51 protein-coding genes and 2 pseudogenes (2 of these 53 running past the window's edge) are annotated in these 57,671 nt (G+C 54.9%); 34 read left to right on the top strand and 19 right to left on the bottom strand.

Annotated elements, in window-relative coordinates; translation table 11 throughout:
* Positions 1-726: the 5' end (the start) of a glycerol-3-phosphate 1-O-acyltransferase PlsB gene (plsB, locus tag HVZ37_RS20580; protein WP_042999033.1), read on the bottom strand. Its footprint begins 1,695 nt before the window's first position; only the first 726 of its 2,421 coding nucleotides appear in the window; the start codon lies at positions 724-726; its stop codon lies off the left edge, out of view.
* 170 nt (positions 727-896) lie between these two features.
* Here plsB and HVZ37_RS20575 point away from each other — a divergent pair, with 170 nt between their 5' ends.
* From HVZ37_RS20575 to HVZ37_RS20560, 4 genes are all read left to right on the top strand, one after another.
* Complete coding sequence (locus HVZ37_RS20575; RefSeq protein WP_042999034.1) at positions 897-1,265, top strand: diacylglycerol kinase; 369 nt, start codon at positions 897-899, stop codon at positions 1,263-1,265.
* A 122-nt stretch (positions 1,266-1,387) separates the two neighbouring features.
* On the top strand, positions 1,388-1,996 hold the full coding sequence (lexA, locus tag HVZ37_RS20570; RefSeq protein WP_042321072.1) for a transcriptional repressor LexA: 609 nt from the start codon (positions 1,388-1,390) through the stop codon (positions 1,994-1,996).
* Between the two features lie 85 nt (positions 1,997-2,081).
* Positions 2,082-3,407 carry an MATE family efflux transporter DinF gene (gene dinF / locus HVZ37_RS20565; RefSeq protein ID WP_125339212.1) on the top strand — a complete coding sequence of 442 codons (1,326 nt, stop codon included), beginning with the start codon at positions 2,082-2,084 and terminating at the stop codon, positions 3,405-3,407.
* 130 nt (positions 3,408-3,537) lie between these two features.
* The gene (locus HVZ37_RS20560) at positions 3,538-3,747 is read left to right on the top strand and encodes a CsbD family protein (protein ID WP_044264125.1); all 210 of its coding nucleotides are present in this window, start codon (positions 3,538-3,540) and stop codon (positions 3,745-3,747) included.
* 77 nt (positions 3,748-3,824) lie between these two features.
* Here the strand turns inward: HVZ37_RS20560 and zur are convergent, their stop codons facing one another.
* Positions 3,825-4,340 carry a zinc uptake transcriptional repressor Zur gene (gene zur, locus HVZ37_RS20555; protein ID WP_181627929.1) on the bottom strand — a complete coding sequence of 172 codons (516 nt, stop codon included), beginning with the start codon at positions 4,338-4,340 and terminating at the stop codon, positions 3,825-3,827.
* A gap of 281 nt (positions 4,341-4,621) precedes the next feature.
* On the opposite strand from zur, the gene traF reads away from it, so the two are divergent.
* The 3 genes from traF (at position 4,622) to pspG (ending at position 7,388) form a co-directional block, all read left to right on the top strand.
* Positions 4,622-5,932 (top strand): conjugal transfer protein TraF, encoded by a 1,311-nt coding sequence (gene traF, locus HVZ37_RS20550; RefSeq protein ID WP_044264122.1) that lies wholly within the window; start codon positions 4,622-4,624, stop codon positions 5,930-5,932.
* Positions 5,933-6,016: 84 nt separating this feature from the next.
* On the top strand, positions 6,017-7,012 hold the full coding sequence (gene dusA / locus HVZ37_RS20545; RefSeq protein ID WP_181627928.1) for a tRNA dihydrouridine(20/20a) synthase DusA: 996 nt from the start codon (positions 6,017-6,019) through the stop codon (positions 7,010-7,012).
* 133 nt (positions 7,013-7,145) lie between these two features.
* A complete protein-coding gene (gene pspG, locus HVZ37_RS20540) occupies positions 7,146-7,388 on the top strand; it encodes an envelope stress response protein PspG (RefSeq protein ID WP_044257370.1) in 243 nt (80 codons plus the stop codon).
* 179 nt (positions 7,389-7,567) lie between these two features.
* On the opposite strand, the gene HVZ37_RS20535 is transcribed toward pspG, so the two are convergent.
* The gene (locus HVZ37_RS20535) at positions 7,568-8,551 is read right to left on the bottom strand and encodes a quinone oxidoreductase (protein ID WP_054176725.1); all 984 of its coding nucleotides are present in this window, start codon (positions 8,549-8,551) and stop codon (positions 7,568-7,570) included.
* Positions 8,552-8,615: 64 nt separating this feature from the next.
* On the opposite strand from HVZ37_RS20535, the gene dnaB reads away from it, so the two are divergent.
* From dnaB to HVZ37_RS20510, 5 genes are all read left to right on the top strand, one after another.
* Positions 8,616-10,031, top strand: a complete 1,416-nt coding sequence (dnaB, locus tag HVZ37_RS20530) for a replicative DNA helicase (RefSeq protein WP_042321088.1) — start codon at positions 8,616-8,618, stop codon at positions 10,029-10,031.
* A gap of 95 nt (positions 10,032-10,126) precedes the next feature.
* Positions 10,127-11,206: an alanine racemase gene (gene alr, locus HVZ37_RS20525; protein WP_054176724.1), complete on the top strand. Its 1,080-nt coding sequence runs from the start codon at positions 10,127-10,129 to the stop codon at positions 11,204-11,206.
* 130 nt (positions 11,207-11,336) lie between these two features.
* Positions 11,337-12,530 carry an aromatic amino acid transaminase gene (gene tyrB / locus HVZ37_RS20520; RefSeq protein ID WP_054176723.1) on the top strand — a complete coding sequence of 398 codons (1,194 nt, stop codon included), beginning with the start codon at positions 11,337-11,339 and terminating at the stop codon, positions 12,528-12,530.
* Positions 12,531-12,704: 174 nt separating this feature from the next.
* Positions 12,705-13,418 carry an acid phosphatase AphA gene (gene aphA / locus HVZ37_RS20515; RefSeq protein ID WP_042999042.1) on the top strand — a complete coding sequence of 238 codons (714 nt, stop codon included), beginning with the start codon at positions 12,705-12,707 and terminating at the stop codon, positions 13,416-13,418.
* A 126-nt stretch (positions 13,419-13,544) separates the two neighbouring features.
* On the top strand, positions 13,545-13,901 hold the full coding sequence (locus HVZ37_RS20510; RefSeq protein ID WP_042999043.1) for an MmcQ/YjbR family DNA-binding protein: 357 nt from the start codon (positions 13,545-13,547) through the stop codon (positions 13,899-13,901).
* Positions 13,902-13,942: 41 nt separating this feature from the next.
* Here the strand turns inward: HVZ37_RS20510 and uvrA are convergent, their stop codons facing one another.
* Positions 13,943-16,765: an excinuclease ABC subunit UvrA gene (uvrA, locus tag HVZ37_RS20505; protein ID WP_042999044.1), complete on the bottom strand. Its 2,823-nt coding sequence runs from the start codon at positions 16,763-16,765 to the stop codon at positions 13,943-13,945.
* A 252-nt stretch (positions 16,766-17,017) separates the two neighbouring features.
* Here uvrA and ssb1 point away from each other — a divergent pair, with 252 nt between their 5' ends.
* The 3 genes and pseudogenes from ssb1 (at position 17,018) to HVZ37_RS20490 (ending at position 18,734) form a co-directional block, all read left to right on the top strand.
* Positions 17,018-17,545 (top strand): single-stranded DNA-binding protein SSB1, encoded by a 528-nt coding sequence (gene ssb1 / locus HVZ37_RS20500; RefSeq protein ID WP_042999045.1) that lies wholly within the window; start codon positions 17,018-17,020, stop codon positions 17,543-17,545.
* Between the two features lie 206 nt (positions 17,546-17,751).
* Positions 17,752-18,015: pseudogene (gene tnpA, locus HVZ37_RS20495) on the top strand (IS200/IS605 family transposase); the annotation flags it as partial.
* Between the two features lie 287 nt (positions 18,016-18,302).
* A complete protein-coding gene (locus HVZ37_RS20490; protein WP_042999046.1) occupies positions 18,303-18,734 on the top strand; it encodes a universal stress protein in 432 nt (143 codons plus the stop codon).
* A gap of 65 nt (positions 18,735-18,799) precedes the next feature.
* On the opposite strand, the gene HVZ37_RS20485 is transcribed toward HVZ37_RS20490, so the two are convergent.
* The gene (locus tag HVZ37_RS20485; protein WP_044264114.1) at positions 18,800-21,508 is read right to left on the bottom strand and encodes a cation-transporting P-type ATPase; all 2,709 of its coding nucleotides are present in this window, start codon (positions 21,506-21,508) and stop codon (positions 18,800-18,802) included.
* Between the two features lie 558 nt (positions 21,509-22,066).
* Complete coding sequence (locus tag HVZ37_RS20480; protein ID WP_042999048.1) at positions 22,067-22,348, bottom strand: YjcB family protein; 282 nt, start codon at positions 22,346-22,348, stop codon at positions 22,067-22,069.
* Between the two features lie 596 nt (positions 22,349-22,944).
* On the opposite strand from HVZ37_RS20480, the gene HVZ37_RS20475 reads away from it, so the two are divergent.
* On the top strand, positions 22,945-24,531 hold the full coding sequence (locus tag HVZ37_RS20475; RefSeq protein WP_042999049.1) for an EAL domain-containing protein: 1,587 nt from the start codon (positions 22,945-22,947) through the stop codon (positions 24,529-24,531).
* 2 nt (positions 24,532-24,533) lie between these two features.
* On the opposite strand, the gene soxS is transcribed toward HVZ37_RS20475, so the two are convergent.
* Entirely contained in the window at positions 24,534-24,857 is a 324-nt protein-coding gene (gene soxS, locus HVZ37_RS20470; RefSeq protein WP_042321117.1) for a superoxide response transcriptional regulator SoxS, read from the bottom strand.
* Between the two features lie 86 nt (positions 24,858-24,943).
* On the opposite strand from soxS, the gene soxR reads away from it, so the two are divergent.
* The 8 genes from soxR to mgtU all read left to right on the top strand — a co-directional run bounded on the left by soxR (position 24,944) and on the right by mgtU (position 34,353).
* A complete protein-coding gene (soxR, locus tag HVZ37_RS20465) occupies positions 24,944-25,408 on the top strand; it encodes a redox-sensitive transcriptional activator SoxR (RefSeq protein ID WP_042321119.1) in 465 nt (154 codons plus the stop codon).
* Between the two features lie 254 nt (positions 25,409-25,662).
* Positions 25,663-26,331 carry a glutathione S-transferase gene (locus HVZ37_RS20460; RefSeq protein WP_109739577.1) on the top strand — a complete coding sequence of 223 codons (669 nt, stop codon included), beginning with the start codon at positions 25,663-25,665 and terminating at the stop codon, positions 26,329-26,331.
* Between the two features lie 346 nt (positions 26,332-26,677).
* Complete coding sequence (gene ghxP, locus HVZ37_RS20455; protein ID WP_044326546.1) at positions 26,678-28,027, top strand: guanine/hypoxanthine transporter GhxP; 1,350 nt, start codon at positions 26,678-26,680, stop codon at positions 28,025-28,027.
* 149 nt (positions 28,028-28,176) lie between these two features.
* A complete protein-coding gene (locus HVZ37_RS20450; RefSeq protein WP_042999051.1) occupies positions 28,177-29,823 on the top strand; it encodes a Na+/H+ antiporter in 1,647 nt (548 codons plus the stop codon).
* Positions 29,824-30,559: 736 nt separating this feature from the next.
* Positions 30,560-31,255, top strand: a complete 696-nt coding sequence (locus HVZ37_RS20445; RefSeq protein ID WP_042999052.1) for an MgtC family protein — start codon at positions 30,560-30,562, stop codon at positions 31,253-31,255.
* Positions 31,256-31,410: 155 nt separating this feature from the next.
* Positions 31,411-34,143, top strand: coding sequence for a magnesium-translocating P-type ATPase (gene mgtA / locus HVZ37_RS20440; RefSeq protein ID WP_044264109.1), 2,733 nt, complete (start codon positions 31,411-31,413; stop codon positions 34,141-34,143).
* Positions 34,144-34,161: 18 nt separating this feature from the next.
* Positions 34,162-34,254, top strand: a complete 93-nt coding sequence (gene mgtR, locus HVZ37_RS20435; protein WP_094030729.1) for a protein MgtR — start codon at positions 34,162-34,164, stop codon at positions 34,252-34,254.
* Between the two features lie 12 nt (positions 34,255-34,266).
* Positions 34,267-34,353, top strand: coding sequence for a magnesium transporter protection protein MgtU (gene mgtU / locus HVZ37_RS23230; protein ID WP_256434421.1), 87 nt, complete (start codon positions 34,267-34,269; stop codon positions 34,351-34,353).
* A gap of 369 nt (positions 34,354-34,722) precedes the next feature.
* On the opposite strand, the gene HVZ37_RS20430 is transcribed toward mgtU, so the two are convergent.
* Positions 34,723-35,625, bottom strand: a complete 903-nt coding sequence (locus HVZ37_RS20430) for a LysR family transcriptional regulator (RefSeq protein WP_042999054.1) — start codon at positions 35,623-35,625, stop codon at positions 34,723-34,725.
* A gap of 103 nt (positions 35,626-35,728) precedes the next feature.
* On the opposite strand from HVZ37_RS20430, the gene HVZ37_RS20425 reads away from it, so the two are divergent.
* Both HVZ37_RS20425 and HVZ37_RS20420 read left to right on the top strand, forming a co-directional pair.
* Positions 35,729-36,139 (top strand): CidA/LrgA family protein, encoded by a 411-nt coding sequence (locus tag HVZ37_RS20425; RefSeq protein WP_042999055.1) that lies wholly within the window; start codon positions 35,729-35,731, stop codon positions 36,137-36,139.
* Entirely contained in the window at positions 36,132-36,821 is a 690-nt protein-coding gene (locus tag HVZ37_RS20420) for an LrgB family protein (protein ID WP_044257358.1), read from the top strand. The genes HVZ37_RS20425 and HVZ37_RS20420 overlap by 8 nt, the downstream gene beginning before the upstream one ends.
* Before the next feature lie 42 nt (positions 36,822-36,863).
* On the opposite strand, the gene actP is transcribed toward HVZ37_RS20420, so the two are convergent.
* The 3 genes from actP to acs all read right to left on the bottom strand — a co-directional run bounded on the left by actP (position 36,864) and on the right by acs (position 41,018).
* On the bottom strand, positions 36,864-38,513 hold the full coding sequence (gene actP / locus HVZ37_RS20415) for a cation/acetate symporter ActP (protein WP_042999057.1): 1,650 nt from the start codon (positions 38,511-38,513) through the stop codon (positions 36,864-36,866).
* Positions 38,510-38,824 carry a DUF485 domain-containing protein gene (locus HVZ37_RS20410; RefSeq protein WP_042999058.1) on the bottom strand — a complete coding sequence of 105 codons (315 nt, stop codon included), beginning with the start codon at positions 38,822-38,824 and terminating at the stop codon, positions 38,510-38,512. Before HVZ37_RS20410 ends, actP begins: the two co-directional genes overlap by 4 nt.
* A gap of 235 nt (positions 38,825-39,059) precedes the next feature.
* The gene (gene acs / locus HVZ37_RS20405; protein ID WP_044257356.1) at positions 39,060-41,018 is read right to left on the bottom strand and encodes an acetate--CoA ligase; all 1,959 of its coding nucleotides are present in this window, start codon (positions 41,016-41,018) and stop codon (positions 39,060-39,062) included.
* A 431-nt stretch (positions 41,019-41,449) separates the two neighbouring features.
* Here acs and nrfA point away from each other — a divergent pair, with 431 nt between their 5' ends.
* From nrfA to gltP, 7 genes and pseudogenes are all read left to right on the top strand, one after another.
* Entirely contained in the window at positions 41,450-42,886 is a 1,437-nt protein-coding gene (gene nrfA, locus HVZ37_RS20400) for an ammonia-forming nitrite reductase cytochrome c552 subunit (protein WP_042999061.1), read from the top strand.
* Positions 42,887-42,930: 44 nt separating this feature from the next.
* The gene (gene nrfB, locus HVZ37_RS20395; protein WP_042999062.1) at positions 42,931-43,494 is read left to right on the top strand and encodes a cytochrome c nitrite reductase pentaheme subunit; all 564 of its coding nucleotides are present in this window, start codon (positions 42,931-42,933) and stop codon (positions 43,492-43,494) included.
* Positions 43,491-44,162, top strand: coding sequence for a cytochrome c nitrite reductase Fe-S protein (gene nrfC / locus HVZ37_RS20390; protein WP_042999063.1), 672 nt, complete (start codon positions 43,491-43,493; stop codon positions 44,160-44,162). The genes nrfB and nrfC overlap by 4 nt, the downstream gene beginning before the upstream one ends.
* On the top strand, positions 44,159-45,115 hold the full coding sequence (nrfD, locus tag HVZ37_RS20385; protein WP_042999064.1) for a cytochrome c nitrite reductase subunit NrfD: 957 nt from the start codon (positions 44,159-44,161) through the stop codon (positions 45,113-45,115). Before nrfC ends, nrfD begins: the two co-directional genes overlap by 4 nt.
* 26 nt (positions 45,116-45,141) lie before the next feature.
* Positions 45,142-47,359: pseudogene (gene nrfF, locus HVZ37_RS20380) on the top strand (heme lyase NrfEFG subunit NrfF).
* A complete protein-coding gene (gene nrfG / locus HVZ37_RS20370) occupies positions 47,346-47,954 on the top strand; it encodes a heme lyase NrfEFG subunit NrfG (RefSeq protein ID WP_181627927.1) in 609 nt (202 codons plus the stop codon). The pseudogene nrfF and the gene nrfG overlap by 14 nt, the downstream one beginning before the upstream one ends.
* A gap of 397 nt (positions 47,955-48,351) precedes the next feature.
* A complete protein-coding gene (gene gltP / locus HVZ37_RS20365; RefSeq protein ID WP_042999068.1) occupies positions 48,352-49,662 on the top strand; it encodes a glutamate/aspartate:proton symporter GltP in 1,311 nt (436 codons plus the stop codon).
* Between the two features lie 97 nt (positions 49,663-49,759).
* Here gltP and yjcO read toward each other — a convergent pair whose 3' ends face one another.
* Positions 49,760-50,449, bottom strand: a complete 690-nt coding sequence (gene yjcO, locus HVZ37_RS20360; RefSeq protein ID WP_042999069.1) for a Sel1 family TPR-like repeat protein YjcO — start codon at positions 50,447-50,449, stop codon at positions 49,760-49,762.
* A gap of 103 nt (positions 50,450-50,552) precedes the next feature.
* A complete protein-coding gene (gene fdhF, locus HVZ37_RS20355; protein ID WP_080721659.1) occupies positions 50,553-52,700 on the bottom strand; it encodes a formate dehydrogenase subunit alpha in 2,148 nt (715 codons plus the stop codon).
* Between the two features lie 277 nt (positions 52,701-52,977).
* Between fdhF and yjdP the strand changes: the two genes are divergently transcribed.
* On the top strand, positions 52,978-53,313 hold the full coding sequence (gene yjdP, locus HVZ37_RS20350; RefSeq protein WP_042999071.1) for a DDRRRQL repeat protein YjdP: 336 nt from the start codon (positions 52,978-52,980) through the stop codon (positions 53,311-53,313).
* Here the strand turns inward: yjdP and phnP are convergent.
* The 6 genes from phnP to phnK all read right to left on the bottom strand — a co-directional run.
* Positions 53,310-54,068, bottom strand: a complete 759-nt coding sequence (gene phnP / locus HVZ37_RS20345; protein WP_046401387.1) for a phosphonate metabolism protein PhnP — start codon at positions 54,066-54,068, stop codon at positions 53,310-53,312. The genes yjdP and phnP overlap by 4 nt on opposite strands.
* Positions 54,069-54,131: 63 nt before the next feature.
* On the bottom strand, positions 54,132-54,566 hold the full coding sequence (gene phnO / locus HVZ37_RS20340) for an aminoalkylphosphonate N-acetyltransferase (protein WP_044257341.1): 435 nt from the start codon (positions 54,564-54,566) through the stop codon (positions 54,132-54,134).
* Positions 54,553-55,107: a ribose 1,5-bisphosphokinase gene (gene phnN / locus HVZ37_RS20335; protein ID WP_130097436.1), complete on the bottom strand. Its 555-nt coding sequence runs from the start codon at positions 55,105-55,107 to the stop codon at positions 54,553-54,555. Before phnN ends, phnO begins: the two co-directional genes overlap by 14 nt.
* Positions 55,108-55,109: 2 nt before the next feature.
* Positions 55,110-56,246 carry an alpha-D-ribose 1-methylphosphonate 5-triphosphate diphosphatase gene (phnM, locus tag HVZ37_RS20330; RefSeq protein WP_044328957.1) on the bottom strand — a complete coding sequence of 379 codons (1,137 nt, stop codon included), beginning with the start codon at positions 56,244-56,246 and terminating at the stop codon, positions 55,110-55,112.
* Positions 56,243-56,929 carry a phosphonate C-P lyase system protein PhnL gene (gene phnL / locus HVZ37_RS20325; RefSeq protein WP_099433565.1) on the bottom strand — a complete coding sequence of 229 codons (687 nt, stop codon included), beginning with the start codon at positions 56,927-56,929 and terminating at the stop codon, positions 56,243-56,245. Before phnL ends, phnM begins: the two co-directional genes overlap by 4 nt.
* A gap of 72 nt (positions 56,930-57,001) precedes the next feature.
* Positions 57,002-57,671, bottom strand: the 3' portion of a protein-coding gene (gene phnK, locus HVZ37_RS20320) for a phosphonate C-P lyase system protein PhnK (RefSeq protein WP_099433564.1). The gene runs 89 nt beyond the window's last position; the window shows 670 of its 759 coding nt (coding positions 90-759); the start codon falls outside the window, past its right edge; its stop codon occupies positions 57,002-57,004.

Raw genomic sequence — 57,671 nt, 5'->3', positions numbered from 1 at the left:
TTCATGGGAGATTTTCTTGCTGCGCGCTTCGTCTTCTACCGCGCGGGCAATCGCTTTGGACGCCAGCAGCTTGTTGAAGAGATCCTGACGCGCAGGCAAACGTGGCCCCACAGCGGCCAGGCGCTGACGGGCGAAGTGCATACGCGCCACACGCGCCAGTTTCTGCGCAATGGTTTTATCCGTGCCGTGCTCATCGGCCATTCGGCGCAGAGAGACGGAAGGCGAGAAGCGGACAAAGCTGTCGCGGCCAAGCCAGGAGACGGCAAAGAATTTCTGAATGCCATTAAGCATGCGCAGCGGCGGGTTAACCTCGCCCTTTTCACGACCCGGAGAACGTCCAAACATCACCGACACCGGCACCATTTGCACATCCAGATCCGGATTGCTGCGATGCAGGTCGAGATAGTTATGGAACAGCTTGATGGACTCTTCTTTCGGCGTGTAATAGGTGAAGACACGCGGTCCGCCGTGAATGAACACATAGCGTGGCAACTGTGTGCCATCGATCTCCAGCGGTTCTAACGGGTCGGGGAGATCGTGCGCCAGACATTGCGCGCGCAGCGTCAGCAAGTCCGCTTTGGAGTTGTACGGCAAAACGTACATAATTGGGCGAGAGGTGTCGAGTCCCAATTCCGGGGCAGGATCTGCCGGAATAGACTTGCTTTTTACCAGTACACTTAATGGTAAATTCAGGATTTTGTAGTAAATTCGTGGCCAGCCGGACATAAACGATGTAAAGCCTCTGGTTAATAATGCAATTGCGTTGCAAGGATATCAGAAAGTCATGTGAATTTCTGGTCTATCCCGTCATACTTCGCGCCGCGTTGCCCTAACTCGAATTACATGAGTTAACAAGACAATGTCATTGACGCCAATAATGCAAAAAGGTTCTTTTAATGGCTAATAATACCACTGGATTCACCCGAATTATCAAAGCTGCAGGCTATTCCTGGAAAGGTTTTCGCGCCGCGTGGATTAACGAGGCCGCGTTCCGTCAGGAAAGCGTGGCGGCGCTGCTGGCCGTGGCTATCGCCTGCTGGCTGGACGTGGATGCCATTACGCGCGTTCTGCTGATAGGCTCTGTCATGCTGGTCATGATTGTTGAAATTCTGAACAGCGCCATCGAGGCGGTAGTGGACCGTATCGGCTCTGATTATCACGAACTTTCTGGTCGCGCAAAAGATATGGGGTCGGCGGCGGTACTGCTTTCTATCATTGTGGCGCTGATCACCTGGGGACTCCTGTTGTGGCCACATTTTCGCTAACGTTTTTCGACCCTGATTCCATAACCGGCTAAATCTGCTGTCGAATGTGTAGTTTGTGGTTCCAAAATCACCTTTAGCTGTATATACTCACAGCATAACTGTATATACACCCAGGGGGCGGAATGAAAGCGTTAACGGCCAGGCAACAAGAGGTGTTTGATCTCATTCGGGATCACATCAGCCAGACAGGTATGCCACCGACGCGTGCGGAGATCGCACAGCGTTTGGGGTTCCGTTCCCCAAACGCGGCTGAAGAACACCTGAAGGCGCTGGCACGTAAAGGGGCGATTGAAATCGTCTCCGGTGCTTCTCGCGGCATTCGACTGCTGCAGGAAGAAGAGGAAGGGTTACCGCTCATCGGTCGCGTTGCGGCGGGCGAGCCGCTGCTGGCGCAGCAGCACATTGAAGGCCATTATCAGGTGGATCCATCTTTGTTTAAGCCGAACGCCGATTTCCTGCTGCGCGTCAGCGGAATGTCGATGAAAGACATCGGCATTATGGATGGCGATCTGCTGGCGGTACACAAAACCCAGGACGTGCGTAACGGTCAGGTGGTTGTAGCGCGTATCGACGATGAAGTGACGGTCAAGCGCCTGAAAAAACAGGGCAATAAAGTTGAACTGCTGCCCGAAAACAGCGAATTTAAACCAATCCTGGTTGACCTTCGCGAACAGAATTTTACCATCGAAGGACTGGCCGTTGGCGTCATCCGTAATGGTGAATGGCTGTAGTACTTCTTTAGGCCGGATAAGGCGTTTACGTCGTTATCCGGCACTCTCACCACTCTCGTTATGACCTCTTCTCAGGCTCGTCTCCATGCCTTTTTTTGCTTCTGCTGACAAAGCACTCTGGCGTCTCGCCTTACCGATGATTTTCTCCAATATCACCGTTCCGCTGCTGGGACTGGTGGATACGGCGGTCATTGGTCACCTGGACAGCCCCGTCTATCTCGGCGGTGTGGCGGTGGGCGCAACCGCAACCAGCTTTCTGTTCATGCTACTGCTCTTCTTACGGATGAGCACCACCGGGCTGACGGCGCAGGCATTCGGCGCGAAGAATCCTCAGGCGCTGGCGAGGGCTCTGGTGCAACCGCTGATCCTGGCTTTGGGCGCAGGGACATTGATTGCTATCTTCCGCACGCCGATTATCGACCTGGCGCTACACATTGTCGGCGGCAGCGAAGCGGTGCTGGAACAGGCGAGGCGATTCCTGGCCATTCGCTGGCTGAGCGCGCCGGCGTCACTGGCGAATCTGGTTCTGCTCGGTTGGTTACTGGGCGTGCAATACGCGCGTGCGCCGGTGATCCTGCTGATTGTCGGCAATATCCTGAACATTGTGCTCGACCTCTGGCTGGTAATGGGGCTGCATATGAACGTGCAGGGGGCCGCACTGGCGACGGTGATTGCGGAATATGCGACGTTGCTGATCGGTTTGTTGATGGTGCGTAAGGTCTTGCACTTGCGGGGCGTCTCTCTCGTCATGCTCAGGCAGGCCTGGCGCGGAAACTTTCGTCGCCTTCTGGCGCTTAATCGCGACATCATGCTGCGTTCGCTGCTCCTGCAACTCTGTTTTGGTGCCATTACCGTGCTGGGGGCCAGACTGGGTAGCGATATCATCGCCGTTAACGCCGTGTTGATGACGTTGCTGACGTTTACGGCCTATGCGCTGGATGGCTTTGCCTACGCCGTGGAGGCGCATTCCGGTCAGGCCTATGGCGCCCGCGATGGCAGTCAGTTGCTGGAGGTCTGGCGCGCGGCGTGCCGTCAGTCAGGTATTGTCGCACTGCTGTTCTCAGTGGTTTATCTGCTCGCGGGCGAACAGATCGTCGCGCTGCTGACATCACTTCCGCAAATCCAGCAACTGGCCGATCGCTATCTGCTCTGGCAAGTGATTTTGCCGTTGGTCGGCGTCTGGTGCTATCTGCTGGATGGTATGTTTATCGGTGCAACGCGGGCGGCTGAAATGCGTAACAGTATGGCGGTCGCGGCTGCCGGGTTTGCGCTGACCCTGCTGGCGCTCCCCGTATTGGGGAATCACGGTTTGTGGCTGGCGCTGGCGGTTTTCCTGACGCTGCGCGGACTGTCATTAGCCTGGATCTGGCGGCGCCACTGGCGGAATGGGACCTGGTTTTCGGCTTCGTGATGGTTAAAGATTCTGAATAGTGAATTGAACCCAGAATCTCTGACTACACTTAATCTCACGTCCAGCAGAAAACGAACGCAGTTGGGCGGTTTACTCTCACTATTCACAGCCTAATAAAGAGGACTTTATGATGAATAAAGACGAAGCCGGCGGTAACTGGAAACAATTTAAAGGTAAAGTGAAAGAGCAGTGGGGCAAACTGACCGATGACGATATGACAGTCATTGAAGGTAAGCGTGATCAACTGGTCGGTAAGATTCAGGAACGTTATGGTTACGAGAAAGACCAGGCGGAGAAAGAGGTCGTTAGCTGGGAAAAACGCAACGACTATCGCTGGTAAGCTACCCTCATACCCGTGAGTACATGGATGTAAGCCCCTCTGTTTGCTTCGGGCGGCATAGCATGCCGCCCATTTCCTTAATGGGGTTTCTTTTTAACCTGAATCGAATGATCGTGCTGACACTCGCCAGGGTGACGGCAGGCTTCCACTTCCACGCAGGCTGAGCATAATCCGTGTGCTTCAATCACATTGTGGCGCAGGGCAAACCCCATCTTCGCCGCCAGCATATGCATAATGTCTTCCACGCCCTCCGCACACTCTTCTTTCACCGCACCACAGCGGTCGCAGATAAACATCGCGGAAGTATGAGTTGGCTGATCGAACAGGTAACACAGCACGTAGCTGTTGGTGGATTCAACCTTATGCACAAACCCTTGTTCAAGCAGAAAATCAAGTGCGCGATAGACCGTTGGCGGCTTGGCCTGCGGTTCTGATTCACGCAGCAGGTCGAGCAGATCGTAAGCGCTAATTGCGCCTTCCTGAAGGCTCATCAGACGCAACACCTCAAGGCGCTGTGGGGTCAGGCGCACATTGCGTTGCGCGCACAGTTTTTCAGCTTGCGCCAGCAACTCTTGCGTTGTGGTCTTTTCCATTGGGCACCTCGGATCGCGTGAAGTAAGAAAACCCTCACTTTATCATGTTATGGGAGAAACGCCGAGATCCAGGCCGGCACGATAAATCGCCTGCTAATCTTTCCCTGTTTCGCATTCTCTTCTATACATATTGATGTCTGTCACATAATAAAAACGTTCCAGCAAGTTCTGCATGGAGCGAATAGCGTCATCTTCACCCATTTTATCACAGCAATAGTCCTACTCAGCCGCGTTGATACTGGCTGAGGCATTATTTCACCTGCAAATAAAATAGGTTTACTGTGAATAAAAATTTTAATTTTTCGGTGGTGGCAATTGCGGTCTCGTTCCTGGTTTCCCAACAGGCGAACGCGGCGAATACCTGGGCGGAAGCGCGTAACGACGCGATGGGCGGAACGGGCGTGGCGTCGGCAAATTATGGTAGCGGGGTTCTCATTAACCCGGCGTTGCTGGCGAAAGCGAAGCCTGAAGACAGCGTTACCGTGATTCTTCCGGCGGTCGGTGCACAAATCACCGACAAAGATAATCTTCAGGATGAAATTGATGAGATCAGCGACAAAATCGATTACTACGATGAGGTGGTTGATAATCTGACGCCGCAGGAAGTTTTGCTCAACCCGCGCGGCGTGTTGAATCAGTTTCAGGGCGCGGCACGCGATCTTGCCGATGAACTCGAATACCTGAAAGGGAAAACGGCACGCGCCAGTGCAGGGGCGGGACTGGCGGTGAGCATTCCCAATGAGACGCTTTCCCTGGCTTTCGTGGCGAAGGGCTATGCGCATGGACGGGTCAGTTCATCCATTGATCAGGGTGATATTGACTATCTGCGCCGGATTGAGGGCAGCGATACCTATGCGCTCGTTGAAGCCGGGAAGGCGGCGATTGAAGGCTCAGATGAGATAACCAAACACCTCAACTCGACGGCATCGGGACGCGCGGCAATTGTTTCAGATTATGGTATCGCCGTTGCCCGACAGTTTACGTTCGGCGATGTGCCGGTGTCGATTGGCGTTACGCCAAAACTGCAAAAAACCTGGCTCTACAATTACACCACCTCTATCTATAACTACGACAGCAGCGACTGGAACAGTAGTCGTTATCGTAATGATGACACTGGTTTTAACGTCGACGCCGGGATTGCGGCGGACTTTGGTGAACACTGGACGGTGGGGATCAGCGGGCAGAACCTCATTTCACGCGATCTGGATACCAAATCGATCACTATCACCCACGGCATGACGGGTGAAACGCGAAACTACAAAGACACGTACCAGATTCGCCCGCTGGTCACCGCCGGTGTGGCGTGGCAAAACGAGCTGCTGACGCTGAGTGCAGACGGTGATTTGACCGAAACCAAAGGTTTCAAAAGCGAGGAAAACTCACAGTATGTTGGCGTTGGTGCTGAAGTCCGGCCGCTCGACTGGCTGGCCGTGCGTGCCGGTTATCGTGCTGACGTGAAAGATAACGACAGCAACGTCTTTACCGGCGGCGTCGGGTTTGCCCCGTTCAACCGCGTACATCTTGACTTGATGGGACTGTATGGCGAGGACGAAACCTGGGGCGCAGGCGCGCAGGTCAGCGTGACGTTCTGATGGGGATAACCGGAGACATTACGTCTCCGGTTTTGCCTGTGCTATAGTAGCGCCCCCAATTTACAGGATGCTCAAAAAACCACCATGTCACCAGAATCACAATCTGCCTTTCCCGCTCACCGTTTTTCCATCGCGCCTATGCTCGACTGGACGGACAGACACTGCCGCTACTTCCTGCGCTTATTGTCTCGCCAGACGCTGCTCTATACCGAGATGGTGACGACGGGGGCGATTATTCATGGCAAAGGAGATTATCTGGCATACAGCGAAGAAGAGCATCCGGTCGCTCTGCAGCTAGGCGGCAGCGATCCGGCAGCGTTGGCGCACTGCGCGAAGCTGGCTGAAGCGCGCGGCTACGACGAGATCAACCTCAACGTCGGCTGTCCGTCCGATCGTGTACAAAATGGCATGTTTGGCGCCTGTCTGATGGGCAATGCGCAATTGGTGGCAGACTGCGTGAAGGCGATGCGTGACGTGGTGTCGATTCCGGTGACCGTGAAAACCCGTATTGGTATTGACGATCAGGATAGCTACGAATTTCTTTGCGATTTCATCAATACGGTGTCTGGCCGCGGTGAGTGCGAGATGTTCATCATCCACGCCCGTAAGGCCTGGCTCTCCGGATTAAGTCCGAAGGAAAACCGTGAAATCCCGCCGCTGGATTATCCGCGCGTTTATCAGTTAAAACGCGACTTCCCACAGTTGACAATGTCCATCAACGGCGGGATTACGTCGCTGGAACAGGCGAAGGCGCATCTTGGACACATGGACGGCGTGATGGTCGGGCGTGAAGCCTATCAGAACCCTGGCATTCTGGCCGCTGTCGATCGCGAAATATTTGGCTCCTCAACTGCTGATGCCGATCCGGTTACGGTGGTGCGGGCCATGTATCCTTATATCGAACGTGAACTGAGCAAGGGCACGTATCTTGGTCATATTACGCGCCACATGCTGGGGCTGTTTCAGGGGATCCCGGGGGCGCGCCAGTGGCGTCGCTACCTGAGCGAAAACGCCCATAAAGCCGGTGCCGATGTTAATGTGCTGGAGCATGCGCTGAAGCTGGTGGCCGATAAGCGTTAGATTTTCACTAAAAAGTAGTCAATTTCACCACGCCCTGCAAAGTTTTGCGGGGCGTTTTGCTGAAAAATCAAGAAATTAAGTTTGGCATGATTTTTGTAATGGTCTGGGCAGGAATTCATTATGGGAGAGCATCATGCTGGAACTACTTTTTGTGCTTGGCTTCTTTATCATGCTGATGGTCACCGGCGTCTCGCTATTGGGCATTCTGGCCGCGCTGGTTGTTGCCGCGTTCGTGATGTTCCTTGGCGGCATGTTTGCACTGATGATCAAACTCTTGCCGTGGTTGCTGTTGGCTGTTGCGGTGGTGTGGGTGATTAAAGCGATTAAGTCGCCAAAAATCCCACAATATCAGCGCAATAACCGTTGGCGTTACTAAAGATGTGAGGGATGCGTCACAACCTGTAACTTTGGCGTCAGAACCAAATAGGAATTGACTACCAAATCTGTCAGTATTGCGCGACTAACAGATTCATCGAGCTGTACCCTACATACAGCCGAACTAAAAAAGAAAGGGCTTCCCAATGGGAAGCCCAATTTCTTTCAGGAGCAAGGGAATCAAGGGATCAGCAAACTCGAACCCTGCGTTGCCCGACTCTCCAGCACTTCATGCGCGCGCCGTGCCTCTTTCAGCGGATATTTCTGACGGTCTGGCACATCCACTTTGATCACGCCGCTGGCGATCAGCGAAAACAGTTCGTTACTGGCTTCGGTCAACTCTTCCGCGTTGGTGATGTAGCCCTGAAGAGAAGGGCGCGTGGCGTATAGCGAACCTTTCTGATTCAGAATCCCCAGGTTCACGCCGGTCACCGGGCCTGACGCGTTGCCAAAACTGACCATCAGCCCCCGACGCTGCAGACAGTCCAGTGAGGCTTCCCAGGTATCCTTACCGACCGAGTCATACACCACGCGGACTTTTTTGCCGCCGGTTATCTCTTTAACCCGTTCGACAATGTTCTCTTCGCGATAGTTAATCACCTGCCATGCGCCAGCATCCAGCGCTCGCTGTGCCTTTTGCGCGCTGCCAACGGTGCCAATCAGTTTCGCGCCCAGCGCTTTCGCCCACTGACAGGCAATCAGCCCTACGCCGCCAGCGGCCGCATGGAACAGGAACGGTTCGTCGGGCTTGATTTCGTAAGTTTTGCGCAGCAGATAAAAAACGGTTAGTCCCTTCAGGAAAGAAGCGGCAGCCTGCTCGTAAGAGATGGCGTCAGGCAGGATAGCGGCTTTATCGGCCGGTACGTTGTGGACCGAACTGTAGGCGCCGAGTGCGGACTGCGCATACACCACGCGATCGCCTGCTTTAATATGACGGACGTCGCTGCCGACTTTGCTGACGACGCCCGCTGCTTCGGTCCCTAAACCGCTGGGCAGCGCGGGGGGCGGATAGAGCCCACTGCGGATATAGGTATCAATAAAGTTAATGCCGATCGCTTTGTTTTCGACCTGGATTTCGTTCGCTGCGGGATCGGCAGGGGTAAAGTCCACGGCCTGAAGCACGTCAGGGCCACCATGCTTGTGAAATTCAATTCGTGTTGCCATGATTTCTCCAGTATCATCGGAAGATTAGCGTCAACTCACTTTTATCTCGGTAACTCCATTCACTATGGCAGGAAATAAACCCTTCAACAAACAACAGACTGATGTCCGTGATCGCGACCCACAGGTTGCCGGACTGAAAGTACCGCCGCACTCGATTGAAGCGGAACAGTCGGTGTTGGGCGGTTTAATGCTGGATAACGAGCGCTGGGACGATGTCGCCGAGCGCGTGGTAGCGGAAGATTTTTATACCCGTCCACATCGTCACATCTTCACAGAAATGGGGCGGTTGCAGGAAACCGGCAGTCCGATAGACCTGATTACGCTTGCGGAATCGCTGGAGCGACAAGGGCAACTGGACAGCGTCGGCGGTTTTGCGTATCTGGCTGAACTCTCCAAAAATACGCCAAGTGCCGCGAACATCAGCGCCTATGCGGATATTGTTCGCGAACGTGCGGTGGTGCGCGACATGATTGCCGTCGCCCATGAAATTGCGGATGCGGGTTTTGATCCGCAGGGGCGCACCAGTGAGGATCTCCTCGATCTCGCCGAGTCCCGCGTCTTTAAAATCGCGGAAAGCCGCGCCAATAAAGACGAAGGCCCGAAAAACATTGCCGATGTGCTCGACGCGACCGTTGCGCGTATCGAACAACTGTTCCAGCAACCGCACGACGGGGTGACGGGGGTTAACACCGGCTATGACGATCTCAACAAAAAGACCGCAGGCCTGCAGCCTTCGGATCTGATAATCGTCGCGGCGCGTCCGTCAATGGGTAAAACCACATTTGCGATGAACCTCGTCGAAAATGCGGCGATGTTGCAGGATAAACCGGTTCTTATCTTCAGTCTTGAGATGCCCTCTGAACAGATTATGATGCGTTCTCTGGCCTCGCTGTCCCGCGTGGATCAGACCCGTATTCGAACCGGCCAACTGGACGATGAGGACTGGGCGCGCATTTCCGGCACGATGGGCATTCTGCTGGAAAAACGTAACATCTATATTGATGACTCCTCCGGTCTGACGCCAACGGAAGTGCGCTCCCGCGCGCGCCGTATCGCTCGCGAACATGGCGGTATCGGGCTGATTATGATCGACTACCTGCAATTGATGCGCGTGCCGTCGCTGTCCGACAACCGTACGCTGGAGATTGCTGAAATTTCCCGCTCGCTGAAAGCGCTGGCAAAAGAACTGCATGTGCCGGTCGTGGCGCTGTCGCAGCTTAACCGCTCGCTGGAACAACGTGCTGATAAGCGCCCGGTCAACTCCGACCTGCGTGAATCCGGCTCCATTGAACAGGATGCCGACTTGATCATGTTTATCTATCGTGACGAGGTTTATCACGAGAACAGCGACCTGAAAGGGATTGCGGAAATCATCATTGGTAAGCAGCGTAACGGCCCCATCGGGACGGTGCGACTGACCTTTAACGGACAATGGTCGCGCTTCGATAATTATGCGGGACCGCAGTACGACGACGAGTAAATCCTCGTCATCCTTTGTGCCGCAGCGGCGTTGACCGTCTTGCTGTGACGCAAATGATTGAGAAGATTATTTCTTTATTAAGGCAAGGAATGACAATGCAAGCGGCAACTGTAGTTATTAACCGCCGCGCTCTGCGACACAACCTGCAACGTCTGCGTGAACTGGCGCCTGCCAGCAAGCTGGTTGCGGTCGTGAAAGCGAACGCTTACGGACACGGTCTGTTAGAGACCGCGCGAACGCTCCCCGATGCTGACGCTTTTGGTGTGGCGCGTCTCGAAGAAGCTTTACGTCTGCGAGCAGGGGGGATCACGCAACCCATCCTGCTGCTGGAAGGCTTTTTTGAGGCATCCGATCTGCCCACCATTTCCGCACAACACCTGCATACGGCGGTCCATAACCAGGAACAACTGGCCGCGCTGGAAGCCGCCGAACTGGATGAACCGGTGACCGTGTGGATGAAACTCGACACCGGCATGCATCGTCTGGGCGTGCTTCCTGAAGAAGCGGACGCCTTCTGGCAGCGCCTGACGCAATGTAAAAACGTGCGCCAACCAGTTAATATCGTCAGCCATTTTGCCCGTGCGGACGAGCCGGAATGTGGAGCGACCGAACGGCAGCTTGATGTGTTCAATACCTTTTGTGAAGGCAAAGCGGGTCAACGCTCGATTGCCGCCTCCGGCGGGATTTTACTCTGGCCGCAGTCGCATTTTGACTGGGTTCGTCCTGGCATTATTCTCTACGGCGTGTCGCCGCTGGAAAACCAGTCCACAGGGGCCGATTTTGGCTGCCAGCCGGTCATGTCGCTGACTTCCAGCCTGATTGCCGTGCGCGAGCATAAAGCGGGCGAGCCGGTAGGCTATGGCGGAACATGGATCAGCGAACGTGATACACGTCTTGGCGTCGTGGCGATGGGCTATGGCGATGGTTATCCGCGCGCTGCGCCATCCGGTACGCCGGTGTTGGTGAACGGTCGCGAAGTACCGATTGTGGGTCGCGTAGCGATGGACATGATTTGCGTTGATCTCGGGCCGCAGGCGACAGACCTGGCCGGTGACCCGGTGATTTTATGGGGAGAGGGACTCCCGGTGGAACGCATTGCGGCGATGACTAAAGTCAGTGCTTACGAGCTGATTACCCGCCTGACTTCACGGGTGGCAATGAAGTATATCGATTAAGCGGGCGTGTGGAGTGCCGGATGGCGGTGTAAACGCCTTATCCGGCAATATTCCCACCAGGCGCTCGATCTTCCTCTCCATCCGGTTTATTGTGTCTTAACCCCTGCCTGTAAACCTGGAGAACCATCGCGTGTTTCAAAAAGTTGACGCCTACGCCGGCGACCCGATTCTGTCGCTCATGGAGCGGTTCAAAGAAGATCCGCGTAGTGACAAAGTGAATCTGAGTATCGGTCTGTATTACAACGAAGACGGGATTATCCCGCAGTTGAAAGCGGTGGCGGAAGCCGAAGCGCGTCTTAACGCGCAGCCGCACGGCGCTTCGCTGTATCTGCCGATGGAAGGGTTGAATACCTATCGTCATACTATCGCGCCATTGCTGTTTGGGGCTGATCATCCGGTTCTCCAGCAGCAGCGTGTGGCGACGATCCAGACATTGGGCGGCTCTGGCGCGCTGAAAGTGGGTGCCGATTTCCTCAAGCGCTATTTCCCGGATTCCGGCGTGTGGGTCAGCGATCCGACGTGGGAAAACCATATCGCGATTTTTGAAGGGGCTGGATTTACCGTCAGCACCTATCCCTGGTACGACAATGCCACCAACGGCGTGCGTTTCAACGATCTGCTGGAGACCCTGAAAACGCTGCCTGCGCGCAGTATCGTCCTGTTGCATCCTTGCTGCCATAACCCGACGGGTGCGGATTTAACGCACGCGCAATGGGATGCGGTGATTGAGATCCTGAAAGCGGGCGATCTGATCCCGTTCCTGGACATTGCTTATCAGGGCTTTGGCGCTGGTATGGATGATGATGCTTATGCTATTCGCGCGATTGCCAGCGCCGGGTTGCCTGCCCTGGTCAGCAACTCATTCTCGAAAATCTTCTCTCTGTACGGCGAGCGTGTCGGTGGGCTTTCTGTCGTCTGTGAAGATGCCTCCACCGCAGGCCGCGTACTGGGGCAACTGAAGGCGACCGTACGTCGTAATTACTCCAGCCCGCCGAACTTTGGGGCGCAGGTGGTCGCGACGGTGCTCGGCGATGACGCGCTGAAAGCCAGTTGGCTGGCGGAAGTGGAGGCAATGCGAACCCGTATTCTGGCCATGCGTCAGGAGCTGGTGAACGTGCTAACCGCCACCATTCCGGGCCGTAATTTCGACTATCTGCTGCAACAGCGCGGCATGTTCAGCTACACCGGGCTAAGCGCGGCTCAGGTCGATCGCCTGCGCGACGAGTTTGGCGTCTATCTGATCGCCAGCGGGCGTATGTGCGTGGCCGGTCTGAACGTGGCGAATGTGCAGCGTGTAGCGAAGGCCTTTGCTGCGGTCATGTAATTCCTCTCAGGCCGGTTGAACCGGCCTTTTTCCTTCTATATGTGATCCTCCTCTTTTTCCAGGGTTAAACCGCAGAAAATCCTTCCTTTCATCTGCCGCTGGGGTTATGGTCAGAGAGTTTGTCGAATAGTCGTACTAATAAAATCATAACTAAATGACTTAAAAGGGAAAAATATGCGAAAGATCACACTGGCGTTGAGCGCCATCTGCTTACTTTTCACGTTGAACCATCCTGCCAGCGCGCTGGCTTCTTCACCTTCCCCATTAAATCCCGGTACTAACGTTGCGAAACTCGCGGAACAAGCTCCTGTTCACTGGGTTTCCGTGGCGCAGATCGAAAACACGCTGACCGGTCGTCCGCCAATGGCCGTCGGTTTTGATATTGATGACACCGTGCTGTTTTCCAGTCCTGGTTTCTGGCGTGGAAAGAAAACCTGGTCCCCGGACAGCGAGGCGTATCTGAAGAACCCGGCATTCTGGGAGAAAATGAACAACGGCTGGGATGAGTTCAGTATTCCAAAAGAGGTCGCGCGTCAGTTGATCGACATGCACGTCCGTCGTGGCGACAGCATCTTTTTTATCACCGGTCGTTCGCCGACCAAAACCGAGACCGTATCGAAAACGCTGGCAGATAACTTCCACATTCCGGCGGCAAATATGAATCCGGTGATTTTTGCCGGAGACAAGCCGGGTCAGAACACCAAAACGCAGTGGCTGCAGGATAAAAATATCCGCATGTTCTATGGCGACTCGGATAACGACATTACCGCCGCGCGTGATGCGGGCATCCGTGGGATCCGTATTCTGCGCGCCTCAAACTCGACCTACAGACCGTTGCCGCAGGCTGGTGCGTATGGTGAAGAGGTGATCGTAAATTCGGAGTATTAACCGGCGGCTGAGCGTCTGCTGTTTTTTTAAACAAAATTGATCTGCCAGCTTTTACCTTTTGCTGTCTTGCTGCACACTGAATAGATGACATTTCAGTGGAGTATTACGCTTGCGAGGGGATTAACGATGACCAATTCGGAGTTACTGCAATACTGCATGGCGAAAATCGGCGCGGAGCAGAGTGTGCACAGTGACTGGAAAGCCACACAAATCAAAGTTGAAGATGTGCTCTTTGCCATGGTGAAAGAGGTGGAAGGTCGCCCGGCGGTATCTCTGAAAACCAGCCCCGAACTGGCGGAATTGTTACGCCAGCAGCACAGTGATGTGCGTCCGAGCCGACATCTCAATAAGGCACACTGGAGCACCGTCTACCTCGACGGCTCGCTGCCGGATTCACAAATTTATTATCTGGTGGATGCTTCGTACCAACAGGCGGTGAATACGCTGCCGGAAGAGAAACGCAAGCTGCTGGTACAGCCGTAAAAAACGCCGTTCAGTGTGGAAGATGAACGGCGTTTTGTCTTTTACAGCATCGGTTTCAGGAAGCGGGCCGTGTGTGAGGCTTCACATTCCGCCACGGTTTCTGGCGTACCGGAGACGAGGATTTCCCCACCGCCGCTACCGCCTTCTGGACCGAGATCCACGATCCAGTCCGCCGTTTTGATGACGTCCAGGTTGTGCTCAATCACTACAATGGTATTGCCCTGATCGCGTAACTGATGGAGCACGTCCAGCAATTGCTGGATATCGGCAAAATGCAGACCCGTAGTCGGTTCATCCAGAATATAGAGCGTCTGACCGGTGCCGCGTTTCGACAGTTCGCGCGCCAGCTTCACACGCTGGGCTTCACCGCCGGAGAGCGTTGTCGCCGACTGGCCGAGACGAATGTAGGTCAAACCGACATCCATCAGGGTTTGCAGCTTACGTGCCAGCGCCGGGACGGCATCAAAGAATTCACGTGCTTCTTCGATAGTCATATCCAGCACTTCGTGGATGGTTTTGCCCTTGTACTTAATCTCCAGCGTTTCGCGGTTATAGCGCTTGCCTTTGCACTGGTCGCACGGCACGTAAATATCTGGCAGGAAGTGCATTTCGACTTTAATTACGCCATCGCCCTGACAGGCTTCGCAACGCCCGCCGCGAACGTTAAAACTGAAACGCCCCGGCGTATAGCCGCGTGAGCGTGATTCCGGTACGCCAGCAAACAGCTCACGTACTGGCGTAAACACGCCCGTGTACGTTGCCGGGTTGGAACGCGGTGTACGTCCAATCGGGCTCTGATCGATGTCGATGACCTTATCGAAATGTTCCAGCCCCTGCACGTCGCGATACGGCGCCGGTTCGGCGATCGTCGCACCGTTCAACTGACGCTGTGCAATCGGGAACAGCGTATCGTTAATCAGGGTCGACTTACCGGAACCGGACACGCCGGTGATGCAGGTGAACAGGCCGACCGGCAGCGTTAACGTCACGTCTTTCAGGTTGTTGCCGCGCGCGCCGGTCAGTTTCAGCACTTTCTCCGGGTTTGCGGGAACGCGCTGTTTCGGCACTTCAATCTTGCGTTTGCCGCTCATGTACTGGCCGGTCAGGGACTCCGGCACCGCCATAATCGCTTCCAGCGGACCTTCGGCAACCACTTCGCCGCCGTGGACGCCGGCACCCGGACCGATATCAATCACGTGGTCGGCGGCGCGAATCGCATCTTCATCGTGCTCCACCACAATTACGGTATTGCCGAGATTGCGCAGGTGGATCAGCGTCCCCAGCAGACGTTCGTTATCGCGCTGGTGAAGGCCGATGGACGGCTCATCCAGCACGTACATCACGCCGACCAGACCGGCGCCAATCTGACTTGCCAGTCGAATACGCTGGGCTTCGCCGCCGGAGAGCGTTTCCGCAGAACGGGACAGCGTCAGATAGTTGAGGCCAACGTTGACCAGGAACTTGAGGCGGTCGCCAATCTCTTTGAGGATTTTCTCTGCAATCTTCGCCCGCTGACCGGCGAGTTTGAGATTGTTGAAGAAGTCCATCGCATGTCCGATGCTCATGTCGGAAATGGTCGGTAGCGGTGTATTTTCAACGAAGACGTGGCGCGCTTCGCGCTTAAGACGGGTTCCTTCACAACTGGCGCACGGGCGGTTGCTGATGAACTTGGCTAACTCTTCACGAACGGCGCTGGATTCCGTCTCTTTATAGCGGCGTTCCATGTTGTGCAGTACGCCTTCAAACGGATGGCGACGCACGGAGGTATCGCCACGATCGTTCATGTATTTGAATTCAATACTCTCTTTACCAGAACCGTACAGCACCACTTTGTGTACGTTTGCGCTCAGGCTGGCCCACGGGGCTTCAACGTCAAACTTGTAGTGTTCTGCCAGCGATTTCAGCATCTGGAAGTAATAGAAGTTCCGGCGATCCCAACCGCGAATGGCCCCGCCCGCTAGCGACAGCTCAGGGTTCTGGATCACGCGATCGGGGTCGAAATATTGCTGTACGCCGAGCCCATCGCAGGTCGGGCAGGCGCCCGCCGGGTTGTTAAAGGAGAACAGGCGTGGTTCCAGTTCGCGCATGCTGTAACCGCAGATTGGGCAGGCGAAGTTGGCGGAAAAGAGCAGTTCTTCTGCTTTTTCGTCGTCCATATCGGCAACCACCGCCGTCCCGCCGGACAGCTCCAGCGCGGTCTCAAACGATTCCGCCAGACGAGTGCTGAGATCGTCACGCACTTTGAAACGATCGATCACCACCTCGATAGTGTGTTTCTTCTGCAGTTCCAGCTTTGGCGGATCGGAGAGGTCACACACTTCACCATCGATACGGGCGCGGATATAACCCTGGCTTGCCAGGTTTTCCAGCGTTTTGGTGTGCTCGCCCTTACGCTCTTTAATCACCGGGGCCAGCAGCATCAGGCGTTTGCCCTCCGGCTGCGACAGAACGTTATCCACCATCTGGCTTACGGTCTGCGCCGCCAGCGGAACATCGTGATCCGGGCAGCGCGGTTCGCCAACGCGGGCAAACAGCAGACGCAGGTAGTCGTGGATTTCGGTAATGGTGCCGACCGTCGAGCGCGGGTTATGGGACGTCGATTTCTGTTCAATTGAGATGGCGGGAGACAGCCCCTCAATATGATCGACATCCGGCTTTTCCATTAACGACAGAAACTGACGCGCATAGGCAGAAAGGGATTCAACGTAACGACGCTGCCCTTCGGCATACAAGGTGTCGAAAGCGAGCGAGGATTTGCCTGACCCCGAAAGCCCGGTCACGACAATCAGTTTGTCGCGGGGGATGACGAGGTTGATGTTTTTGAGATTATGGGTGCGGGCGCCCCGAACTTCGATCTTATCCATTCACCTTTCCCGGATTAAACGCTTTTTTGCCCGGCGCAGCAGGGTGCTACCGGCGATCACAAACGGTTAATTATGACACAATAAAACCTGAATGGATATACAGTATTGGAATGCAAAACGCAGAGTCTTATGTAACAATGTCCGGCTGAGGTTGTTTCGCGGAATCCGCGTCGCAACATAGTAAATTCGCTATTGGTAATGCTACAATCGCGCGTTTACACTTATTAAGAAACGTTTTCAGGAGACTCGATCATGGCCAGCAGAGGCGTAAATAAGGTTATTCTCGTGGGTAATCTGGGCCAGGACCCGGAAGTACGCTACATGCCGAATGGTGGCGCAGTTGCCAACATCACGCTGGCTACTTCCGAATCCTGGCGTGACAAGCAGACCGGTGAAATGAAAGAGCAGACAGAATGGCACCGTGTTGTGCTGTTCGGCAAACTGGCGGAAGTAGCCAGCGAATATCTGCGTAAAGGTTCTCAGGTCTACATTGAAGGTCAGTTGCGTACCCGTAAATGGACCGATCAGTCCGGCGTAGAGAAATACACCACGGAAGTGGTGGTGAACGTTGGCGGTACCATGCAGATGCTGGGTGGTCGTCAGGGTGGTGGCGCACCGGCAGGCGGTCAGCAGCAACAGGGTGGTTGGGGTCAACCTCAGCAGCCACAGGGTGGCAACCAGTTCAGCGGAGGCGCGCAGTCTCGCCCGCAGCAGCAGTCTGCCCCGGCAGCACCGTCTAATGAACCACCAATGGATTTCGACGACGATATCCCGTTCTGATCAAGCCAGTTTAGCGCTGTGCTAAATAAAAATAGAAAAGCCCCGTTTCTGACGGGGCTTTTTTGTACGCATAAAACCCCAGCCAGGCTGGAGGTTCCGGAAAGCTTTCAATTTTGAGACAGTTATTAAAACCCCTTTTGATTTGTTAAAACCCCTTGCGGTCTGGCAACTGCAAAAGTTAAACAAGAAATCAAAAGGGGATCCCAATGAGGGACGAAAAGAGCTTAGCGCACACCCGATGGAACTGTAAATATCATATAGTTTTTGCGCCAAAATACCGAAGACAAGCGTTCTACGGAGAGAAACGCAGGGCGGTAGGCAGCATCTTAAGAAAGCTGTGTGAGTGGAAAAACGTACGAATCCTGGAAGCGGAATGCTGTGCAGATCATATCCATATGCTTGTGGAGAGCCCACCCAAAATGAGCGTATACGGCTTTATGGCGTATCTGAAAGGGAAAAGTAGTCTGATGCAAATGTCAGATCGTATGCGCCTGTTAGGGCGCGGCTAGTAACAGAGCCTTATCGGCGTATCAGAAAAACCTCCGGCTATGCCGGAGGATATTTTTTTGTCAGTTTTTCTCACGCTACGTAAATAAATCTGCAGAGTTATCAGGAAGATAAATAAACTGCCTGAGATCAAATCGTGACGACGATTATCGATTATCCTGCGTTCGCAACTTTCACCCATTAAGACTGAACCTTGCCGGGCTTTTCAGGGAAACACGATCAGCCTGTCAGCGAACATAAGGAAATTAGAATGAACAAATCCATTTTAATGCCGGTTGATATTCTGGCGATGGACCTTTCTGACAAAGCGATTGCCTGGGCCGATCACATGCTCAATAAAGAAGAGGGCGTGCTACATCTGCTGCACGTTTTCCCTAAGCTGCAGGCGTCGCCAATGCGCGGCTTTGCTTCGGATATCAAAAAATACGAAGAGTACATGACCAACGATGCGCAGGAGAAAATGCTCGCGCTGGCGAGAAAATTCAAAACGCCGCTGGAGAGGATTCGCTTTGAAGTCCGACACGGCAATATTCGCGATGAGGTGAATGACGCGGCAGCGGCGCATAATGCCGAAATGATTATTATCGGCTCACGCAAACCGGGGATTGCCACCCATCTGCTGGGCTCGGCAGCCGCTAATATTTTGCGTTACGCAAAGGTGCCGGTAATGGTTGTTCGTTAATCCGTCATCGTAGACGAAAAAGGCCTCCGGTTTTGGGAGGCCTTTTTATTGCCGGATACCGCCGGTTAGTTCCGGCGGTATTTGCGGGTGAGGGGTTTCTCAATCTCAACAATGAAGAACAGCGCGATGCCGATGGCAAAGGTAATTCCCCAGTAGCGCAGCGGCAGAGCTTCAGTACCAAACAACATCTGCAGGAACGGCACGTAGATAATCGCCAACTGCAGCAGTAACAGAATACCGCTGACCAGCCAGATGCCTTTATTCATCAGCAGACCGCGACCCAGCGAGAAGCCATCGGAAACGCGGCAGTTGAGCATGTACACCCACTGCGCTGTCACCAGCGTTTGCAACAGGACGGTGCGGATGAATTCCGGGCTGTGACCACGCGGCTGCAGCCAGGCTTCCAGCATAAAGGCACAGGCGGCAATTAGCGTACCGACAAACCCTACGCGCCAGATAGCAAAGCCATCCATCACGTTCTCATTACTCTGGCGCGGTGGGCGGCGCATGATGTTGCGCTCACCGGCTTCAAACGCCAGACCGAATGACAGTGTGGCGGAGGTTGCCATGTTCATCCACAGGATCAGCACTGGCGTCAGCGGGATCAGATTACCCGCCAGCAGCGCGACGATGATCAGCAGACCCTGCGCCAGGTTAGTGGGCATGATAAACAGGATGGTTTTCTTCAGGTTGTCGTAGACGCGGCGCCCTTCCTGTACCGCGCTGGCAATGGTCGCGAAGTTATCATCCGTCAGCACCATGTCGGCGGCCTCTTTCGTCACTTCTGTTCCTTTAATACCCATCGCGATGCCTACATCGGCCTGCTTCAGTGCCGGCGCGTCGTTGACACCATCCCCGGTCATGCCGACGATCTCGCCTTTTTCTTGCAGGGCTTTTACCAGACGCAGCTTATGCTCCGGGCTGGTACGGGCAAAGATATCGTAGGTGACGGCCGCTTCGGCAAGTTCAGCCTCATCCATCTGCTCGAGTTCATAGCCCGTCACCGCATGTGTGCTGTTATGGATACCCAACATGCCGCCAATGCTCATGGCGGTTTGCGGGTGATCGCCGGTGATCATTTTGACGCGGATCCCGGCTTGCTGGCAGGCACCGATTGCCGCAATGGCTTCCGGGCGCGGCGGATCCATCATCCCGGCGATGCCGAGGAAAATGAGCCCCTCACTCAGACAGTCATGGGTCAGCGCATCGGCATCAGCACGCGCAGGCTTCCAGGCGGCAGCCACCATCCGCAAACCTTCTTTGGCATAGCGGGCGATTTCGGCCTCCCAGTGCGGCTGGGTAAAGGCTTCCGTGCCGTTCGCGGTTTGTTGCAACCGGCAGAGTTTAAACAGCACATCCGGTGCCCCGGTCACCAGTACGCGCTCGTCGTTGCCGATGCGATAGTGCGTCGCCATATATTTGTACTGGGAATCGAACGGGATTTTACTGCGCAGTTCGCTCTCGACGGCAGGCAGCATGGCCTTGGCGGCCAGCACTTTCAGCGCCCCTTCCGTTGGTCCGCCGGTAATTCCCCAGTGCCCCTGTTCATTGCGAATCAACTGGCTGTCGTTGCACAGATCAATAGTACGCAGATAGCTTTCAAGCAGGCTGCCAGGCGCAATCTCTGCCTGCGCGTCGTTTTCCTCGACGTGGATCTCGCCCGTTGGTTCGTAGCTGTTGCCCTGCACGCGATAATTTTTATCCGCCGTGATGATGGCTTTAACCGTCATCTCGTTCATGGTCAGCGTGCCGGTTTTGTCGGAACAAATCACCGACATGGCACCCAACGTTTCAACAGTAGGCAGTTTGCGGATGATGGCGCGTTTGCGGGCCATGGTCTGTACGCCCAGCGACAGGATGATCGAGATAATCGCCGGTAAACCTTCCGGAACGGCCGCGACAGCCAGGCTAATTAACGAAAGCAGCAGTTCACCCATCGGCATATCGCGCAGCAGCAGACTGAAAATAAACAGCCCGAGCATCATGGCGAGAATAAGGGCGAAAATCGCTTTACCGAGTTTATCCATCTGCACCAGTAGCGGCGTACGGTGCTTTTCGATCTCCGTCATCATCTGGTTGATATGGCCCAGTTCCGTCGCCTCGCCGGTGGCGATTACCACGCCAAGCCCCGCCCCGGCGCTGATGGTGGTGCCAGAGAACAGCAGGTTTTTGCGATCGCCCAGCGGCAGTTCGCCAGTCAGCGCCTCTGCCGTTTTGTCCACAACGGTGGATTCACCGGTCAGGATAGCCTCTTCAACCCGCAGGTTATGGGCTTCCATGACACGAAGATCGGCGGGGATGCGGTCACCCGCACGCAGTACCACGATATCGCCGACGACCAGATCGGTCGTCGCGACCGTCTCATGTTGTCCGTTACGGACCACAACAGCGGATGCAGAGAGCATGTTGCGGATGCTTTTCAGCGATTTTTCCGCGTTGTTTTCCTGAATATGGCCAATCAGGGCGTTGATCACCGCGACGCCGAGGATGACGGCTGTATCCACCCAGTGCCCCATTACGGCGGTGAGGGCCGCTGCGGCGATCAGGACGTAGATCAGAACATCGTGAAAATGGGCCAGAAAGCGTAGCCAGGCGGGTTTACCCGCTTTTTCCGGTAGTGCGTTAAGGCCATCTCTGGCAAGACGTGCGCTGGCCTCATTGTGAGTCAGCCCGGAAGGTTGGCTCTGCTGATTTTTCAGAACCTCCTCAACGGTTAGCTGGTACGGCTTTTTTCCAGCGCATGGCGCAGAATGGAGACGATTGCTGTTCGGCATTCTGGTCAAAGTAAATTTCCTCAAAGAATAAAATTTTAATATTTTGAAACACGCGCATACTATTTGAATAATGCCTTCAGATGTTTGATATTAATCAATGGTGTTTCGGTAAATATTATTTTATCTTTGAGTGAAGATGATATTTTCCCTTGTTTTTTATGAGGGTAAATGGAAGTGTAAATTTAGGAAAGGAGGTGTTTATGTTTGGAATATACAATGCCAAGAGATTGATTTTATTGATTATGTTTGCAATCGCTGTGGCGGCAATTAGCGGTATTTCAACCTATTTCTTTGTAAAATATCTGGGGTGAGAATAATAAAAACAGTCTTCCTTACATAACTTTTAAATCCTGAAAAATAATGACATTAGGGAAATCAGAGACAACGGGGAAATATATTATAAAGCGCAGCCTGCCGAATAAACGGGCCGCGCCATATAAGCGAATAATCGAGGCGGGCTTGCTGAAATCGAAGGGGAATCGAGTGTGTCCACAACAAACACCGACGGGATTATCTGGAAACAATAAAAAAGCCTCCGTCAGGGAGGCTTAGGTGAAATCAGGTCAATACCATCGGCCATTCCGGCGGCGTCTGGCTCATTACTTCAACCATCACGGATTCAATGTTGTTCCAGATGGCGGAGAGATCCATCAGGGTGATGCCGAGTAATCCCGTCGCAAACCAACAGGCGGCGACAACCCCGAGCCCACTGCTGATCACTGCCAGACCAATGTAATCTGAGCGACGAAAACGAATATTCAATGTGCTGGCGAGAAACATGAGCACAGCGCTCAGCAGCTGCCAGCGGAGAAGAACCACGCCAGTGGTTAGGGTAGCCATGAAATATTTCCTCTGAGAATAGCAGGTGCCCTGGACAGCGCGGCGTTTTCACGGGAGGCGTGGCGCACTCTGGCTATCGATGGGCATTCACATCAATATCGAATGAAACATTGTTTTTGTTTCATAATATTTGTGAACTATATCACGGTTAGGCGACCATTCGCCAGCCTGTCGACTTCTTTTTTGTCTGCTTTATAACCTTAATAAAAACATGGTTATTGATTCAATGATCGACACACTTTCACCGTGGTGCAACCGAAAAGCGCGACGTAATAAAGAGGCAATGGCTTTACCTTGTTTGTATTGTCAAAAAATAAGCAGACGAAGAAATTTAACTTAATTTCATTTTGCGAATGAGCCAACAAAACTTTCATAAAACACGACTCCTTTCGCTGAATGGATTACCCTTAATAAAATTAATCGTCACTGCGGGTTTGCTTTATGGTCGAATATTATCACCATCCTGCAATATCAGACTTTTGCTAATAAAAGTCTGTTGCTAATATTGATAGATTCATGCAACGTAACCACCTGTGTAATTTAGCATCCTGTCTTGATGATAACAGGCATATGAAATGCAGGGATATAGGGCGGAAATGAATCATCGGGTGCGACGCAAGGTGCTGAGGTTCCTCGGGATAATCATGGTGGTTTTGCTCCCCGTGATGCTGGCGCTATGGTTTGCCCACCTGCAAGCAACGTCCCAAACCAGTAAGCAACTGAGCATTTTTGCTCATCTGGCTTTAGATAAAACAGAACTGGTCGTTTTACAGGCAGACTTAGCCCGCGATGCCGCTGAACAGTATCAGGGACAAGCGTGTACGCCGGCGCATCAACAACGAATGTTGAATATTATCCGAGGGCGCCTGTATATCAACGAGTTAATTTATGCGCAAGGCGATCGTTTTTTATGCTCAACGGTAATGGCACCGTCAGCGCCCTATATTATGCCAACGGCAAACTATAAACGAAAACCCAATATCGCTATTTATTACTTTCGCGATACGCCTTTTTTCACCGGTTATAAAATGACGTATATGCAACGTGGAAACTATGTTGCCGTGATCAATCCATTGTCATATAGCGAAGTGATGTCCGAAGACCCCGAGCTGGCCTGGGGGGTCTATGACACGGTAACCAACACCTTTTTCTCCCTTAGCGAACAGGCCTGGGCGGCTCAACTGTTGCCACTGGTCCAGCGTAATCAGTCTGTCTTCCGGCAGGACGACCGTTTTTATACCGTCGTCCAATCGGATAAACGCCCCATAGCGGTCATTGTGTCGACCTCGATGCAGCGGTTTTATCAGAATCTGTATCAGCAATTGCTGATCGCGCTTCCGTTGGCGGTCATCAGCAGTATTTTGCTATTAATGTTCTGGTCTCGGGCGCGTCGGCAATACTACTCGCCGCGGCGCATGCTCCAGCGCGCGCTTAAACAGCGTCAGCTTTGCCTGCACTATCAGCCGATCATTGATATCAAAAACGAGAAATGCGTGGGGGCGGAAGCGCTGCTGCGCTGGCCGGGTTGTAAAGATCAGGTGATGAGTCCGGCGGAGTTTATCCCGCTGGCGGAAAAAGAGGGGATGATCGCGCAGATTACCGACTACGTGGTGGAAGAAGTGTTCAGTGATATGGGGACGTTTCTGGCTGCAAACCCACAGTTGTATATCTCTATCAACCTTTCCGCATCGGATTTCCACTCTTCACGATTGATTGCCATGATCGCGGATAAAGCGCGCGAACATGGCGTGCTTGCGCAACAAATAAAAGTCGAAGTGACCGAGCGAGGATTTATCGATGTGCCGAAAACCACGCCGGTGATCCAGGCATTTCGTCAGGCAGGCTATGAAGTGGCGATTGATGATTTCGGCACCGGCTACTCTAACCTGCACAACCTCTATTCCCTGAACGTTGATATTCTTAAGATCGACAAGTCCTTTATCGATACGCTGACCACCAACAGTACCAGCCATCTGATTGCGGAACATATCATTGAGATGGCGCAAAGCCTGCGTCTGAAAACCATCGCAGAAGGCGTGGAGACGGCGGATCAGGTGAGCTGGCTGCTTAAACGCGGGGTGCAGTACTGTCAGGGGTGGCACTTTGCGAAGGCGCTGCCGCCGCAGGACTTCATTCACTGGCTGCAACAACCGCCCGCACTCCTGATGCAGCGCGGGCAGTAATACTACAGGCGGTGGCGGTAGTCGCTGGGGGTGCGATCAAATTCCCGGCGAAACACGCGGGAAAATGTCTGTTGCGACACATAACCTAAATCCATCGCAATATCGAATATCGGTCGCTCGGTGTTGCGCAGCTCAACGGCGGCCAACAGCAGTCGGCGCTGACGGATATAGTCACCCAACGTCTGGCGCATTACTGTGCGGAACATCCTCTGTAAATACCACTTTGAATAACCTGATTTTTTCGCGACCACATCAATGTTCAGCGGTTGGTCGATATGTTCATCAATCCATTCAATAAGGGTCTGAATAATTTGCTGATGGGACATATTGCTGCCTCCTTCTCAGTGTTCGATTCGTCTATTTGTCTGCGGGCGAGTATAATTCCTCAAGTTAACTTGAGGTAAAGCGATTTATGGAAAAGAAATTACCGCGTATAAAAGCGATGCTCACGCCGGGCGAAGTGGCAAAGCGTAGCGGCGTGGCGGTGTCCGCATTGCATTTCTATGAAAGTAAGGGGCTTATCAGCAGTATCCGCAACAGCGGCAATCAGCGCAGATACCGGCGTGACGTGTTGCGTTATGTCGCGATTATCAAGATTGCTCAGCGAATCGGTATCCCACTGGCGACTATCAGTGAAGCACTGGGCGTGTTGCCGGAAGGTCATACCCTCAGCGCTAAAGAGTGGAAGCAACTCTCCTCGCAATGGCGCGAAGAGCTGGACCGTCGCATTCATACGCTGGTGGCGCTGCGTGATGAGCTGGATGGTTGCATCGGCTGTGGCTGCTTGTCGCGCAAAGACTGTCCGTTACGTAACCCCGGAGATCGGCTGGGCGAAGAGGGTACGGGCGCGCGTCTGCTGGAAGATGAACAAAACTAAAGCGCCGCAAGGGCGCTTTAGTTTGTTTTCCGGTCTTTGTCTTTCTCTCTATCCCGCTGGTTCACGGGAGGGTTTCCCCCGACGTCAACACCCCTCATTCGAGCACGTGGTGGAGGTTCCGGTTTGTGTTGATACTGTAAGTGTAAGCCGCGTTATCCCGTTTGCCAGTGTATCTGGCGACTTTTTAGGCGAATTTTTTTCGCCATCTCCCATAATTTACTAGAGTGAGTATGAGGAAATGACGGGAGAACATCATGCTGACGGTGCATCATTTAAACCAGTCCCGCTCACAGCGCATTCTCTGGGCGCTGGAGGAGCTATCGCTGCCTTACCAGATTGTGCGTTACCAGCGTGAAAAGAACATGCTCGCTCCGCCGGCACTGAAGAAAATTCATCCGCTGGGGAAATCCCCCGTAGTGGAAGATAACGGCGCGATCCTCGCGGAGTCAGGGGCGATTCTCGACTATTTGCAGGACACCTATGACAGCGAAGGGAAGTTTAAACCGGCTGATGCACAATCCGTTCTCCAGTATCGCTTCTGGTTGCATTACGCCGAGGGTTCGCTGATGCCGTTGCTGTTAATGAAGCTGGTCTTCACCAGTCTGGGGAAACCGCCCGTGCCGTTTGGTTTGCGCACGCTGGGCGGCGTGCTGGGGCAGGGCGTACAAAAAGCGTATCTCAATCCGCAACTGGAAACCCACGCGCGCTTTATTGACGCGCACCTCGCTGAGCGTCCGTGGTTTGCCGGAGACCATCTCAGCATGGCGGATATCCAGATGAGTTTTCCTCTTTTTGCGCTACTGGCGCGCGGTGGTATTGCCGATCTTCCCCATATCAGCGCGTGGAAAAAACGCGTGGAAATGCGTCCTGCCTGGCAACGTGCCATTCAGCAGGGAGGACCTTTTGCCATTCCCGGTGGTTGATGGCGGTTTTTTAACCGTCTTGCCTCCTGCATTTGCGACGCGATCCGGCTAACTATGTTGCCGGATTGCGCATTGACGATAACGTTTGCGCATCAGTTGGTGATTTCTTCAGCGTTAGTGCAAGAAATGAGTAAAAAGCGGCAAAGTTCAGTTGAAAATCCTCGTATGATCGCTGGATAATCGTTTGCTTTTTTTACAACCCGTTTTTTTATGCGCGGAGCTAAACGTTTGCTTTTTGCGACACCCCTCTTTGTCGCGATCAGAGCACAGGGAGTTGACGTTGCGCTGGCAGTGGATTGTCCACCACGCATAAGAACGAATAATAAACTCTCAGGGGATGTTTTCTATGTCTACGCCTTCAGCGCGTACCGGCGGTTCGCTCGACGCCTGGTTTAAAATTTCACAACGTGGAAGCACTGTCCGTCAGGAAGTGGTGGCAGGTTTAACAACGTTTCTGGCGATGGTGTACTCCGTTATCGTCGTGCCTGGCATGCTGGGTAAAGCCGGATTCCCGCCCGCGGCGGTGTTCGTCGCGACCTGTCTGGTGGCCGGTCTGGGCTCTATCGTCATGGGGTTGTGGGCCAACCTGCCGCTGGCGATTGGTTGCGCCATCTCGCTGACCGCCTTCACCGCGTTCAGTCTGGTACTGGGCCAGCAGATTAGCGTTCCGGTCGCACTGGGTGCGGTATTCCTGATGGGTGTACTGTTTACCATTATCTCCGCCACCGGGATTCGTAGCTGGATCCTGCGCAATTTACCGCAGGGTATCGCGCACGGTACCGGTATCGGTATCGGTCTGTTTTTACTGCTGATTGCGGCGAACGGCGTGGGTCTGGTTATCAAGAACCCGCTGGATGGTCTGCCCGTAGCGCTTGGTCACTTCGCTACCTTCCCGGTGATTATGTCGCTGGTGGGTCTGGCGGTAATTATCGGTCTGGAGAAACTGAAAGTGCCGGGCGGTATTCTGCTGACTATTATCGGCATTTCTGTCGTTGGTCTGATTTTCGATCCGGCGGTGAAATTCTCCGGCATTTTTGCCATGCCGTCGCTGAGCGATGAAACCGGTAAATCACTGATTGGCAGCCTGGATATCATGGGCGCGCTGAACCCGGTTGTTCTGCCAAGCGTTCTGGCGCTGGTAATGACCGCTGTGTTTGATGCCACCGGCACCATCCGTGCCGTGGCGGGTCAGGCGAATCTGCTGGATAAAGACGGGCAGATTATTGACGGCGGTAAAGCACTGACCACAGACTCCCTGAGCAGCGTGTTCTCCGGTCTGGTGGGTGCGGCGCCGGCAGCAGTCTACATTGAGTCGGCAGCCGGTACGGCGGCGGGGGGGAAAACTGGCCTGACCGCCATTACCGTTGGCGTGCTGTTCCTGCTGATCCTGTTCCTTTCCCCGCTATCTTACCTCGTTCCGGTGTATGCCACGGCGCCTGCGCTGATGTACGTCGGTCTGCTGATGCTGAGCAACGTGGCGAAAATCGATTTCGCTGACTTTGTCGATGCGATGGCGGGTCTGGTGACGGCGGTATTCATTGTACTGACTTGTAACATCGTGACCGGCATCATGATTGGTTTTGCCACGCTGGTGATTGGCCGTGTGGTGTCGGGTGAATGGCGCAAGCTGAACATCGGCACCGTAGTGATCGCCGTGGCGCTGGTGGCGTTCTATGCCGGTGGCTGGTCCATTTGATTCCGAAAGTGATTCCGAAAAACGGGTGGCGTTTGCCGCCCGTTTTTATTTTCAGCACACACTCGTTGTCTTTTGCGATACTCTGAGAAAGGTAAAATTGAGGCACGACGCCTCTCAAACACATAAGAAACATCGCAAACAGGGAACGCATGGAAATCTTCTTCACAATACTCATCATGACCCTTGTGGTCTCGCTGTCCGGGGTATTTACGCGCGTATTGCCCTTCCAGCTCCCCTTACCCCTCATGCAGATTGCTATTGGCGCGCTGTTGGCGTGGCCCACGTTTGGTCTGCACGTAGAATTTGACCCCGAACTGTTTCTGGTCCTGTTTATCCCGCCGCTGCTGTTTGCGGATGGCTGGAAGACGCCAACGCGAGAATTTCTTGAACATGGGCGAGAGATTTTCGGTCTGGCGCTGGCGCTGGTGCTGGTCACCGTGGTCGGGATTGGTTTTCTGATTTACTGGCTGGTGCCGGGCATTCCGTTGATTCCGGCCTTTGCGCTGGCTGCCGTGCTGTCGCCAACCGATGCGGTTGCGCTTTCCGGTATTGTCGGTGAAGGGCGGATCCCTAAGAAAATCATGGGCATCCTGCAAGGTGAGGCGCTGATGAATGACGCCTCCGGTCTGGTATCTTTGAAATTTGCCGTTGCGGTGGCGATGGGCACGATGGTGTTTACCGTCGGCGGCGCGACGGTGGAGTTCTTTAAGGTGGCGATCGGCGGTATCCTCGCGGGCTTTGTGGTCAGTTGGCTGTACGGTCGCTCGCTGCGCTTTCTCAGCCGCTGGGGCGGCGATGAGCCAGCGACGCAAATCGTCCTGCTGTTCCTGCTGCCGTTCGCATCGTACCTGATCGCAGAACATATCGGCGTCTCCGGGATCCTCGCGGCGGTCGCTGCCGGGATGACCATCACCCGCTCCGGGGTGATGCGCCGTGCGCCGCTGGCGATGCGTCTGCGCGCCAACAGCACCTGGGCGATGCTTGAGTTTGTGTTTAACGGCATGGTCTTTTTGCTGTTGGGCCTGCAACTGCCGGGCATTCTCGAGTCGTCGCTGGTGGCAGCGGAGGCCGATCCGAACGTGGAAATCTGGATGCTATTTACCGATATCATTCTGATTTATGTGGCGCTGATGCTGGTGCGTTTCGGCTGGCTGTGGACGATGAAAAACTTCAGCATGCGTTTCCTGAAAAAGAAACCGATGGAGTTTGGCTCCTGGACGACACGGGAAATTTTGATCGCCTCCTTTGCGGGCGTTCGCGGGGCTATCACCCTCGCGGGTGTCCTGTCTATCCCGCTGCTGCTGCCAGATGGCAACGTCTTCCCGGCGCGCTACGAACTGGTCTTCCTGGCCGCTGGCGTGATTCTGTTCTCGCTGTTTGTCGGCGTGATTATGCTGCCGATTCTGCTGCAACATCTGGAAGTGGCCGATCATTCTCAGCAACTGAAAGAGGAGCGGATTGCCCGCGCGGCGACGGCGGAGGTGGCGATTGTCGCCATTCAGAAGATGGAAGAGCGTCTGGCGGCGGATACCGAAGAGAACATTGATAATCAGCTGCTGACCGAGGTGAGTTCCCGCGTCATCGGTAACCTGCGGCGTCGTGCCGACGGGCGTAACGATGTTGAGAGTTCGCTCCAGGAAGAGAATCTGGAACGCCGCTTCCGTCTCGCGGCGCTGCGTTCAGAGCGGGCGGAGCTGTATCACCTGCGCGCCACGCGTGAAATCAGCAATGAAACGCTGCAAAAACTGCTGCACGATCTCGACCTGCTGGAAGCGTTACTGATCGAAAATCAGTAACACCGTCATGTTGCCCGGTGGCGCTACGCTTACCGGGCATCGACCCGGGCGGCAGATTCAGCGGACCGTCGAATCCCTGACGGATATGTCCTGGAATCGCCTGGTGAGCGAAACGACGTCATTCTGAGCCATACCGATTTTCAGTCTGTAGAAAAGTAGTCAGGTCATGCGTATCCCGCGTAGTGTATGGCAACAACAGGACCGGGAGACGGCAGATTTTAAATTTGCAGCCTTCAGGCTGCTTAGTTCTATCCCGCTATGATTGGTGCATGGTAGGGCAGGATTAGGTGCTGATAGCAGCGATCGTGACGTCGATAATTAATGACGTCTTTGATTAGTGAATTAACCCCGGTTCACGCCGGGGTGGGCTTTGCGCATTAAGGTCATTCTAAACAAATCGTCACTAAAGCGAGATTTTAACTTTACTCGAATAATTGAATGATTATAATGAGCACAAATTCATACAGGAGAAATATGTTGGACAGTCACCCTTATTTATACATAAAGGCAAGCTGACGTAATTTTTTCTGCGCTGCTTGCCTACCGGCGGGCAGCAATCTCCTCATCCAGACGATTGCATCCCATAAAGAATAACGCAGCATGGCTGCGAGGATAATCGTCATGTTCATGTTTAAAAATACATTATTCCCTCCACCGTCAACGCGACGTTAATCGCCTTTCCGGCGACAATTCGTCGTGTGCTTAATAAAGCACGTAGTTAATTCTTCCAACATAAATGGAGGAAGCTATGTTGATGTTTCCTTATATCGCAAATTTACTCGCTGCGATGCTATTGGGCGCGCTGATTGGCGCTGAAAGACAGTGGCGTCAGCGTATGGCCGGCCTGCGCACTAACGCGCTGGTCGCCACCGGCGCGGCGGTTTTTATTCTGAGCTCCATTTCAACCTCTCCGGACAGCCCTGGACGTATTGCCGCGCAGGTGGTTTCCGGAATTGGTTTTCTCGGTGCCGGCGTCATCATGCGTGAAGGCATGAACGTGCGCGGCCTGAATACCGCTGCAACCTTGTGGTGCTCTGCGGCGATTGGCGTGCTGTGTGGACTGGGCCAGTTCTGGCAAGCGGCGGCGGCAACGCTGATAATCCTCTGCGCCAATATTCTACTGCGCGAAGCGGCGCAGAGAATTAATCAGATCCCCGGCGCGACAGAAGAAGAGAAATGCTACGTTCTGAATATTGTCTGTCAAAGCGAATATGAAAACGCGATTCGTCAGCTATTGCTTAATATCAGTAAAGAGATGACGCTCAGCCTTCAGGGACTGGTGTCAACGGCAGCAAAAGAACAAGGGCATAAAGAAATTCGCATCGAACTGGTGGGTAATACCGACTGCCGCAAAGCGCGAGACCTTATTATGTCAAGAGTTGGCGGGGACGAAAACATTACGTCAGTCCGCTGGTGTGTCGAGGGGAGTTAACCTCGCGGCTATTCTACTCCGACAATCATTTGTCTAAGGAGGGAATGATGAATATTCCCAGGCAATTAAAGTAATAAGCGTTTAATAACGTAAAAATGAATTATGCATAAATCATTTATGCAGGGATAACGACGTCTTAAATTTGAGGATTAATCATGACTGACATGAAAATAGTAAACCGGAAAATAAACCGGTCTGCGTCAGAAAATGATAAGCAGCATAAAAAAAGCTTCGCCATTGAAACCGAGGCATTTAACAGCCCGGATCATACGCTGGCGCGGTTAAACAGCAGTCGCCACGGGCTCACCAACGAAGATGCCCTTGAACGACTGGATGAATATGGCCGCAATGAAGTGGCGCATGAGCAGGCGCCGCCAGCATTGATCCAGCTTTTGCAGGCATTCAATAACCCGTTTATCTATGTCCTGATGGCGCTGGCCGCCGTCAGCTTCGTGACCGATTACTGGCTACCGCTGCGTAACGGCGAAGAGACCGATCTGACCGGGATCATCATTATCGTCACGATGGTTAGCCTGAGCGGGTTATTGCGTTTCTGGCAGGAGTTTCGTACCAACAAAGCGGCGCAGGCGCTGAAATCCATGGTCCGCACCACGGCTACCGTGCTGCGTCGCGGTCCCGGGAATCTGGGGTCGGTGCAGGAGGAGATTGCCATTGAGGAGCTGGTGCCCGGTGACATCATCTTCCTGGCAGCAGGGGATCTGGTTCCGGCGGACGTCCGTTTGCTGGAGTCCCGGGACCTGTTTGTTAGTCAGTCGATACTCAGCGGCGAGTCGCTGCCGGTTGAGAAGTATGATGTTCTGGCCAGCGTTTCCGGCAAAGGGTGTGACAGGCTTCCTGAGCCGAACAAAAATAAAAGCCTGCTGGAGATGGGCAATATCTGTCTGATGGGCACTAACGTGACCAGCGGCAGGGCGCAGGCGGTGGTGGTGGCCACCGGAAACCGTACCTGGTTTGGCTCGCTGGCGAAATCCATCGTTGGCACGCGTACCCAGACGGCGTTCGACCGCGGGGTAAACAGCGTCAGCTGGCTGTTGATTCGATTTATGCTGGTGATGGTACCGATTGTGCTGCTGATTAACGGCTTCAGCAAAGGTGACTGGGTTGAGGCCTCGCTGTTTGCCCTGGCGGTAGCGGTTGGCCTGACGCCGGAAATGCTGCCGATGATCGTCAGCTCTAACCTGGCGAAAGGCGCTATCGCCATGTCGCGGCGCAAAGTGATCGTCAAGCGGCTGAATGCCATTCAGAACTTTGGCGCGATGGACGTGCTGTGTACCGATAAAACCGGCACGCTGACTCAGGACAATATCATTCTTGAGCATCACCTTGATGTCAGCGGTCATGAGAGCGACCGGGTGCTGACGCTGGCCTGGCTGAATAGCAGTAGCCAGAGCGGGGCGCGCAACCTGATGGACCGGGCGGTGCTGCGCTTTGGCGAGGGCAGGATTGCGTCAGCGACCAAAGAGCGTTTTGTCAAACTGGATGAACTGCCGTTTGATTTTGTACGCCGTCGGGTATCGGTTTCGGTGGAAGATGTTCGCCACGGTGACAAAAATCTGATCTGCAAAGGCGCTGTCGAAGAGATGCTGATGGTCGCCACGCATCTTCGTGAAGGCGATAACGTTGTGGCGCTGGATGAAACCCGACGCGATCTGCTGTTAGCCAAAACGAAGGATTATAACGCCCAGGGCTTCCGCGTGCTGCTGGTCGCAACTCGCAAGCTGGATGACTCCGCTCTGACCACGCCGCTGTGCACCGCCGATGAGCAGGGACTGACGGTTGAAGGGATGTTGACTTTCCTCGATCCGCCGAAAGAGAGCGCGGGAAAAGCCATTGCCGCGCTGCGCGACAACGGCGTGGCGGTGAAAGTCCTGACCGGCGATAATCCGGTGGTTACGGCGCGTATTTGCCTGGAAGTGGGCATTGATGCCCACGGCATCCTGACCGGGGCTCAGATTGAAGCGATGGCGGATAATGAACTGGAGCGCGAAGTGGAAAAGCGCGCGGTATTCGCCAAACTGACGCCGCTGCAGAAGTCGCGCATCCTGAAAATGCTGCAGAAAAACGGGCACACCGTCGGTTTTCTCGGCGACGGCATCAATGATGCGCCGGCCCTGCGCGATGCGGATGTAGGCATTTCGGTCGACAGCGCGGCAGATATCGCCAAAGAGGCATCAGATATCATCCTGCTGGAAAAGGATCTGATGGTGCTGGAAGAAGGGGTGATCAAAGGCCGTGAGACCTTCGGCAACATCATTAAATATCTGAATATGACCGCCAGTTCTAACTTCGGCAACGTCTTTTCGGTACTGGTGGCCAGCGCGTTTATTCCGTTCCTGCCGATGCTGGCGATTCATCTGCTGATACAGAACCTGATGTACGATCTCTCTCAGCTCTCGCTGCCGTGGGACAAAATGGACAACGAATTTTTGCGCAAACCGCGCAAGTGGGATGCGAAGAACATCGGCCGTTTTATGCTGTGGATTGGACCGACGTCGTCTATTTTTGATATCACCACCTTCGCGCTGATGTGGTACGTGTTTGCGGCGAATAACGTCGAAGCCCAGGCGCTGTTCCAGTCCGGGTGGTTTATTGAAGGGCTGCTGTCGCAAACGCTGGTCGTGCATATGCTGAGAACGCAGAAAATTCCGTTTATTCAGAGTCGGGCGACGTTGCCGGTGCTACTCACTACCGCGGTGATTATGGCGATCGGGATCTACGTTCCGTTCTCGCCAGTGGGAGCGATGGTCGGGCTGGAGCCACTGCCGCTAAGCTACTTCCCGTGGCTGGTCGCGACGCTGCTCAGCTATTGCCTGGTGGCGCAGGGCATGAAGCGTTTCTATATCAAACGTTTCGGTCAGTGGTTCTGATGATAAGGAGGCGCTGAGATGAACCGTTCTCCGGACACTATCGTCGCGCTGATATTTTTCCTGATGGGGCTGCTGGTGCTGCTGTTAGCAATCTGGCAAATCTTGTTCTGAAAGGGGGGCGCGATGTGCAGAGGATCGCTGGATAAAGTCTTTATCCGGGTGGTGATTATCGCATTCATCATTATTTTGCTGACAATCTGGATTAGATAAGGGGCTTTTTGTCTCGCCTGTTTGCCGGGCAGCGGCTAACGTCATGCCCGGCCTACTGTTCACATACAGGAAATTGAATTTTTTCATCCCTGGAATGTGGTGGTTGAAATTTGACCATTTTTTTATTGGTACGCCAGCAGACAAACCGGCACTACGAGAGGATGGTCATTTCGGCATTTTAAGGCGGTTTTTTGTACTTTCAGCGAATAGCAGGCGGATCTTACCTGCGTCAGGCCGGAATATACCTCATCAGACCGATCTTGCGCGCATGGGTTTTCATTCCCTGAACATTCAGACCTGTCACCGCATGGCGGTAAACCATCACTTCTGCGCAAATCGATATCGCACAGGCCACCGATGGCGGGATGCTTAACGGGCAACTGAGGGCACTTGCTCCGCCCAAAAACCTTCGCAGCACGATAACCACGCTTTGGCGCTGTGTGAGAGATACACCCCTTCGCGCCAAATCATCCCCAACTGCCAGCGCAACTCGCTTTCCAGCGGGATCCAGCGCAGCGTATTTTTATCCAGCCGTTCGCAGATGGGCTCCGGCAGAATGGCAATCCCCACGCCCGCCTGCACCATCGCCGCAAGAAAGTCCCACTGTCCGCTGCGTACCGCGATACGCGGCTTGACGTCATGCTCACTGAACAACTGCATTAACTGGCGGCTCAGGGCGAAATCTTCGTTGTAGATTAACAGCGGATGCTCGGCCAGCGCTTCTGGCGATACGGACTGGCAGGTGGTCCACTGACCGGAACGTGGCACCAGTACGCACAGGGGGTGGCTGAATACGGGTAACGTCGCCAGACCACTTTCTTCTTCCACGGGTAGCGCGGTCATCGCAACGTCCAGTTCACCATTCATCACCGCCTGCTGCACCGTTAACCCGCCAAACTCGGAAACCTTGAGCTCTACGCCGGGGTAACGCTGGCGAAACAGGCCGATCGGTCCGGCCATCAGCATGCCGACCATCGGCGGAATGCCAAGGCGCAGCAGCCCTTTGTTGAGATGGTTGATGTCGCCCAGTTCGGCTTCCAGTTGACGAAACTCGGCCAGAATCGCCAGCCCGCGTTCAAACACCACGCGACCGGTATCGGTGAGCAATAGCTTGCGGCCGTCGCGGATCAGAAGCGTACAGTTCAGTTCATCTTCCAGATTTTTCAACATCTTGCTGATGGTCGGTTGGGTGACAAAGAGCTTCTCTGCTGCGCGGGTGAAGCTCTGTTGGCGCACCACTTCAACAAAATAACGCAGCGTTCTGATATCCATGAGTATTCCTTCCGACTATGCCTGTAATGATTTTAATTCATTTCAGTCATCGGCGGGGTCTCTCTATACTGGCGTTCCCTATTATTTTTCAGGATGTTCCCTCATGGCTGTGGCGATAAGCCGCGTTACGCCTGCCGTTTTGCAACGACTTCAGGTTCCGGTTCAGGTACTGCTGTATGCAGGTTTGTTTATCGTTGCGCAATATCTTGTCTCCTGGCTGCATCTGCCGTTACCGGCCAATCTGGTGGGGATGGTGTTGATGCTGGCGCTGATTGTCTGTCGCATCCTGCCGCTGAGCTGGGTTCGCGCCGGGGCGCGCTGGCTACTGGCGGAGATGCTGCTGTTTTTTGTTCCGGCGGTCGTGGCGGTGGTGAACTATGCCCATCTGCTGCTGGTGGACGGCTGGCGGATTTTTTCGGTCATTGCGATCAGTACGCTAATGGTGCTCGGTGCCACGGCATGGGTGGTGGATAAGGTCTATCGCTATGAGATAAGCAGGTTAAACCGTGACTAATCTCCAGCTCAGCGTGCTCTGCCTGGCGATTACGCTGGTTATCTATTTCGCCAATAAACGTCTGTACCGTCGTTTTCGTAAGCTGCCGTTGATGCCGCTGGTCCTCACGCCCGCGCTGCTGGTGTTGATGCTGGTGTTGGGGCATATCTCCTGGCAAAGCTATATCGGTGAATCCCATTGGCTGTTGTGGCTGCTTGGCCCGGCAACGATCGCTTTTGCCGTGCCGGTTTACGACAATTTCGCCATCATCAAACGTCACTGGATGTCACTGACCGCAGGCGTGGTGACGGCAACGGTGGTCGCGGTGACCAGTTCCGTCTGGCTGGCGCGCTTATTTACCCTGCCGGACGAAATTCAGCGCAGCCTGGCGGTGCGTTCGGTGACCACGCCGTTTGCCCTTGCGGCGGCTGAACCATTGGGTGGGCAGCCGGATTTAGTGGCGCTGTTTGTGGTGGTGACCGGCGTCTTTGGCATGGCGGTCGGGGATGCGCTGTTTTTACGTCTGTCGATTCGTGAAGGGATGGCGAAAGGCGCAGGATTTGGCGCGGCGTCGCACGGTGCGGGAACGGCGCGCTCGTATGAGCTTGGTCAGCAGGAGGGCGTGGTTGCCAGCCTGGTGATGATGCTTTCCGGTGTGGTGATGGTGCTGGTCGCCCCGCTGGTGGCAAGGCTGATGTTCTGAGAATGGATCCCCGGTCAGCGTGACCGGGGAAAAGCGTGTCGATTAGTGGGCGCGGCCTTGTTCGACGCCGAAGCCCGTCTGGGAACGGATAAACTGAGCACGGAACTGCTCACGCTCGCGATTCCCTTCTGTCGAGTTATCCGTGGCAGAGAAGAACCAGATCCCCAGGAATGCCACGGTAATGGAGAACAGCGCCGGGTATTCATACGGGAAGATAGCTTTTTCGTGACCGAGGATTTGTACCCAAATGGTGGGGCCAAGAACCATCAGCACGACGGCCGTCAGCAGACCCAACCAGCCGCCCATCATCGCGCCACGCGTGGTCAGCTTCGACCAGTACATGGAAAGCAGGATGATCGGGAAGTTGCAGCTCGCGGCGATAGCAAACGCCAGACCCACCATGAAAGCGATGTTTTGATTCTCGAACAGCACGCCGAGAATAATCGCAATCACGCCCAGCACCAGTACGGTGATTTTCGACACCCGCAACTCTTCACGTTCGGTCGCCCCTTTACGGAACACGTTCGCATACAGATCGTGAGAAACCGCAGATGCACCCGCCAGCGTCAGACCAGCGACGACCGCCAGAATGGTGGCGAACGCCACGGCGGAAATAAAGCCGAGGAACAGGTTACCGCCCACCGCATTCGCCAGATGTACCGCCGCCATGTTGTTCCCGCCAATCAATGCGCCCGCCGCGTCTTTATACGCCGGATTGGCACCGACCAGCATGATGGCGCCAAAGCCGATGATGAAGGTCAGGATGTAGAAATAACCCATAAAACCGGTGGCATAGAACACGCTCTTACGCGCTTCGCGGGCATCGCTGACCGTGAAGAAACGCATCAGGATGTGCGGCAGGCCTGCCGTACCAAACATCAGGCCGAGCCCCAGTGAGAGCGCGGAGATTGGGTCTTTCACCAACCCGCCAGGGCTCATAATCGCAGAGCCTTTCGGGTGAACCGCCATCGCTTCGGTGAACAGGTTATTGAAGCTAAAGCCGACGTGCTTCATCACCATAAAGGCCATAAAGCTGGCGCCGAACAGCAGCAGCACGGCTTTGATGATCTGCACCCACGTGGTTGCCAGCATGCCGCCGAACAGCACGTACATCATCATCAGCACACCGACCAGCACCACCGCAATGTGGTAGTTCAGGCCGAACAGCAGTTCAATCAGTTTGCCCGCACCGACCATCTGTGCAATCAGATAAAGGGCAACCACCACCAGCGAACCGCAGGCCGACAGAATACGGATCGGGCCTTGCTTCAGGCGATAAGAGGCCACATCGGCAAAGGTATAGCGACCGAGGTTACGCAGACGCTCGGCGATCAGGAACAGGATGATCGGCCAGCCGACGAGGAAGCCCAGCGAGTAGATCAACCCGTCATAGCCGGAGGTAAACACCAGTGCGGAGATCCCGAGGAACGACGCCGCCGACATGTAATCGCCCGCAATCGCCAGTCCGTTCTGGAAGCCGGTGATATTTCCGCCCGCCGTATAGTAGTCGCTGCGTGAACGCACGCGTTTAGAGGCCCAGTACGTAATACCCAGCGTAAACACAACGAAAATCAGAAACATGACAATCGCCTGCCAGTTGGTTGGCTGGCGTTGTACTGCACCGCTAATGGCATCCGCCGCGTTGGCCGCGAAGGGTAGTGTGGCGGCAAGCGCCGTCAGGACTCTCTTCATAATGCGTTAACCTCGTGCAGTACTGCCTTGTTCAGACGGTCAAATTCGCCGTTCGCCCGCCAGATGTAGATGCCGGTCAGAACGAAAGAGATCAGAATCACCCCCACACCAATCGGAATACCCCGGGTGACGCTGGTTCCCTCATGAAGCGGGGTTCCCAGCCAGCCAGGCGCAAAAGCAATCAGTAGAATAAAGCTGATATAGACCACCAGCATGATGATCGACAGTATCGTGGCAAACCGTTGCCTTTTTTCAACTAATTCCCTGAAACGCGCACTGTCTTCTATCCGCTGATAAATGGTGTCATTCATCACAGAGTCTCCAGAGGCCCCCTGAGTCTTTCACGCCACAGATGCGTTGGCCGCACTTGCACACCCCAGTCACATAGTGAACGATGTGACCGGGGATGAGCTCGCTTGCCGCCTTCCTGTGACACGAAATCCTTTGGGGAGGTTTTTATATTTCCCCTCCCAATGAAGAGAGGGTAGGGTCAGAACTTGTAGGGGCGTAGGCCGGATCAGCGCAACGCCATCCGGCATCTTTTTATTATGATGGCATCGCGATGGCCTGCTTCTCTTCGAGCAGCTTCTCTACCACGCCAGGATCGGCGAGCGTCGAGGTATCGCCCAGATTGCTGGTATCGCCCGCCGCGATCTTGCGCAAAATACGGCGCATGATTTTGCCGGAACGGGTTTTTGGCAGTGAGTCGGTCCAGTGCAGCACGTCTGGCGTCGCCAGCGGGCCAATCTCTTTACGTACCCAGTTGCGCACGTCGGCGTACAGTTCAGGCGACGGCTCTTCGCCGTGATTCAGCGTCACATAGGCATAAATCGCCTGGCCCTTGATGTTATGCGGAATGCCGACCACCGCCGCTTCGGCAATCTTGGGATGCGCCACCAGCGCGGATTCAATTTCCGCCGTGCCCAGACGGTGACCGGAGACGTTCAGCACGTCGTCAACGCGCCCGGTGATCCAGTAGTAACCGTCTTCGTCACGACGCGCGCCATCGCCGCTGAAGTACATGTTTTTAAAGGTTGAGAAGTAGGTTTGCTCAAAGCGTTCATGATCGCCGAACAGCGTACGCGCCTGTCCAGGCCAGGAGTCGGTGATCACCAGGTTGCCTTCGGTGGCCCCTTCCTGCGGATGGCCTTCGTTATCCACCAGCGCCGGCTGCACGCCGAAGAACGGGCGGGTAGCGGAACCCGCTTTCAGTTCGGTTGCGCCCGGCAGCGGGGTGATCATGAAGCCACCGGTTTCGGTCTGCCACCAGGTATCCACCACCGGGCATTTTTCGTTACCGATCTTTTTCCAGTACCACTCCCACGCTTCCGGGTTGATCGGCTCGCCAACCGATCCCAGAATGCGCAGCGATGAGCGGTCAGTGCCCTCAATCGCCTTATCGCCTTCCGCCATCAGGGCGCGGATCGCCGTCGGCGCGGTGTAGAGAATATTGACCTTATGCTTATCCACCACCTGGCTCATGCGCGCCGGCGTCGGCCAGTTCGGCACGCCTTCAAACATCAGCGTGGTAGCGCCGCAGGCCAGCGGCCCATACAGCAGGTAGCTATGTCCGGTAACCCAACCCACATCGGCGGTGCACCAGTAGATATCGCCCGGATGGTAATCAAACACATATTTAAAGGTCGTTGCGGCATATACCAGATAGCCGCCGGTGGTGTGCAACACGCCCTTCGGTTTACCGGTGGAGCCCGAGGTATAGAGGATGAACAGCGGATCTTCGGCGTTCATCTCTGCGGGTTGATGCTCAGGGCTGGCTTTTTCAATCAGATCGCTCCACCACAGGTCGCGACCTTCCTGCCACTCGATGTTGCCGCCGGTGCGCTTGAGTACAACCACATGCTCGATGGTTTTCACGTTCGGGTTTTTCAGCGCATCGTCGACGTTTTTCTTCAGCGGAATGCTGCGACCAGCGCGCACGCCTTCATCAGCGGTAATCACCAGCTTCGAACTGGAATCAATGATGCGACCGGCGACCGCTTCCGGCGAGAAACCGCCGAAGATCACCGAATGTATGGCACCAATGCGGGCGCAGGCCAGCATCGCGACGGCGGCCTCTGGCACCATTGGCATATAGATCGCCACCACATCGCCTTTTTTAATCCCCAGATCCTGCAGCGTATTGGCGAAACGGCAGACATCGCGATGCAGTTCGCGATAGCTAATATGTTTGCTCTGCGAGGCGTCATCGCCTTCCCAGATGATGGCGGTGCGTTCGCCATTTTCCTGCAGGTGGCGGTCGAGACAGTTGGCCGCCAGGTTCAGCGTGCCGTCCTCATACCATTTAATGGAGACATTGCCCGGTGCGAAAGAGGTGTTCTTCACTTTCTGGTACGGCGTGATCCAGTCGAGAATTTTTCCCTGCTCGCCCCAGAAGGTATCTGGCTCGTTAATAGATTGTTGATACTTCGCTTCGTACTGCTCCGGATTTATCAGGCAACGATCCGCAATGTTTGCGGGAATAGCGTGTTTGTGAATTTGGCTCATGGCTTTTGTTCTCCTTGTAGGATGTTAATAATATGTCTCATAAACGTTAAATGTAGGGGCTTTGACAGTTTTGTTTAGCTTTTGCGCGACAGATCACGCAATACAGGAATTGTGCAAATTAACGGCAATACGTTTTTTGAAGGAAACCAACAAAAGTTGGTAAAATCTTTCCGTTACAGAGGGTTATGTTAATTATTCACGAACGGTGATCGAGGTCGAAAAAGAGGAAAGGAGTAGAGAAAAAACGGCTTGACTAACTCTAAAGTGGTATTTTACATACACTTACAATTGATTAAAGACAACATTTTGAGTGTGGTTTTTTGTTACATCTAGATTAGGGCAATGTCATGGCGGTGTGTGTGGTTATCGTCATGGATAGAATAAAAAAGAACCGTCATTGAACGCAATGGCGCAATCTGGATGAGACCTCTATGGCAAGGATTACACTACGCGCACGTCGTTTCTTCAGCCTGATCGTACCGCTGTTTTTCATTTCTGCGGTTTATGCTGAGCAAACGCCCGAACCCGCAAAATCAGTTACCGTTGAAGCGAAGAATGAAGTCTTCGCCCCTCAGCATCCCGATCAATACCTCTCATGGAAAGCGACTTCAGAGCAATCAAAACGTGAAGACGCGTTAGCGGAAGATCCCCGTCTGGTGATCTTGTGGGCGGGATATCCGTTCTCCCGTGATTACAACAAACCGCGTGGGCACGCCTATGCGGTGACCGACGTGCGTGAAACCTTACGTACCGGCGCCCCAAAAAACGCTGAAGACGGTCCATTGCCGATGGCCTGCTGGAGCTGTAAAAGCCCGGACGTGGCGCGTTTGATCCAGAAAGACGGTGAAGATGGCTACTTCCACGGCAAATGGGCGCGCGGCGGCCCGGAAATCGTGAATAACCTGGGCTGCGGCGACTGCCATAACACGGCGTCACCTGACTTTGCGAAAGGTAAACCTGAGCTGACGTTGTCTCGTCCGTATGCGGAACGTGCGATGGAGACCATCGGTAAGCCATTCGATAAAGCCGGTCGTTTCGACCAGCAGTCGATGGTTTGCGGGCAATGCCACGTTGAATATTATTTTGACGGCAAAGACAAAGCCGTGAAGTTCCCGTGGGATGACGGCATGAAAGTCGAAGACATGGAGAAATACTATGACGCCATTACCTTCTCTGACTGGACCAACTCGCTGTCAAAAGCGCCGATGCTGAAAGCACAGCATCCGGAATATGAAACCTGGAGCGTGGGTATTCACGGCAAAAACAATGTGACCTGTATTGACTGTCATATGCCGAAAGTGCAGAACGCCGAAGGAAAACTCTATACCGATCATAAGATTGGCAATCCGTTCGACAACTTCCCGCAAACCTGTGCGAACTGCCATACCCAGGACAAAGCCTCTCTGCAAAACGTGGTCGCTGAGCGTAAGAAGGCAATCAATGGGCTGAAAATCAAAGTTGAAGATCAACTGGTTCGTGCGCACTTCGAAGCGAAAGCGGCCTGGGATGCGGGAGCAACGGAAGCGGAAATGAAGCCGATTCTGAGCGATATCCGTCACGCGCAGTGGCGCTGGGATCTGGCCATTGCCTCTCACGGTATCCATATGCACGCCCCGGAGGAAGGTCTGCGGATGTTAGGTATCGCGATGGACAAAGCCGCCGATGCGCGGACTAAGCTGGCGCGTCTGTTGGCAACCAAAGGCATCACCCATGAAATCGCAATTCCGGATATCTCCACCAAAGAGAAAGCCCAGGCGGCCATTGGTCTGAACATGCAGCAGATTAACGCCGATAAACAGGACTTTATCAAAACGGTGATCCCGCAGTGGGAAGAACAGGCGCGTAAAAACGGTTTGTTAAGCCAATAACCCCATTCCGCCTCGCAAGGGGCGGATAACTCAACGGAGTGAATATGAGCGTATTACGTTCGTTATTAACTGCTGGGGTGCTGGCGTCAGGTCTGTTATGGAGCCTGAGTGGAATAACCGCCACGCCAACGCCGCAGGAATCGGAACGCTGGGAGGTGACGCCACAGCGTAGCCCGGATGCCGCGTGTCTGGACTGTCACAAGCCGGATACCGAAGGGATGCATGGTAAGCATGCGTCCGTAACCAATCCGAACAATAAACTGCCGGTCACCTGTACTAACTGTCATGGCAAGCCATCGCCTCAGCACCGTGAAGGGGCGAAGGATGTGATGCGCTTTAACGAGCCGATGTATAACGTGGAGCAGCAGAACAGCGTTTGTCTGTCCTGCCACTTGCCTGAACAGTTGCAAAAAGCGTTCTGGCCGCACGATGTCCACGTGACTAAAGTGGCCTGCGCCAGTTGTCATTCGCTGCATCCGAAGCAAGACACGATGCAGACGTTAAGCGATAAAGGACGAGTTAAGATTTGCGTCGATTGCCACAGCGATCAGCGTAACAACCCGAACTTTAATCCGGCGTCTGTGCCCTTGCTTAAGGAGCATCCATGAGTTGCTCTCGTCGCCAGTTCATCACCGGCGTCGGCGCGCTGGTGGCCGTCAGCGGTACTGCAGGACGCGTGGTGGCGAAAACGTTGAATATCAACGGCGTGCGATACGGCATGGTGCATGATGAATCATTATGCATCGGCTGTACCGCCTGTATGGATGCCTGTCGGGAAGTCAACAACGTGCCGGAAGGCGTGTCGCGACTGACCATCATTCGCAGCGAACCGCTGGGCACGTTTCCGGATGTGAAGTACCGCTTCTTCCGCCATTCGTGCCAGCACTGCGATCACGCGCCGTGCGTTGACGTCTGCCCGACCGGGGCGTCGTATCGCGATGCCGCGAATGGCATCGTGGATGTGAACCCGGATCTCTGCGTCGGCTGTCAGTACTGCATCGCCGCGTGTCCGTACCGCGTGCGCTTTATCCATCCGGTCACGAAAACAGCGGATAAATGCGATTTTTGCCGTAAAACCAATCTGAAAGCGGGCAAACTGCCTGCCTGCGTCGAGTCTTGCCCGACGAAGGCGCTGACGTTTGGTAATCTGGACGATCCTGACAGCGATATTTCCCGGCTGCTGCGGCAGAAAACCACCTATCGCTACAAGCTGGCGCTGGGTACCAAACCGAAGGTCTACCGCGTTCCCTTTAAATATGGGGAGGTGAGCCAATGACAAACGCATCTGCTTTCCACTTTGAATCGCTGGTGTGGGACTGGCCCATCGCCATCTATCTGTTTCTGATCGGCATCTCTGCCGGACTGGTGACGCTGTCAATCCTGCTGCGCCGTTACCATCCGGAGGCGGGTGGAGCGGACAGTACGCTGCTGCGCACCACGCTGGTCGTGGGGCCGGGGGCGATTATTCTCGGCCTGCTGATTCTGATCTTCCACCTGACGCGTCCCTGGACCTTCTGGAAACTGATGTTCCACTATAGCTTTACGTCGGTGATGTCGATGGGGGTTCTGCTATTCCAGCTTTATATGGTGGTGCTGATTCTGTGGCTGGCCATCATCTTTCAAAAAGAGGTGATGGCTCTGCAACAGCGTTGGTTCCCCCGTCTTGGACTGGTGCAGAAAGTGTTGACGCTGTTAACGCCGTTCAACCGTGGACTCGAAACGCTAATGTTGGTACTGGCGGTGCTGCTGGGCGCCTACACCGGTTTCCTGCTTTCGGTGCTGAAATCGTATCCGTTCCTGAATAACCCGATCCTGCCGGTGCTGTTCCTGTTTTCCGGGATCTCCTCTGGTGCGGCGGTGGCGCTGATTGCGATGGCATTACGTCAGCGTGGTAATCCGCACAGTACCGAGGCGCATTTTATTCACCGTGTGGAAACCCCGGTGGTGTGGCTGGAGATCTTCCTGCTGGCCGCCTTCTTTGTGGGGCTGGCTCTGGGCGATGACGGCAAAATGCGCGCGCTGTCGGCGGCACTGGGTGGTGGCTTCTGGACCTGGTGGTTCTGGCTCGGCGTCGCGGGGCTGGGACTGATCGTTCCCATGTTACTGAAACCCTGGGCCAACCGCGGTTCGACGTTTCATGGTGTGCTGGCGGTCTGTGGTGCCAGCCTGACGGGCGTGCTGTTACTGCGCTTTTTCATTCTTTATGCTGGACAGCTCACGGTTGCATAAGCATGGCTGTGAGGGAAAGGTGATTTCTGGACGTACTCCTTCCTGAAGCCGGTTTTCTGGCACTGTTATTCAGCCTCGGGGTCAACGTATTGACCCCGCTTGCCGTACTGGCAGGTGAACGCCAGCGCTGGCAGAGCGTAATGCGTCTGGCGAGCGTGGGCGTCTGGGCGCAATTTGCGTGCCTGCTGCTCGCCGTCTTGATTCTGGTGTTCTGCTTTCTGACCAGCGATTTCTCCGTTATCTATGTGGCCCAACATAGTCACAGCCTGTTGTCGTGGGGACTCAAGCTGGCGGCGGTGTGGGGCGGTCACGAAGGATCTCTGCTGCTGTGGGTGTTATTTCTGTCCGGCTGGAGCGCGCTGTTTGCCTGGCGCTATCGCCGCGAATCTGATCCTCTGTTTCCGTTCACACTCGGCGTACTCTCGGCGATCACCGCATTGCTGCTGCTGTTTGTGGTGTTCTGGTCCGATCCGTTTGTCCGTATCTTTCCGCCAGCGATAGAAGGGCGCGATCTCAACCCGATGCTGCAACATCTGGGGCTGATCCTGCATCCGCCATTGCTGTATCTGGGGTACGGCGGCCTGATGGTCGCTGCCGGAGTGGCGCTAGCGTCGTTGCTGCGCGGTGATTTCACGACGTTGACCGCCTGGGTGTGCTGGCGCTGGGCGCTGCCCGGTTGGTGTGCGCTGACGCTTGGCATCATTCTCGGTTCATGGTGGGCCTATTGCGAACTGGGGTGGGGCGGCTGGTGGTTCTGGGACCCGGTGGAAAACGCGTCTTTATTACCCTGGCTTTCTGCCAGTGCGCTGCTGCACAGCCTGTATGTATCGCGTGAACGCGGCATTTTTCGCCACTGGTCGCTACTGCTGGCCATTGTCACGCTCATCCTCTCTTTGCTGGGCACGCTGATTGTCCGTTCCGGTATTCTCGTTTCTGTACACGCTTTTGCGCTGGATAATGTGCGCGCCGTGCCGCTGTTTGCCCTCTTTGCCATTCTGAGTCTGGCCGCGCTCGGCTTGTACGGCTGGCGCGCGCGGGCTAACCAACAGGCCGTTCGTCTGAGCGGCTGGTCACGCGAAATGCTGATTCTGGCAGCGCTGCTGCTCTTTTGCGCGGTGCTGCTGATCGTACTGATTGGCACGCTCTACCCGATGATTTATGGCCTGCTGGGCTGGGGACGACTCTCCGTTGGCGCGCCCTATTTTAACCGCGCCACCTTGCCGTTTGGCTTGCTGATGTTGGTGGTGATCGTGACAGCGATGGTCAGAAGCCGGAAGAGGGCCGTACACCGCCAGCTTCCGGCGCTGCTGGCGCACGCAGGTGTGCTGGTTTTTGCCGCGGGGATCCTCTTCTCCAGCGGCAGTCGTCAGGAGGTAAGCCTTAACCTGAGCCCAGGTCAGCAGGTTGAACTGGCGGGGTACACCTTCCGCTTTGAACGGCTGGATCTGGCCGCGAAAGGGAACTACACCACCGAAAAGGCGCTTATTACGCTGTGGCAGGGCGACAAACGAATCGGTAGCCTGACGCCCGAGCGGCGCTTTTATTCCGCCCGTCGCCAGCAAATGATGGAACCTGGCATTCACTGGGATCTGCTTCATGACTGGTATGCGGTGATGGGTGAAAAAACGGGCGAGGAACGGTATGCCCTGCGCCTGTATGTGCAAAGCGGCGTGCGCTGGATTTGGGGCGGGGGGCTGTTGATGATTGCCGGGGCGCTGCTCAGCGGCTGGCGTGGGAGAAAGCGCGATGCGTAATGAACCGCGGTTTTTGTCGGAGGTTTTGCCGGATGGCGGCGCATGGTTTAAGCACGGCGCAGGCCTGATAAGCGCAGCGTCATCAGGCACCATCATTGCGTTTATCTTACTGCTGGTTATCTCCTTTTCCGCTCACGCTCAGGTGGTTGATACCTGGGCTTTTGAGAACCCGCAGCAGCAGGAAAAGGCGTTGTCGATTGCCAGCCAGCTTCGCTGTCCGCAGTGCCAGAATCAAAACTTGCTGGAATCCAATGCGCCGGTTGCGGTCAGCATGCGCCACCAGGTCTATACGATGGTGGCAGAAGGGAAAGATGAAGCTGAAATCACCGCCTGGATGACCGCGCGGTACGGTGATTTTGTCCGCTATAACCCGCCGCTCACCGGGCAGACGCTGCTGCTGTGGGCATTACCGTGCCTGCTGTTGCTGCTGGTTGGAGGGATTTTGTGGCGCGTCAGCAGGCGAAAAGGGGGCAACGATGAGACAACCTGAACCGTCACGCCCGATGCCTGTCAGACGACTGACTCTGGCGGCAGTGCTGATGGTCATCGTCTGTCTGTGCGGCTATCTGCTGTCGCCGAAATGGCAGGCCGTGCGAGACGAACAACGACGACTGGCCGATCCGCTGCATGAATTTGCAGAAACCGCGACGCCGGAGGCCCAACTGATAGCCCTGCAAAAACAGATTCGCGCCAACCCACAGGACAGCGAAAAGTGGGCGCTCCTCGGCGAGTATTATCTGTGGCGCAATGATTATGATAATGCGCTGCTGGCTTATGGTCAGGCGCTGCGTAGCCGTGGAGAGAATGCGGAGATCTATTCGGCGCTGGCGACCGTGCTCTACTACCAGGCCGGGCAGCACATGACGCTGGCGACCCGCGAGATGATTGATAAGGCGCTGGCGCTGGATGCCGGGGAAGTGACTGCGCTGATGCTACTGGCGTCGGATGCATTTATGCAGGCGGATTACAAACAGGCGATTTTGCAGTGGCAAAAAGTCCTGGATTTGAATTCGCCGCGGGTGAATCGTGCGCAGCTGATAGACTCGATAAATATGGCAAAGTTATTACAGAACCGACAGAAATAGATTTGTGTTTTTGCGCGATTTATCTGTTTAAAAAACAGGCAAATGAACCTCGCCGCCAAAATAATTCATGACGGTTATAATTCAAAAACGCAGATTTAAAAATCTTTCCATAACAAATAGTTATGCAATATAAACCCGATAAATTCGCGTTATTATGCATTATTTCAGCGAAAAGCCCTGTTCTTAAAGGGTTGCGCAAGATGCCCTGCAAATGGTACTGATTATACACCCGTCATACTTCAAGCTGCAGGTGTGTTGGCTTCCTGCAACTCGGACTATTTAGGGTATAGCGTTAAAAAACTCTACTAACCAACGCAACACAATTCATACCCTTTCAGTATGTATCCATTCCTGCGCGATGAACAGGAGTGGCGTTCCATTGAGGAAGTTCGTCGTTATGAAAAGTTTTAAACTCAGTCTGGCCTGGCAGATCCTGATTGCCATGGTGCTGGGCATTTTACTCGGCAGTTATCTGCATTATCACAGCGACAGCCGCGAGTGGCTGATTGCAAACCTGCTCTCTCCGGCAGGGGATATCTTTATCCATCTGATTAAAATGATCGTCGTGCCGATTGTGATCTCCACGCTGATTGTCGGGATTGCCGGTGTCGGCGATGCGAAACAACTGGGACGTATCGGCGCGAAAACCATTCTCTATTTCGAAGTGATCACGACGATTGCCATTATCCTCGGGATTACGCTGGCGAACGTCTTCCAGCCGGGTTCCGGCATTGATATGTCGCAACTGGCGACCGTGGACATTTCGAAATACCAGAACACGACGGCAGAGGTGCAGAGCCACGCGCATGGCCTGATGGGCACCATTCTGTCGCTGGTCCCGACAAACATCGTTGCTTCGATGGCGAAAGGCGACATGCTGCCAATCATCTTCTTCTCGGTGCTGTTTGGTCTGGGGCTTTCCTCGCTACCGGCAACGCATCGTGAGCCGCTGGTGACGGTGTTCCGCTCCATTTCCGAAACCATGTTTAAAGTGACGCACATGGTCATGCGCTATGCACCCGTCGGGGTATTCGCGCTGATCGCCGTGACCGTGGCGAACTTCGGTTTTGCCTCGCTGTGGCCGTTGGCGAAGCTGGTGCTGTTGGTTCACTTCGCGATCCTGTTCTTCGCGCTGGTGGTGCTGGGTATCGTCGCGCGTATTTGCGGACTGAGTATCTGGATCCTGATCCGCATTCTGAAGGATGAATTGATTCTGGCGTACTCCACCGCCAGCTCTGAAAGCGTGCTGCCGCGAATTATCGAGAAGATGGAAGCCTACGGCGCGCCAGCCTCGATCACCAGTTTTGTGGTGCCGACCGGCTACTCGTTTAACCTCGATGGCTCGACCCTGTATCAGAGTATTGCGGCGATCTTCATCGCGCAGTTGTACGGTATCGACCTGTCGCTGTGGCAGGAAATCGTGCTGGTGCTGACGCTGATGGTGACATCGAAAGGGATTGCTGGCGTGCCGGGCGTCTCCTTCGTGGTATTGCTGGCAACGCTTGGTAGCGTGGGCATCCCGCTGGAAGGCCTGGCCTTTATCGCCGGGGTCGACCGTATTCTCGACATGGCGCGTACGGCGCTGAACGTGGTGGGGAATGCGCTGGCGGTACTGGTGATTGCCAAATGGGAACACAAGTTTGATCGCAAAAAAGCGCTGGCGTATGAGCGCGAAGTACTGGGGAAATTCGATAAGACTGCCCAGTAACGGTAAACGGTCTGCCGGATGGCGCTGCGCCTTATCCGGCCTACGAGTCGACATCGCTTGTAGGCCTGATAAGCAAAGCGCCATCAGGTAATCTGAGTCAGCCGTTCGTTAATCGGTCAAACTCTTCGCAGCCGGTATCGAATCCTTCGGTACAGCTCAGATTCAACCAGTGCAGCGCCTTCTGTTTATTCTTCTCAATAAAGCCCTGTTCGCCGTTCAGAAACATCATTCCCGCCCAGTATTCGGAATACCCGGTGCGAGAGATGGCGGAACTGCGTTTGAAGTACCAGGTCGCTTTATCATCATCAGCCTGAATCCCGACACCGTTGGCGTAAATCAAACCGAGCAGCATCTGCGCATCTACGGCCACATCACTCTCCAGATTTTCAGAGGCGTTTTGCAGCAGGGAGATGGCTTTGGGGTAATCGGTTTTACCGGCCTGCGTATTCACCAGAATGCGTGCCAGCGTAATTTCGCCCGCTTTACTGCCCGCCCGGGCGGCCTTCTCCGCCAGCATTTTTGCTTCCGGGTAATCCAGACTGACCGGATTAGTGATTTTAATCTGCGCCAGCAGCGCACAGGCGTCCGCATCGCCATTGTCGGCGGATTTCTGTGCCCAGTATTCGGCTTTGCTTAAATCGCCGAAGCTAAACCAGCTGTCAGCAAGGTAATATTGCGCGCGTTTGTCACCTGCCTCTGCGGCCTGCAAATACTGGCTTCCAGGCTCAGGATCGGCAGCACGGGCAAAGAATGTCATCAATAACATCAATGCAAGAAGTGGTTTCATTATTAAGTTTTAATTAGGGTACGGAATGGACAGTATAAAGAGATCGTATGGATAAAAAAACAGCCTCCAGGGTGGAGGCTGTTGAGATGCATCAACGTTGTGGTTAGCCCATTGCGGTTTCGCGCAGGCGAGCCTTCAGCTTGTTGTATTCATCAATCACGTACTGCTCGGCGGCGGACTGATTGGCAATCGGCTCCACGCGCACGGCGCAATACTTGTACTCTGGCGTTTTGGTAATCGGGCTTAAGTTCTCGGTCACCAGCTCGTTACAGGCACCAATCCACCACTGGTAGGTCATATAGATAGCCCCTTTGTTCGGGCGCTCGCTGACCTGCGCGCGGGTGATAATTTTGCCTTTACGTGAGTGAACCCACACCAGTGCTTCATCTTCAATGCCCAGACGCGCCGCATCGGCCGCGTTGATTTGCGCATAGCCTGGTTCATCCGCCAGCGCGGCCAGGGCCGCACAGTTACCGGTCATCGAACGACAGGAGTAGTGGCCGACTTCACGCACCGTCGACAGTACCATCGGGTACTCGTCGGTGAGTTTATCGATCGGCGCAACCCAGTCGCAGGTGAAGAACTGTGCCATGCCGTTCGGGGTATCAAACTTCTCTTTAAAGAGGTATGAGGTCCCCTGATCGGCGTCTGACGTGTCGCGGCAAGGCCACTGGATGTAGCCCAGTTCGCCCATCTTCTCGTAAGTCGCCCCGTAGAAATCCGGGCACAGATGACGCAACTCATCCCAGATCTCCTGGGTGTTGTTGTAGTGCATCGGATACCCCATCCGGGTGGCGATCTCACTGATGATTTGCCAGTCGGTTTTCAGATCCCACTTCGGCTCAACGGCTTTAAAGAAGCGCTGGAAACCACGGTCAGCAGCGGTAAAGACCCCTTCATGCTCGCCCCACGACGTCGACGGTAAAATGACATCTGCCGCCGATGCGGTTTTGGTCATAAAGATGTCCTGCACGATGACCAGTTCCAGATCCTCAAAGCCTTTGCGCACTGCGGAGAGTTCCGCATCCGTTTGCAACGGATCTTCGCCCATAATGTACGCCGCACGCACTTCGCCATGCGCCGCACGGTGCGGCAGCTCGCTGATGCGATAGCCAGTGTGCGCAGGCAGGCTGTCCACGCCCCAGGCTTTGGCGAATTTCTCGCGGTTAGCCGGATCTTTCACATACTGATAGCCCGGATAGGTATCCGGCAGCGCACCCATATCGCACGCGCCCTGAACGTTGTTCTGGCCACGTACCGGGTTAACGCCCACGCTGGGCTTACCGAGGTTGCCGGTCAGCATCGCGAGGCTGGTCAGTGAACGCACGGTTTCTACACCCTGATAGAACTGGGTGACGCCCATGCCCCACAGGATGGTCGCGCTTTTCGCACCGGCATACATCCGCGCGGCCTGACGAATTTCACTCGCGCTAATGCCGGTTATCTCCTCGACGGACTCCGGCGTATAGCCTTCGACAATCTTGCGGTACTCTTCAAAACCTTCCGTACGGGAGGCGACAAACGCCTGGTCGTACAGATTTTCTTCAATAATGACATGGCCCATCGCGTTCAACAGTGCGATATTCGAGCCGTTTCGCAGAGCGATGTGCATGTCGGCAATGCGCGCGGTTTCAATTTTGCGCGGATCGCAGACGATAATTTTCGCCCCGTTACGTTTAGCGTTAATCACGTGATTCGCCACAATCGGGTGGGAATCCGCCGGGTTGTAACCGAAGATAAACACTAAATCGGTGTTATCAATTTCGTTAATGGCATTGCTCATTGCGCCGTTACCGACCGACTGGTGCAGACCTGCAACCGATGGGCCGTGTCAGACGCGAGCGCAGCAGTCAACGTTATTGGTACCAATAACGGCGCGCGCAAATTTTTGCATGATGTAGTTGGTTTCATTCCCGGTGCCGCGCGACGAGCCGGTCGTCTGGATGGCATCAGGGCCGTATTTCGCTTTGATGGCGCTCAGGCGTTCGGCGACATAATTCAGCGCTTCATCCCAGGAAACTGATTCCAGTTTGCCGCCACGCTGGCGACGAATCATAGGCGTTTTCAGGCGCGGGGTCAGGATCTGGGTATCGTTAATAAAATCCCAGCCGTAATAGCCCTTCAGACACAGAGTACCCTGATTGGTTTTCCCCTGCGCCGCCTCAGCCCGGACGATTTTGCCGTTATTGACCACCAGGTTTATCTTGCAACCTGATGCGCAATACGGGCAAACCGTGACGACTTTTTTCATCGGTCTCGCTCCAGTTAATCAAATCGCGCATACACGCTTGTCGACCTGAGTATGCATCTTTTATGCCACATTTTAATTGGGGGCTTTCCCTGATATTACGGATAATTTTTGGACAAAACCCTGACGAAAAACAGGCTGTCGTCATATTTGACGTGACGATTTGGCGTTGTGCCGACGGAGGCTGTAGCGGAACCCGATACGAAATTGAGATTCCTCCGCTACTCGTCGCACAGGGCGATAACTAACGTAGAAACCGTCCCCTTTTGAGGCTGGTTCTATGAAACGCACCCTGACACTCTTTTTATTCAGCCTGCTGTCGCTGGCTACCGTGCCGGCACAGGCCGATATCATTGATGATGCTATCGGCAACATTCAGCAGGCAATCAACGATGCTTATAAGCCTGACAGCGATAGCGGGCGGGATTACGAGGATTCGCGCGACGACAGGTGGCAGAACGAAATGAGCGACGATCGCCGCAGACAATATGATGATCGCCGGCGTCAGTTTGAGGATCGCAGACGGCAGCTTGATGAACGTCAGCGCCAGCTCGATCGTGAACGCCGCCAACTGGAAGATGAAGAAAGCCGAATGGAAGAGGATTACGGGCGTTAATCGACCATAATCTGCATCCCGTCATAGCCTGCTTCAAATCCGTCCGGGAGCGGGTTATCCATCAGCCAGACATCGAACGCGTGGCTGATATGCGTGAGGATCACCTGCGGGCAGCGAATCACTTCATTAAGCGCAATGACCGTATTTAAATCACAGTGATTGCACGGCGGTTGGGGACGTGGCGGATGGCTACAGTCGATGACGATAACTTGTGGCTGATTGTTGAGCAGAAAGGTGAGCGTTTTATCGGGCAGTCCGGCGGTGTCAGACAGCCATGCCACGCGGCTGTGCGCTGTCTCCAGAAGATAACCCAACGTCAGCTTTGAGTGATTCAGCGGTAGCGGTGTGACCTGCAATCCTTGTAACTCAAACACCACAAACGGCTCGACGGTGTGGCTAAAGTCGAGAATGCCGGGATGCTTAAACAGATCGTCGCACCCCTGTTCGTCCGGCGGGCCGTACACCGGGATGGACGCACCGACGCCCCAGCGTAGCGGAAACAATCCCTGTACGTGATCCATATGATAATGGGTGAGTAAAAACTGTCGAAAGCTGCCCGCCGGCCAGTCGTCCATCAGGTGCGGTATGCCCGCATCCAGCAGCGTCACCGTATCGTTGAATTTGACCACGCCGCTACACGGGCGTCGGCGATACGGTTCCTGCAGGCGTGCGCGGCGACAGGCTGCACAGTCGCAGCCAAACGCGGGTACCCCTTGCGCACCGCCGGTGCCGCTTAGCGTGATGCTCAGACTCATCGTGATTCCCCTTGTCGTATCGTGCCGGATGGCGACGCGAGCGGCTTATCCGGCCTACGTACCTCACAATGCTTTTGTGAAGCGAAAATGACTTTGTTCGTAGCCTTCGCGCCGATAAAAACGGTGGGCGTCATGACGCTTCACGCTGGTGGACAGCTCTGTCATCTCTGCGCCTGCCTCGCGGGCTTCCTGTTCTGCCCATGCCAGTAACTGGCTACCGATTTTCAGACCCCGTGCCTGCGGCATCACCACCAGTTCCTGAATCTCGCCAATCCAGTTGGCGTGGTGTAAATGATACTGCAGATGCAGGCCAATGAGTCCAACCGCCTGGCCCTCAAGCAGCGCCAGCTGATAACGCAGTCGGTCATCCTGCAAATTGGCGGTGAATCCGGCGCAAAAGGTCGGGTAATCAAACTGGGCTTGCTTCAGTTCGCAGATGAGCGCGTACACGGCCCCGGCGTCTTGTCCGGTGGCGCGACGAAGTTCACAGGCAGACATGGCGTGGCTCCTTGCGCCCCATTAACGTTAACAGCGAATCGACGGACTGGTGCAAACTGCCGTCGTTATTGAGCGTATGGCAGCCAAACGGGGCGTAGCGGGCGGCGCGTTCGAGACGCGCGGCAATCTCGGGTTCGCTTTCCCTCCCGCGCGCCTGTAAGCGCTGGCGCAAAATCGTAGGGGAGACCTGCAAGCAGACCGGCAGCAGCGCCGTGCCGTAGCGCGCCTGCGCCTGGGGTAGATGCGCGCGTGAGCCGTTGACCACCACGTCGAAGCCGCCGTTAAGCCAGAGATCGATCTCCACGCCGACGCCATAATAAAAGCCGTTAGCATGCCAGCTTAGCGCCAGCAGGTTATGCCCGGCGCGGGTGAAAAACTCTTGCTCGCTCAGGGCGACATGATTTTCGTTCCCGGCATTCGCCGCGCGAGTAATATAACGGTGCGCCACCAGCAGATGCGCATGTTCTTGCTGACGGAGTGCGGTCAGCAGACTGTCCTTCCCGGAGCCGGACGGCCCCATCAGCCAGATCAGTTTTCCCATACTCAGAACACCCTCTTTCCCTGGCGCCAGACGTGGTCGATGTGGATGTGATCGCCTTTACGGTGCGCCAGTACCAGATCGGCGCGCTTACCTTCGGCGATCACGCCGCGATCGCGGAGACTGAGCGCCCGCGCCGGGTTGGCGGTCACCAGGCGGATCGCCTGCGGCAGGGTGAAACGGTTAGCCGCGTCGTCTGCGACGCGAAACGCGGCATCCAGCAGGCTGGCGGGGTAGTAATCTGACGAGAGGATATCCAGCAACCCCAATTCTGCCAGCGTGTGCGCCGCGACGTTGCCGGAATGAGAGCCACCGCGCACAATGTTCGGTGCGCCCATCAGTACGTTCATGCCGTGCTGGCGCGAGGCTTCTGCGGCTTCGAACGTGGTGGGAAATTCGGCGATCACGCTGCCAAGCTGGTGGGATTCCTGCACATGCCCGGAGGTGGCGTCATCATGGCTTGCCAGTGCAATGTTGCGCTCGCGGCACAGTTGCGCGATGGCAGTCCGGTTGGGCTGCGACCAGCGAGCCGCCAGGGCCAGTTGTTCCTCTTCGTAACGCGTCATTTGTTCATCGGTCAGCGAATATTTACCCTGATAATATTCACGATACTTCTCGCGGTTGGCGAACTGACGCTGGCCCGGCGAGTGATCCATCAGCGAAACCAGCGTAACCGGTTCGCGGCTGACCAGCTTCTCGAACAGCGGCAGCGTGGTGTGGTGCGGCAGTTCGCAGCGCAGATGCAGGCGATGCTCGGCGCGGTTCACCCCACGCTTTTGCGTCTCCTCCACGGCGTTAATCATTTTCTCCAGGTTTTCCAGACGATCGCCGCCGTCGCGGACATCGCCAATCGCCACCGCGTCCAGCACGGTGGTGATACCGCTGGCGACCATCAGCGCGTCGTGGCTGCTCATTGCGGAATGGGCGGGCCAGTCCACTTTCGGCCGTGGGGTAAAGAATTTGTCGAGATTATCGGTGTGCAACTCAATCAGCCCCGGCAGCAGCCAGCCGCCTTCTCCGTCCAGCGCTTGCGGAAGACGGCTCTGACTTTGCGCAAACGCGCGAATCACGCCATCCTGCATTTCCAGCGATCCCTGCACCACTTCATCTTCCAGCACCAGCTTTACATTATTGATAATCATGGTGTTGTTCCCATCAGGTGCAAACGATCCGCTACGCGGTCGCGCACAGTTTGATCGTGAAAAATGCCGACAATGGCCGCACCGCGCGCTTTCGCCTCTTCAATCAGCGCCACCACGGCGGCACTGTTTCTGGCATCCAGCGACGCGGTCGGTTCGTCGAGTAACAGAATCGGATAATCGACGATAAATCCGCGCGCGATGTTCACGCGCTGTTGTTCACCGCCGGAAAAGGTTGATGGGGCGAGGTGCCACAAGCGTTCCGGCACGTTCAGACGGGTCAACAGGCTTGCGGCTTTGGCGGCGCACGCCTCGCGCGGTACGCCGAGATCCAGCAGCGGCTGCATTACCACATCCAGCGCGGAGATCCGTGGGATCACCCGCAGAAACTGGCTCACCCAACCGATCGTGGCGCGGCGGACTTCCCGCACTTTGCGCGCCGGAACGTGCACCAGATCCACCCATTCGTCGTGATGGCGAATGTGAATATGCCCCTCATCGGGCAGATAATTGGCATACAGCGAACGCAGCAGCGTCGATTTTCCGCTGCCGGAATGGCCATATAGAACGACGCATTCACCGTTTTTGACTTCCAGCGAGGCATTTTGCAGCACCGGCAGGCGCACGCCGTTTTGCTGGTGGAGCACAAAGGTTTTACTGACGTTTTCAACGCGGATCGCGTTCATTTTTAGCCTCTTTAAGCATTTGTGCATTCGATTGCCGGATAAGGCGTAGCCGCCACCCGGCAAAACAAAAAATCAGTTCTGCAATACGGACGACACCAGCAACTGGGTATACGGATGATGTGGATCGTCGAGCACGCGGTCGGTTAATCCACTTTCCACCACCTGACCCTGTTTCATCACCAGCAGACGATCTGCCAGCAGGCGCGCCACGCCTAAATCATGGGTGACAATCACCACCGCCAGATCCAGTTCCACCACCAGCCCGCGCAGCAGATCCAACAGTTTCGCCTGGACGGAGACGTCGAGACCGCCGGTCGGCTCATCCATAAATACCAGCTTCGGGTGGGTGACGAGGTTGCGGGCGATCTGCAGACGCTGCTGCATGCCGCCGGAAAAGGTGGTCGGTAGATCGTCGATACGAGAGGCCGGAATTTCGACCTCCTCCAGCCAGCGCTGGGCGGTGGCGCGGATCTCGCCGTAGTGGCGTGCGCCGGTCGCCATCAGGCGTTCGCCGATATTACCGCCCGCCGAGACCTGACGACGCAGGCCATCCAACGGGTGCTGATGTACCACGCCCCATTCAGTGCGCAACAGGCGGCGGCGGTCGGCTTCGCTCATGGCGTACAGTGAACGGCTCTGGTACTTAATCTCGCCCGACTGCGGCGTCAGGCGCGAGGAGAGGGATTTCAGCAGGGTGGTTTTGCCGGAACCGGACTCCCCGACAATGCCCAGCACTTCGCCA

Origin of the sequence: Citrobacter sp. RHB35-C17 (assembly GCF_013816795.1) — a bacterium.
Taxonomy (GTDB): Bacteria; Pseudomonadota; Gammaproteobacteria; order Enterobacterales; family Enterobacteriaceae; genus Citrobacter_A; species Citrobacter_A amalonaticus.
Note: the sequence above shows the minus strand (reverse complement) of the source record. Positions and strands in the feature narration are given on the sequence as shown.

Coding starts and splice junctions, on each gene's coding strand:
- HVZ37_RS20575 (WP_042999034.1), top strand. CDS start 897: ATGGCTAATAATACCACTGGATTCACCCGAATTATCAAAGCTGCAGGC.
- lexA (WP_042321072.1), top strand. CDS start 1,388: ATGAAAGCGTTAACGGCCAGGCAACAAGAGGTGTTTGATCTCATTCGG.
- dinF (WP_125339212.1), top strand. CDS start 2,082: ATGCCTTTTTTTGCTTCTGCTGACAAAGCACTCTGGCGTCTCGCCTTA.
- HVZ37_RS20560 (WP_044264125.1), top strand. CDS start 3,538: ATGAATAAAGACGAAGCCGGCGGTAACTGGAAACAATTTAAAGGTAAA.
- zur (WP_181627929.1), bottom strand. CDS start 4,340: ATGGAAAAGACCACAACGCAAGAGTTGCTGGCGCAAGCTGAAAAACTG.
- dusA (WP_181627928.1), top strand. CDS start 6,017: ATGTCACCAGAATCACAATCTGCCTTTCCCGCTCACCGTTTTTCCATC.
- pspG (WP_044257370.1), top strand. CDS start 7,146: ATGCTGGAACTACTTTTTGTGCTTGGCTTCTTTATCATGCTGATGGTC.
- HVZ37_RS20535 (WP_054176725.1), bottom strand. CDS start 8,551: ATGGCAACACGAATTGAATTTCACAAGCATGGTGGCCCTGACGTGCTT.
- dnaB (WP_042321088.1), top strand. CDS start 8,616: ATGGCAGGAAATAAACCCTTCAACAAACAACAGACTGATGTCCGTGAT.
- alr (WP_054176724.1), top strand. CDS start 10,127: ATGCAAGCGGCAACTGTAGTTATTAACCGCCGCGCTCTGCGACACAAC.
- aphA (WP_042999042.1), top strand. CDS start 12,705: ATGCGAAAGATCACACTGGCGTTGAGCGCCATCTGCTTACTTTTCACG.
- HVZ37_RS20510 (WP_042999043.1), top strand. CDS start 13,545: ATGACCAATTCGGAGTTACTGCAATACTGCATGGCGAAAATCGGCGCG.
- uvrA (WP_042999044.1), bottom strand. CDS start 16,765: ATGGATAAGATCGAAGTTCGGGGCGCCCGCACCCATAATCTCAAAAAC.
- ssb1 (WP_042999045.1), top strand. CDS start 17,018: ATGGCCAGCAGAGGCGTAAATAAGGTTATTCTCGTGGGTAATCTGGGC.
- HVZ37_RS20490 (WP_042999046.1), top strand. CDS start 18,303: ATGAACAAATCCATTTTAATGCCGGTTGATATTCTGGCGATGGACCTT.
- HVZ37_RS20485 (WP_044264114.1), bottom strand. CDS start 21,508: ATGCCGAACAGCAATCGTCTCCATTCTGCGCCATGCGCTGGAAAAAAG.
- HVZ37_RS20480 (WP_042999048.1), bottom strand. CDS start 22,348: ATGGCTACCCTAACCACTGGCGTGGTTCTTCTCCGCTGGCAGCTGCTG.
- HVZ37_RS20475 (WP_042999049.1), top strand. CDS start 22,945: ATGAATCATCGGGTGCGACGCAAGGTGCTGAGGTTCCTCGGGATAATC.
- soxS (WP_042321117.1), bottom strand. CDS start 24,857: ATGTCCCATCAGCAAATTATTCAGACCCTTATTGAATGGATTGATGAA.
- soxR (WP_042321119.1), top strand. CDS start 24,944: ATGGAAAAGAAATTACCGCGTATAAAAGCGATGCTCACGCCGGGCGAA.
- HVZ37_RS20460 (WP_109739577.1), top strand. CDS start 25,663: ATGCTGACGGTGCATCATTTAAACCAGTCCCGCTCACAGCGCATTCTC.
- ghxP (WP_044326546.1), top strand. CDS start 26,678: ATGTCTACGCCTTCAGCGCGTACCGGCGGTTCGCTCGACGCCTGGTTT.
- HVZ37_RS20450 (WP_042999051.1), top strand. CDS start 28,177: ATGGAAATCTTCTTCACAATACTCATCATGACCCTTGTGGTCTCGCTG.
- HVZ37_RS20445 (WP_042999052.1), top strand. CDS start 30,560: ATGGAGGAAGCTATGTTGATGTTTCCTTATATCGCAAATTTACTCGCT.
- mgtA (WP_044264109.1), top strand. CDS start 31,411: ATGACTGACATGAAAATAGTAAACCGGAAAATAAACCGGTCTGCGTCA.
- mgtR (WP_094030729.1), top strand. CDS start 34,162: ATGAACCGTTCTCCGGACACTATCGTCGCGCTGATATTTTTCCTGATG.
- mgtU (WP_256434421.1), top strand. CDS start 34,267: ATGTGCAGAGGATCGCTGGATAAAGTCTTTATCCGGGTGGTGATTATC.
- HVZ37_RS20430 (WP_042999054.1), bottom strand. CDS start 35,625: ATGGATATCAGAACGCTGCGTTATTTTGTTGAAGTGGTGCGCCAACAG.
- HVZ37_RS20425 (WP_042999055.1), top strand. CDS start 35,729: ATGGCTGTGGCGATAAGCCGCGTTACGCCTGCCGTTTTGCAACGACTT.
- actP (WP_042999057.1), bottom strand. CDS start 38,513: ATGAAGAGAGTCCTGACGGCGCTTGCCGCCACACTACCCTTCGCGGCC.
- HVZ37_RS20410 (WP_042999058.1), bottom strand. CDS start 38,824: ATGAATGACACCATTTATCAGCGGATAGAAGACAGTGCGCGTTTCAGG.
- acs (WP_044257356.1), bottom strand. CDS start 41,018: ATGAGCCAAATTCACAAACACGCTATTCCCGCAAACATTGCGGATCGT.
- nrfA (WP_042999061.1), top strand. CDS start 41,450: ATGGCAAGGATTACACTACGCGCACGTCGTTTCTTCAGCCTGATCGTA.
- nrfB (WP_042999062.1), top strand. CDS start 42,931: ATGAGCGTATTACGTTCGTTATTAACTGCTGGGGTGCTGGCGTCAGGT.
- nrfC (WP_042999063.1), top strand. CDS start 43,491: ATGAGTTGCTCTCGTCGCCAGTTCATCACCGGCGTCGGCGCGCTGGTG.
- nrfD (WP_042999064.1), top strand. CDS start 44,159: ATGACAAACGCATCTGCTTTCCACTTTGAATCGCTGGTGTGGGACTGG.
- nrfG (WP_181627927.1), top strand. CDS start 47,346: ATGAGACAACCTGAACCGTCACGCCCGATGCCTGTCAGACGACTGACT.
- gltP (WP_042999068.1), top strand. CDS start 48,352: ATGAAAAGTTTTAAACTCAGTCTGGCCTGGCAGATCCTGATTGCCATG.
- yjcO (WP_042999069.1), bottom strand. CDS start 50,449: ATGAAACCACTTCTTGCATTGATGTTATTGATGACATTCTTTGCCCGT.
- yjdP (WP_042999071.1), top strand. CDS start 52,978: ATGAAACGCACCCTGACACTCTTTTTATTCAGCCTGCTGTCGCTGGCT.
- phnP (WP_046401387.1), bottom strand. CDS start 54,068: ATGAGTCTGAGCATCACGCTAAGCGGCACCGGCGGTGCGCAAGGGGTA.
- phnO (WP_044257341.1), bottom strand. CDS start 54,566: ATGTCTGCCTGTGAACTTCGTCGCGCCACCGGACAAGACGCCGGGGCC.
- phnN (WP_130097436.1), bottom strand. CDS start 55,107: ATGGGAAAACTGATCTGGCTGATGGGGCCGTCCGGCTCCGGGAAGGAC.
- phnM (WP_044328957.1), bottom strand. CDS start 56,246: ATGATTATCAATAATGTAAAGCTGGTGCTGGAAGATGAAGTGGTGCAG.
- phnL (WP_099433565.1), bottom strand. CDS start 56,929: ATGAACGCGATCCGCGTTGAAAACGTCAGTAAAACCTTTGTGCTCCAC.